48 protein-coding genes and 2 tRNA genes (2 of these 50 only partly in view) are annotated in these 56,953 nt (G+C 71.0%); 24 read left to right on the forward strand and 26 right to left on the reverse strand.

Annotated elements, in window-relative coordinates; all coding sequences use genetic code 11:
• Window positions 1-661: the start of a folylpolyglutamate synthase/dihydrofolate synthase family protein gene (locus EDF19_RS01335; protein WP_185022619.1), read on the reverse strand. It extends 815 nt beyond the left edge of the window; the window shows 661 of its 1,476 coding nt (coding positions 1-661); it begins with the start codon at window positions 659-661; its stop codon lies off the left edge, out of view.
• Entirely contained in the window at window positions 658-3,912 is a 3,255-nt protein-coding gene (gene ileS, locus EDF19_RS01340; RefSeq protein ID WP_123679163.1) for an isoleucine--tRNA ligase, read from the reverse strand. Before ileS ends, EDF19_RS01335 begins: the two co-directional genes overlap by 4 nt.
• Before the next feature lie 244 nt (window positions 3,913-4,156).
• Between ileS and EDF19_RS01345 the strand changes: the two genes are divergently transcribed.
• The gene (locus EDF19_RS01345) at window positions 4,157-5,191 is read left to right on the forward strand and encodes a cation diffusion facilitator family transporter (protein ID WP_123679164.1); all 1,035 of its coding nucleotides are present in this window, start codon (window positions 4,157-4,159) and stop codon (window positions 5,189-5,191) included.
• 18 nt (window positions 5,192-5,209) lie between these two features.
• Here EDF19_RS01345 and EDF19_RS18935 read toward each other — a convergent pair whose 3' ends face one another.
• Complete coding sequence (locus EDF19_RS18935; RefSeq protein WP_185022620.1) at window positions 5,210-5,809, reverse strand: helix-turn-helix domain-containing protein; 600 nt, start codon at window positions 5,807-5,809, stop codon at window positions 5,210-5,212.
• Window positions 5,810-5,841: 32 nt separating this feature from the next.
• On the opposite strand from EDF19_RS18935, the gene EDF19_RS01355 reads away from it, so the two are divergent.
• Genes EDF19_RS01355 through EDF19_RS01370 form a run of 4 tightly spaced genes read left to right on the forward strand, consistent with a single transcriptional unit; the run spans window position 5,842 to window position 11,250 of the window.
• Entirely contained in the window at window positions 5,842-7,461 is a 1,620-nt protein-coding gene (locus tag EDF19_RS01355; RefSeq protein ID WP_123679165.1) for an ABC transporter substrate-binding protein, read from the forward strand.
• A 5-nt stretch (window positions 7,462-7,466) separates the two neighbouring features.
• Window positions 7,467-8,540, forward strand: coding sequence for an ABC transporter permease (locus EDF19_RS01360; RefSeq protein ID WP_260216833.1), 1,074 nt, complete (start codon window positions 7,467-7,469; stop codon window positions 8,538-8,540).
• Window positions 8,537-9,430: an ABC transporter permease gene (locus EDF19_RS01365; RefSeq protein ID WP_123679166.1), complete on the forward strand. Its 894-nt coding sequence runs from the start codon at window positions 8,537-8,539 to the stop codon at window positions 9,428-9,430. The genes EDF19_RS01360 and EDF19_RS01365 overlap by 4 nt, the downstream gene beginning before the upstream one ends.
• The gene (locus EDF19_RS01370) at window positions 9,427-11,250 is read left to right on the forward strand and encodes an ABC transporter ATP-binding protein (RefSeq protein ID WP_123679167.1); all 1,824 of its coding nucleotides are present in this window, start codon (window positions 9,427-9,429) and stop codon (window positions 11,248-11,250) included. The genes EDF19_RS01365 and EDF19_RS01370 overlap by 4 nt, the downstream gene beginning before the upstream one ends.
• 208 nt (window positions 11,251-11,458) lie before the next feature.
• On the opposite strand, the gene proP is transcribed toward EDF19_RS01370, so the two are convergent.
• Entirely contained in the window at window positions 11,459-13,045 is a 1,587-nt protein-coding gene (gene proP / locus EDF19_RS01375; RefSeq protein WP_260216834.1) for a glycine betaine/L-proline transporter ProP, read from the reverse strand.
• A gap of 266 nt (window positions 13,046-13,311) precedes the next feature.
• On the opposite strand from proP, the gene valS reads away from it, so the two are divergent.
• On the forward strand, window positions 13,312-15,906 hold the full coding sequence (gene valS / locus EDF19_RS01380) for a valine--tRNA ligase (protein ID WP_123679168.1): 2,595 nt from the start codon (window positions 13,312-13,314) through the stop codon (window positions 15,904-15,906).
• A 65-nt stretch (window positions 15,907-15,971) separates the two neighbouring features.
• On the forward strand, window positions 15,972-16,223 hold the full coding sequence (locus tag EDF19_RS01385; RefSeq protein ID WP_185022621.1) for a hypothetical protein: 252 nt from the start codon (window positions 15,972-15,974) through the stop codon (window positions 16,221-16,223).
• A 92-nt stretch (window positions 16,224-16,315) separates the two neighbouring features.
• Here EDF19_RS01385 and EDF19_RS01390 read toward each other — a convergent pair whose 3' ends face one another.
• Entirely contained in the window at window positions 16,316-17,152 is an 837-nt protein-coding gene (locus EDF19_RS01390) for an alpha/beta fold hydrolase (RefSeq protein WP_123679169.1), read from the reverse strand.
• 123 nt (window positions 17,153-17,275) lie between these two features.
• Between EDF19_RS01390 and EDF19_RS01395 the strand changes: the two genes are divergently transcribed.
• Together EDF19_RS01395 and EDF19_RS01400 are read left to right on the forward strand one after the other, a co-directional pair.
• A complete protein-coding gene (locus tag EDF19_RS01395; protein WP_123679170.1) occupies window positions 17,276-17,866 on the forward strand; it encodes a TetR/AcrR family transcriptional regulator in 591 nt (196 codons plus the stop codon).
• A gap of 64 nt (window positions 17,867-17,930) precedes the next feature.
• Complete coding sequence (locus tag EDF19_RS01400) at window positions 17,931-19,958, forward strand: M3 family metallopeptidase (RefSeq protein ID WP_123679171.1); 2,028 nt, start codon at window positions 17,931-17,933, stop codon at window positions 19,956-19,958.
• A 104-nt stretch (window positions 19,959-20,062) separates the two neighbouring features.
• On the opposite strand, the gene clpX is transcribed toward EDF19_RS01400, so the two are convergent.
• Window positions 20,063-21,343, reverse strand: a complete 1,281-nt coding sequence (gene clpX / locus EDF19_RS01405; RefSeq protein WP_123679172.1) for an ATP-dependent Clp protease ATP-binding subunit ClpX — start codon at window positions 21,341-21,343, stop codon at window positions 20,063-20,065.
• 222 nt (window positions 21,344-21,565) lie between these two features.
• Between clpX and EDF19_RS01410 the strand changes: the two genes are divergently transcribed.
• The gene (locus EDF19_RS01410) at window positions 21,566-22,291 is read left to right on the forward strand and encodes a YcnI family protein (RefSeq protein WP_123679173.1); all 726 of its coding nucleotides are present in this window, start codon (window positions 21,566-21,568) and stop codon (window positions 22,289-22,291) included.
• 50 nt (window positions 22,292-22,341) lie between these two features.
• On the forward strand, window positions 22,342-22,947 hold the full coding sequence (locus tag EDF19_RS01415) for a copper resistance CopC family protein (RefSeq protein ID WP_260216835.1): 606 nt from the start codon (window positions 22,342-22,344) through the stop codon (window positions 22,945-22,947).
• Between the two features lie 62 nt (window positions 22,948-23,009).
• On the opposite strand, the gene EDF19_RS01420 is transcribed toward EDF19_RS01415, so the two are convergent.
• From EDF19_RS01420 to EDF19_RS01440, 5 genes are all read right to left on the reverse strand, one after another.
• Window positions 23,010-23,669, reverse strand: a complete 660-nt coding sequence (locus EDF19_RS01420) for an ATP-dependent Clp protease proteolytic subunit (protein WP_027464696.1) — start codon at window positions 23,667-23,669, stop codon at window positions 23,010-23,012.
• A 26-nt stretch (window positions 23,670-23,695) separates the two neighbouring features.
• Window positions 23,696-24,325 (reverse strand): ATP-dependent Clp protease proteolytic subunit, encoded by a 630-nt coding sequence (locus tag EDF19_RS01425; protein ID WP_123313459.1) that lies wholly within the window; start codon window positions 24,323-24,325, stop codon window positions 23,696-23,698.
• Between the two features lie 169 nt (window positions 24,326-24,494).
• Window positions 24,495-25,802: a trigger factor gene (tig, locus tag EDF19_RS01430; protein WP_185022622.1), complete on the reverse strand. Its 1,308-nt coding sequence runs from the start codon at window positions 25,800-25,802 to the stop codon at window positions 24,495-24,497.
• A 52-nt stretch (window positions 25,803-25,854) separates the two neighbouring features.
• A tRNA-Pro gene (locus EDF19_RS01435) sits at window positions 25,855-25,931 on the reverse strand.
• A gap of 56 nt (window positions 25,932-25,987) precedes the next feature.
• A complete protein-coding gene (locus EDF19_RS01440; protein ID WP_123679175.1) occupies window positions 25,988-26,299 on the reverse strand; it encodes a hypothetical protein in 312 nt (103 codons plus the stop codon).
• 54 nt (window positions 26,300-26,353) lie between these two features.
• Between EDF19_RS01440 and EDF19_RS01445 the strand changes: the two genes are divergently transcribed.
• A tRNA-Gly gene (locus EDF19_RS01445) sits at window positions 26,354-26,427 on the forward strand.
• A gap of 49 nt (window positions 26,428-26,476) precedes the next feature.
• Here the strand turns inward: EDF19_RS01445 and EDF19_RS01450 are convergent.
• Window positions 26,477-28,126, reverse strand: coding sequence for a SulP family inorganic anion transporter (locus EDF19_RS01450; protein ID WP_123679176.1), 1,650 nt, complete (start codon window positions 28,124-28,126; stop codon window positions 26,477-26,479).
• Entirely contained in the window at window positions 28,126-29,301 is a 1,176-nt protein-coding gene (locus EDF19_RS01455) for an AI-2E family transporter (protein ID WP_123679177.1), read from the reverse strand. Before EDF19_RS01455 ends, EDF19_RS01450 begins: the two co-directional genes overlap by 1 nt.
• Before the next feature lie 284 nt (window positions 29,302-29,585).
• On the opposite strand from EDF19_RS01455, the gene EDF19_RS01460 reads away from it, so the two are divergent.
• Window positions 29,586-35,534, forward strand: a complete 5,949-nt coding sequence (locus EDF19_RS01460) for a DUF5979 domain-containing protein (protein WP_260216953.1) — start codon at window positions 29,586-29,588, stop codon at window positions 35,532-35,534.
• On the opposite strand, the gene EDF19_RS01465 is transcribed toward EDF19_RS01460, so the two are convergent.
• Window positions 35,509-35,799 carry a DUF1905 domain-containing protein gene (locus EDF19_RS01465; protein WP_123679179.1) on the reverse strand — a complete coding sequence of 97 codons (291 nt, stop codon included), beginning with the start codon at window positions 35,797-35,799 and terminating at the stop codon, window positions 35,509-35,511. The genes EDF19_RS01460 and EDF19_RS01465 overlap by 26 nt on opposite strands.
• Before the next feature lie 258 nt (window positions 35,800-36,057).
• Between EDF19_RS01465 and EDF19_RS01470 the strand changes: the two genes are divergently transcribed.
• Both EDF19_RS01470 and EDF19_RS18940 read left to right on the forward strand, forming a co-directional pair.
• Window positions 36,058-36,363 (forward strand): hypothetical protein, encoded by a 306-nt coding sequence (locus EDF19_RS01470; RefSeq protein ID WP_123679180.1) that lies wholly within the window; start codon window positions 36,058-36,060, stop codon window positions 36,361-36,363.
• A 102-nt stretch (window positions 36,364-36,465) separates the two neighbouring features.
• Complete coding sequence (locus EDF19_RS18940) at window positions 36,466-36,618, forward strand: hypothetical protein (RefSeq protein WP_185022623.1); 153 nt, start codon at window positions 36,466-36,468, stop codon at window positions 36,616-36,618.
• Between the two features lie 66 nt (window positions 36,619-36,684).
• On the opposite strand, the gene EDF19_RS01475 is transcribed toward EDF19_RS18940, so the two are convergent.
• The 3 genes from EDF19_RS01475 to EDF19_RS01485 are packed head-to-tail and all read right to left on the reverse strand — an operon-like array spanning window position 36,685 to window position 39,792.
• Window positions 36,685-37,542: a DMT family transporter gene (locus EDF19_RS01475; RefSeq protein ID WP_123679181.1), complete on the reverse strand. Its 858-nt coding sequence runs from the start codon at window positions 37,540-37,542 to the stop codon at window positions 36,685-36,687.
• Window positions 37,539-38,201 (reverse strand): response regulator transcription factor, encoded by a 663-nt coding sequence (locus EDF19_RS01480; RefSeq protein ID WP_123679182.1) that lies wholly within the window; start codon window positions 38,199-38,201, stop codon window positions 37,539-37,541. Before EDF19_RS01480 ends, EDF19_RS01475 begins: the two co-directional genes overlap by 4 nt.
• A gap of 40 nt (window positions 38,202-38,241) precedes the next feature.
• Window positions 38,242-39,792, reverse strand: a complete 1,551-nt coding sequence (locus EDF19_RS01485; protein ID WP_123679183.1) for a sensor histidine kinase — start codon at window positions 39,790-39,792, stop codon at window positions 38,242-38,244.
• A gap of 137 nt (window positions 39,793-39,929) precedes the next feature.
• On the opposite strand from EDF19_RS01485, the gene EDF19_RS01490 reads away from it, so the two are divergent.
• Together EDF19_RS01490 and EDF19_RS01495 are read left to right on the forward strand one after the other, a co-directional pair.
• Complete coding sequence (locus tag EDF19_RS01490) at window positions 39,930-40,772, forward strand: helix-turn-helix domain-containing protein (RefSeq protein ID WP_123679184.1); 843 nt, start codon at window positions 39,930-39,932, stop codon at window positions 40,770-40,772.
• Window positions 40,773-40,874: 102 nt separating this feature from the next.
• The gene (locus EDF19_RS01495) at window positions 40,875-41,483 is read left to right on the forward strand and encodes a hypothetical protein (protein ID WP_123679185.1); all 609 of its coding nucleotides are present in this window, start codon (window positions 40,875-40,877) and stop codon (window positions 41,481-41,483) included.
• A 42-nt stretch (window positions 41,484-41,525) separates the two neighbouring features.
• On the opposite strand, the gene EDF19_RS01500 is transcribed toward EDF19_RS01495, so the two are convergent.
• Entirely contained in the window at window positions 41,526-42,929 is a 1,404-nt protein-coding gene (locus EDF19_RS01500; protein WP_123679186.1) for a serine hydrolase, read from the reverse strand.
• A gap of 33 nt (window positions 42,930-42,962) precedes the next feature.
• Between EDF19_RS01500 and EDF19_RS01505 the strand changes: the two genes are divergently transcribed.
• Complete coding sequence (locus tag EDF19_RS01505; RefSeq protein ID WP_123679187.1) at window positions 42,963-43,616, forward strand: FMN-binding negative transcriptional regulator; 654 nt, start codon at window positions 42,963-42,965, stop codon at window positions 43,614-43,616.
• Window positions 43,613-45,082 carry an amidohydrolase gene (locus tag EDF19_RS01510; RefSeq protein WP_123679188.1) on the forward strand — a complete coding sequence of 490 codons (1,470 nt, stop codon included), beginning with the start codon at window positions 43,613-43,615 and terminating at the stop codon, window positions 45,080-45,082. Before EDF19_RS01505 ends, EDF19_RS01510 begins: the two co-directional genes overlap by 4 nt.
• Window positions 45,083-45,089: 7 nt before the next feature.
• Here the strand turns inward: EDF19_RS01510 and EDF19_RS01515 are convergent, their stop codons facing one another.
• The 3 genes from EDF19_RS01515 to EDF19_RS01525 are packed head-to-tail and all read right to left on the reverse strand — an operon-like array spanning window position 45,090 to window position 47,193.
• A complete protein-coding gene (locus EDF19_RS01515; RefSeq protein WP_123679189.1) occupies window positions 45,090-46,019 on the reverse strand; it encodes an Fpg/Nei family DNA glycosylase in 930 nt (309 codons plus the stop codon).
• Between the two features lie 18 nt (window positions 46,020-46,037).
• On the reverse strand, window positions 46,038-46,526 hold the full coding sequence (locus EDF19_RS01520; protein WP_123679190.1) for a ribose-5-phosphate isomerase: 489 nt from the start codon (window positions 46,524-46,526) through the stop codon (window positions 46,038-46,040).
• A 22-nt stretch (window positions 46,527-46,548) separates the two neighbouring features.
• On the reverse strand, window positions 46,549-47,193 hold the full coding sequence (locus tag EDF19_RS01525; RefSeq protein WP_123679191.1) for a helix-turn-helix domain-containing protein: 645 nt from the start codon (window positions 47,191-47,193) through the stop codon (window positions 46,549-46,551).
• Here EDF19_RS01525 and EDF19_RS01530 point away from each other — a divergent pair.
• Window positions 47,192-47,710, forward strand: a complete 519-nt coding sequence (locus EDF19_RS01530) for a GNAT family N-acetyltransferase (RefSeq protein WP_123679192.1) — start codon at window positions 47,192-47,194, stop codon at window positions 47,708-47,710. The two genes, EDF19_RS01525 and EDF19_RS01530, sit on opposite strands and share 2 nt — an antisense overlap.
• Before the next feature lie 143 nt (window positions 47,711-47,853).
• Here the strand turns inward: EDF19_RS01530 and EDF19_RS01535 are convergent, their stop codons facing one another.
• The gene (locus tag EDF19_RS01535; protein WP_395859327.1) at window positions 47,854-48,507 is read right to left on the reverse strand and encodes a DsbA family protein; all 654 of its coding nucleotides are present in this window, start codon (window positions 48,505-48,507) and stop codon (window positions 47,854-47,856) included.
• A gap of 120 nt (window positions 48,508-48,627) precedes the next feature.
• Between EDF19_RS01535 and pepN the strand changes: the two genes are divergently transcribed.
• The 3 genes from pepN (at window position 48,628) to EDF19_RS01550 (ending at window position 52,895) form a co-directional block, all read left to right on the forward strand.
• Window positions 48,628-51,207: an aminopeptidase N gene (gene pepN / locus EDF19_RS01540; RefSeq protein ID WP_123679194.1), complete on the forward strand. Its 2,580-nt coding sequence runs from the start codon at window positions 48,628-48,630 to the stop codon at window positions 51,205-51,207.
• A gap of 72 nt (window positions 51,208-51,279) precedes the next feature.
• A complete protein-coding gene (locus EDF19_RS01545; RefSeq protein ID WP_123679195.1) occupies window positions 51,280-52,347 on the forward strand; it encodes a mechanosensitive ion channel family protein in 1,068 nt (355 codons plus the stop codon).
• Between the two features lie 143 nt (window positions 52,348-52,490).
• On the forward strand, window positions 52,491-52,895 hold the full coding sequence (locus tag EDF19_RS01550) for a globin (RefSeq protein ID WP_123679865.1): 405 nt from the start codon (window positions 52,491-52,493) through the stop codon (window positions 52,893-52,895).
• Window positions 52,896-53,052: 157 nt separating this feature from the next.
• On the opposite strand, the gene EDF19_RS01555 is transcribed toward EDF19_RS01550, so the two are convergent.
• A complete protein-coding gene (locus EDF19_RS01555; protein WP_123679196.1) occupies window positions 53,053-53,895 on the reverse strand; it encodes an NAD-dependent epimerase/dehydratase family protein in 843 nt (280 codons plus the stop codon).
• 37 nt (window positions 53,896-53,932) lie between these two features.
• Window positions 53,933-54,634, reverse strand: coding sequence for a hypothetical protein (locus EDF19_RS01560; RefSeq protein WP_123679197.1), 702 nt, complete (start codon window positions 54,632-54,634; stop codon window positions 53,933-53,935).
• Window positions 54,635-54,682: 48 nt separating this feature from the next.
• Between EDF19_RS01560 and EDF19_RS01565 the strand changes: the two genes are divergently transcribed.
• Window positions 54,683-55,546 carry an acyl-CoA thioesterase II gene (locus tag EDF19_RS01565; protein ID WP_123679198.1) on the forward strand — a complete coding sequence of 288 codons (864 nt, stop codon included), beginning with the start codon at window positions 54,683-54,685 and terminating at the stop codon, window positions 55,544-55,546.
• Between the two features lie 5 nt (window positions 55,547-55,551).
• Here EDF19_RS01565 and EDF19_RS01570 read toward each other — a convergent pair whose 3' ends face one another.
• Window positions 55,552-56,007 carry a thioesterase family protein gene (locus EDF19_RS01570; protein ID WP_123679199.1) on the reverse strand — a complete coding sequence of 152 codons (456 nt, stop codon included), beginning with the start codon at window positions 56,005-56,007 and terminating at the stop codon, window positions 55,552-55,554.
• A 33-nt stretch (window positions 56,008-56,040) separates the two neighbouring features.
• A protein-coding gene (gene ettA / locus EDF19_RS01575; RefSeq protein WP_123679200.1) for an energy-dependent translational throttle protein EttA crosses the window boundary here: on the reverse strand, window positions 56,041-56,953 show its 3' portion. The gene runs 773 nt beyond the window's last position; the window shows 913 of its 1,686 coding nt (coding positions 774-1,686); its start codon lies beyond the right edge, outside the window; it ends in the stop codon at window positions 56,041-56,043.

Here is a 56,953-nt window from a genome sequence, read left to right on the forward strand (position 1 = left end):
TCGCGTGGTCGATGGCGATCGGCGTGAACACCGCGACCTGGCTCTGCACGACGTTCGTGGAGTCCCACTCACCGCCCATGCCGACCTCGATCACCGCGACGTCGACCGGCGCTTCGGCGAAGCACGCCAGCGCGAGGACGGTCAGGGCCTCGAAGAAGGTCAGCGGGAGCTCGCCCTTGTCGGTGAGCTCCTTGTCGGTCAGCTCGAGGACGGGGGCGATGTCGTCCCAGTTCTCCACGAACCGGTCCGCCGCGATCGGCTGCCCGTCGACGACGATGCGCTCGCGGATGGACACCAGGTGCGGACTCGTCATGAGCCCCGTGCGGAGCCCGTGGGCGCGGACGATGCTCTCGGCGATCCGCGCGGTCGACGTCTTGCCGTTCGTGCCCGTCACGTGGATCACCGGGTACGCCAGGTGCGGGTCGCCGAGGAGCTCGACGGCGCGACGGGTGGCGGTCAGGCGGTGCTCGGGCGACTGCTCGCCGATCCGGGCGTACAGCGCTGCCTCGACGCGCTTGACCTCGTCGTCGTCCCCGCCGTACGGCACGGCGTCGATCGGAGCGTCACCGGACGGACCCACCGGGATCCGGATGCCGTCCTCGTCGTGCTGCTCCTGCTCGTCGTGCTGGTCGTGCTGGTCGTACTGGTCGTCGTCGCTCATGCGCGTGACACCTCCACGGTCACCTTCGCACCGTCACCGACATCGGTGGTGGCGCCTGCCCCGAGGGGCACGATCTCGACGCTCGTCGCCAGGGTCTCCCCCGCGATGAGCTGCTGGTGGGTGCGCACCGACGCGTCGGCGGCCTCGTCGACCCCGAGGGTCAGGGCGATCCGGTCGCTGACGTCGAGGTCGGCGTCGCGACGGGCCTGCTGCACGGCACGGACGACGTCGCGGGCCAGCCCCTCGGCCTCGAGCTCGGGCGAGGTCACGGTGTCGAGCACCACGAAGCCGCCCTCGTCGAGGAACGCCACGGCCACCGACGGGTCGGCGACGGTGAGGTCGAGCGTGTACTCGCCCTCGATCAGGTCGACGCCGCCGACGGTGACGCCGGACTCGGTCGCGGTCCAGTCGCCCTTCTTGGCGGCCGGGATCACCTGCTGCACCTGCTTGCCGATGCGGGGGCCGGCGACCCGGGCGTTGACGGTGAGCTTCCGCTCGATGCCGTACTGCGCCAGGGACTCCTCGGCCTGGGGTTCGAGGACGACCCGCTTGACGTTGAGTTCGTCGCGGAGGATGTCGGCGAACGGTTCGACCGCCGCCGGGTCCGGCACCACCAGGGTCAGCGTCGCGAGCGGCAGGCGGACGCGCTTGCCGGTCGCCTTGCGGAGCGCGAGGCCCTTCGAGGCGACGTCGCGGACCCGGTCCATCGCGTCGACGAGGGCATCGTCGGCGGGGAACTCGGCAGCGTCCGGGAAGTCCGTCAGGTGCACGCTCCGACCACCGGTCAGGCCCTTCCAGATCTCCTCGGTGACGAGCGGGGCGAGCGGGGCCGCGACACGGGTGAGCGTCTCGAGCACCGTGTAGAGCGTGTCGAACGCGGCACGGGTCTCGAGGCCGGCGTCCGCGTCGGCGCCCGTCCAGAACTTGTCACGCGACCGGCGGACGTACCAGTTCGTCAGCACGTCGGCGAAGTCCCGCACGGCCTGGGCGGCGAGCGGTGTGTCGAGCGCGTCGAGGTGCGTGGTGACGTCCTCGACGAGCACCCGGGTCTTCGCGAGCAGGTACCGGTCGAGCACGTCGGTGCTGTCCGTGCGGCGGGTGGCCTGGTAGCCCTCCGGCCCGGAGGCGTTCGCGTACAGGGTGAAGAAGTAGTACGTCGACCACAGCGGGAGCATGAACTCGCGGACGCCCTGCCGGATGCCCTCTTCCGTGACGACGAGGTTGCCGCCGCGGATCACCGACGAGGACATCAGGAACCAGCGCATGGCGTCGGCCCCGTCGCGGTCGAAGACCTCGGAGACGTCCGGGTAGTTCCGGAGCGACTTCGACATCTTCTGGCCGTCCGAGCCGAGGACGATGCCGTGGCTGATGACGTTCTTGAAAGCAGGCCGGTCGAACAGCGCCGTGGACAGCACGTGCATGACGTAGAACCAGCCGCGGGTCTGCCCGATGTACTCGACGATGAAGTCGGCCGGGTTGTGCGACTCGAACCACTCCCGGTTCTCGAACGGGTAGTGCACCTGGGCGTACGGCATCGACCCGGAGTCGAACCAGACGTCGAACACGTCGGTGATCCGGCGCATCGTCGAGTTCCCGGTCGGGTCGTCGGGGTTCGGGCGGGTCAGGTCGTCGATGAACGGGCGGTGCAGGTCGACGTCGCCGTCGGCGTTCCGGGGCAGGCGGCCGAAGTCGCGCTCGATGTCCTCGAGCGAGCCGTACACGTCGGTGCGCGGGTACTCCGGGTCGTCGGACTGCCACACCGGGATCGGCGTGCCGAAGTAGCGGTTGCGCGACACCGACCAGTCGATGGCGTTGCCGACCCACTTGCCGAACTGGCCGTCCTTGACGTTCTCCGGAACCCAGTTGATGTCCTGGTTGAGCTCGCCCATCCGGTCGCGGAAGTCGGTGACCCGGACGAACCACGACGACACGGCCTTGTAGATGAGGGGCTTCCGGCACCGCCAGCAGTGCGGGTAGCTGTGCTCGTACGACGCCTGGCGCAGCAGCCGACCGGCCTCGCGCACGGCCCGGGTGAGCGGCTTGTTGGCGTCCGACCAGAGCATGCCGGCGACCTCGCCGAACTGCGAGGTGAAGACACCGCCCTCGTCGAGGGAGAGGACGACCGGGATGCCCGCGGCAGCGCAGACGACCTGGTCGTCGGCGCCGTAGGCCGGAGCCTGGTGCACGATGCCGGTGCCCTCACCGGTCTCCACGTAGTCCGCGACGAGGATCCGCCAGGCGTTCTCCATGCCCTCGGCGTCGGCGAGGAAGTCGAACAGGCGCTCGTACTCGACGCCGTCGAGCTCCGCACCCGCCAGGGTGCGGACGACCGCGGCAGCGGCGTCCTCCGCCGTCTCGTAGCCGAGGTCCTTCGCGTAGGCGGCCACGGTGTCCGAAGCCAAGAGGTACGAGACGGAACCGGCGGCACCACCGTCAGCCGCGCCTCCAGGCCCGGCCGGCAGCACCACGTACGAGACCGCAGGCCCGACGGCCAGCGCGGCGTTCGTGGGCAGGGTCCAGGGGGTCGTCGTCCAGGCGAGCGCACGCACGCCGTCGAGCCCGAGCTCCGTGGCTCGAGCACCGTGCAGCGGGAAGGAGACCGTGACGGACTGGTCCTGGCGCATCTTGTAGACGTCGTCGTCCATGCGCAGCTCGTGGTTCGACAGCGGCGTCTGGTCGTTCCAGCAGTACGGCAGGACCCGGAAGCCCTCGTACGCCAGGTCCTTGTCCCAGAGCTGCTTCCACGCCCAGAGCACGCTCTCCATGAACGTGACGTCGAGCGTCTTGTAGTCGTTCTCGAAGTCGACCCAGCGCGCCTGCCGGGTGACGTACTGCTGCCACTCGTCGGTGTACTGCAGCACGGACTTCTTGGCGGCGGCGTTGAAGACGTCGACGCCCATCTCGTCGATCTCGTGCTTCTCGGTGATGCCGAGCTGGCGCATCGCCTCGAGCTCGGCGGGCAGGCCGTGGGTGTCCCAGCCGAAGCGGCGGTGCACCTGCTTGCCGCGCATCGTCTGGTAGCGCGGGAAGACGTCCTTCGCGTAGCCGGTCAGCAGGTGCCCGTAGTGCGGCAGGCCGTTCGCGAACGGCGGGCCGTCGTAGAAGGTCCACTCATCGCAGCCCTGGCGTTGGTCGATGGACGCCTGGAACGTGTCGTCGCCCTTCCAGAAGGCGAGGATGCCCCGCTCGACGGCGGGGAACGACGGCGAGGGGACGACGCCATCGGCATCGGCGTTCAACGGGTACGGCACCGGGACTCCTTGTGGGTTCGCTCGATCTCCACGAGGACGGAGCACGCTCCGCGGTACCACCTCGCTTGCCACGCCGTGCTGTCCGCACGTCACGACCGCTCGTGTTCGGGTTCGGTGCGGCCCGGTCCGCCCGGTTCTACTGACGAGCCGCTCGCGCGGACCGCGTTCTTCCGGGAGCTCCCCGGTGATGGCCGGATCGACGCTCGTGTGACACGAGTTTAGCGGACGGGAGCATGCTGGAGTGATGCCCGACGACTCTGCCTCCGGCGAACGCCCGGAGTCCTCCCTCACCGTCATCATCGCCTTCGGTGCGAACCTGCTCGTCGCGATCGCGAAGACCGTCGCGTCGCTCATCTCCGGGTCCGCATCCATGGTGGCCGAGGCGGCACACTCGTGGGCGGACACCGGGAACGAGATCTTCCTGCTCGTCGCCGAACGACGGGGTGCCCGGAAGCGCGACACGGCCCACCCGCTCGGGTACGGCCGCGAGACCTACATCTGGTCGATGTTCGCCGCGTTCGGCCTGTTCACGGCCGGTGCCATCGTGTCGATCTACCACGGCATCTCGGAGCTCGGGGACACCGGCCCGGCCGAGGACGTGACGCTCAACTACATCGTGCTGGCGCTGTCGTTCTGCCTCGAGGGCACGAGCTTCCTGCAGGCCTACCGTCAGGCGCACGGTGCCGCGACCAAGCGGAAGGTGCCGGTGCTTCGGCACGTGCTGCAGTCGTCGAACCCGACCCTGCGCGCCGTGTTCGCCGAGGACGCCGCCGCGCTCATCGGCCTCGTCGTCGCGTTCCTCGGGGTGTTCCTGCACCAGATCACCGGCCTGGCGATCTTCGACGCGATCGGCTCGATCGCGATCGGCGTGCTGCTCGGGGTCGTCGCGATCATCCTGATCGACCGCAATCGCCGGTTCCTGCTCGGCGAGAGCACCTCGCCGGAGCTCGAGAACGCCGTGCTCGTCGAACTGCTCGGCCGGTCGCAGGTCGAGCGCGTCACGTACCTGCACCTGGAGTTCGTCGGGCCGTCCCGGGTGTACCTCGTCGCGGCGGTCGACCTGACCGGGAACGACACCGAGGAGCACGTCGCCGTGCGGCTGCGGGCGGTCGAGGCATCGCTCGAGGAGAGCCCGTACATCGAGGAGGCCGTGCTCACCCTGAGCCTGCCGGGTGACGCCTCGCTGCGGCCGACCACGTCGGACGTGCCCGAGGTCGTGCGCGACGGGACGGTCGAGGATGTGTCGGCGGGTGGTGCGGGGACCCTGCGCACCGACTGAGCGGCGGCGAATCGGGCGTCAGTGCGCGTCGAGGCCGGCGGTGACGGGGGTGAGCGCCGCGCCGACGTACTCGACGAGCGGGCGACGCCCCACACCGTCGCGGACCCACACCCCGAACCCCGCAGCGGCGGCCCCGAGCATCGCGCCCGACACCGTCTGCGGCCAGAGCGACCCAGGCTGCTCCCCCGTGCGCGCGGCCACGAACGCCGCGACCGCCGCGTGCTGCGCCATCACCCGCACGGCGACCCCGGCCACCAGCTCGGAGCCGATGCCCATCACCTCGGCCTGCGCGACGGCCCACGGCACCCGCTCGGGGTCGTGCGCCCGGGCGGCGGCGAGCAGGGCTTCCTCCACCGCACGCACCGCACTCGGTTCGGTCGAGGCCGCCAGGTGCGCCGGCAGCTCACGGACGGCGGCGTCGAGCTCGAGCCACATGACGTCGGACTTCGCCGTGAAGTAGTTGAAGAACGTGGCGCGGCTCACCCCGGCCCGCGCGGCGATCTGGTCCACGGTGGTGCGGCCGTACCCCTGCTCGAGGAAGAGCTCGGCGGCGGCGTCGGCGAGCACGTCCGCGCTCGATCGTCGGGGGCGCCCACCTCGGCGGATCGGTTCGTCCATGGGCCCCAGTAAACCGCTAGACTCGTCCAGCCATGATCTTGGACTCAGTACAGAAAACCGTCGCCGCCGTCGCGAGCGCCACCGCCGTCGTCCTCGTCCTCGCCGCGTGCAGCGGTGCGGGGACGACCACCACGAGCAGCGAGCCGGTCAACGGCGGGACCCTGACGTACGCCTCCGGCGACGCCGAGCCCACCTGCCTCGACCCGCACGTCGGCGGCAACTACCCGCAGGCGCTCCTGGCGACGCAGTACATCGAGGAGCTCGTCGGGCTCGAGGACGGCAAGCCGACCCCCGAGCTCGCGACGAAGTGGACCACGAGCGACGACGGGAAGACCCTGACGTTCACGCTCCGCGACGATGTCTCCTTCACCGACGGCACCCCGTTCGACGCCGCCGCCGTCGTGGCGAACATCGAGCACGTGCAGGACCCGGCCACCGCATCGAGCACCGGGTACCTCGCGCTGCAGTCGATCACGAAGGCGACCGCCACCGACGACCACACCGTGACGCTCACCCTGAGCCGTCCGGACAGCGCGCTGCTCGAGTCGTTCTCACAGCCCTGGGTCGGCATGGAGTCCCCGAAGGCCCTCGAGCGCAAGCAGGCGACGAACTGCGAGTCGCCCGTCGGCACCGGCCCCTTCGAGGTCACCGGCTGGAAGCACGGCGACCGCGTCACCCTGACGAAGAACAGCGAGTACTGGGGGAAGACGAAGCCGCGCCTGTCCGGGATCACGTGGCGCTTCCTGCCCGACTCGACCTCGCGGTACGCCGCGCTGCAGTCCGGACAGGTCGACGTGATCGACAACGCCCAGCCCGACCAGCTCAAGGCGGCGTCGTCGAAGGGGTCGATCCGCGACCTCGACGCCCCACGCCCCGGCGCCTCGAACCGGCTCGAGCTCAACTCCGGCCACGGCGTCTTCCGCGACCAGGCGGTCCGCCAGGCGTTCATCGCCGGAGCCGAGATCGACCCCGGCCTGCAGTCGCTGTTCCTCGGCACCGCGAAGCGCTCGTACTCGGTGCTCTCCAGTGCCGAACCGCTGGCCTACTCGGAGAAGAGCCGGTTCGACTACTCGCCGAAGAAGGCGGAGCAGCTGCTCGACGACGCCGGGTGGAAGGTCGGGTCCGACGGCATCCGCGAGAAGGACGGCCAGCAGCTCACCGTGACGTTCCCGGTCTCGACGAACCAGTCGGTCCCCGCCGAACGCAGCCTGTTCCAGCAGATCCAGGCATCCGAGAAGGCCGTCGGCTTCAAGGTGGTGCTCGACGAGCTCGACCTCTCCAGCTGGTACGCCGCCCTCGCTGCGAACGAGTACGACGTCGTCAGCGCCCCGTACACGAAGGTCGGCCCGGACGTCCTGCGCATCCTGTACGACAGCGCGAGCATCACGCCGGCACCGTCCGGGTACTTCGCGAACCTCGCCCAGCTCGACGACCCGGCGCTCGACGACCTGCTCGAACAAGCCGCCCGGACCTCCGACGCCGACGAGCGCGCCGACCTCTACGAGCAGGCGCAGAAGACGATCCTGGCGAGCGACACCGTGCTGCCGCTCTACGACCAGCAGAACCACTTCCTGGTGCGGTCCGCCGTGCACGGCATCTCCACCACCTCGGTGTCCACGCCGTGGTTCGGCACGGCCTGGATCGACCGCTGACGCAGATGGGCTGGGTCTGGTGGGCCGTCCGACGGCTCGCGGGCGGCATCGGCGTGCTCTGGGCCGTCGCGACGATCGTGTTCGTCGCGATCCGGCTCATCCCCGGCGACCCGGCCCTCGCGATCCTCGGCGGGCCGGGGTCCCAGGCCTCGGCGGAGGCCGTCGCCCAGGTCCGGCACGAGTACGGCCTCGACCAACCGGTGCTCGTGCAGTACGCGGTGTTCCTCGGCCGGCTCGCGACCGGGCAGCTCGGGGACTCGTACGCGTTCCGCACCCCGGTCGCGACGCTCCTCGGCCAGCAGCTGCCCGTCACGCTGACCCTGGCGGTGGCCGGGCTGCTCGTCGCCTGGGTCCTGGCGATCGTCGCCGCCTGGTGGTCGACGCAGCGCGGACGCGTCGCCGCGGGGCTGACCAGCGCGTTGAGCGTGACGGCGAGCGTGATGCCGCACTTCTGGCTCGGCAGCGTGCTCATCGTCGTGTTCGCCAGCGCACTCGGATGGGTGCCCGCGGTCAGTGACGGCACCGCACGGGGCTGGGTGCTGCCGGTGGTCACCGTCGCCGTCCCGGTCGCGGGGTACCTCGCCGAGACGGTGCGGGACGGGGTCGTCGACGCGCAGCGGTCCGCGTTCGCGCTCGCCGCGCGGGGGCGTGGTGAGACGCGCTTCGGGCTCTTCTGGCGGCACCTGCTCCGGCACGCCGCCCTGCCCGGGATCGCACTGTCCGCCTGGGCGTTCGGGTCCCTCGTGTCCGGGGCGGTCGTCGTCGAGTCGGTGTTCGCGCTGCCCGGCATCGGCCGCGCCCTCGTCACCGCGGTGACGCAGCGGGACATGCCCCTCGTCGCGGGCATCGCCCTGGTCTCGGCTGCGGCGTACGTCGTCGTGCTCGCGGTCGCCGACCTCGTCGAACGGGCGGTCGACCCGCGCAGCGGGGGCGCAGGCAGCGGAGGCCCGCGCACCGGGGGCGCACGCACCGGAGGCCCGCGCACCGGACGCCCACGCCTCGGACGCCTACGCACCGGTGGCGCGCGCACGCGAGCCGACCAGCGCCGTGGGCCCAGCCACGAGGCGGAGGCACGATGAGCGGCATCGCCGAGCCGAGCCTCCAGGCCGGTGGTCCCAGCCGCCCGCCCGTCGCAGGCCTCCGACACCCCCACGCGCTCACGGTGCCCGCCGTCGTGGCGGGGGTCGTCGTCCTGCTCGCCGTCGTCGCGGCGGCCTGGCCAGCGGTCCTCGGCGGCGCCGACCCACTCGCGGTGCACCCAGCCGATGCCCTCCAGCCCCCCGGTGCCGCACACCCGTTCGGCACCGACGAGTCCGGGCGCGACGTCCTGGCGCGGGTCGTCGCCGGCACCCGCGCATCTCTGGTGGTCGGCGTCGTCGCGACCCTGGTCGGCGGCGGGACCGGCGTCGTGCTCGGGGTCGTCGCCGGCCTCGGTGCGGGTGCCGGTCGGGTCGGCAGGCTCCTCGACGCGGTGATCGGCCGCGTCACCGAGGTCGCCTTCGCCCTGCCGCTGCTCCTCGTCGCCCTCGTCGTCATCGCCGTCACCGGCCCCGGTCCGGTCCCCGCGATGCTCGCCGTCGGGTTCGCCACCGCGCCCGGCTACGCCCGGATCGTCCGGGGGCTCGTCCGTGCGGCGCGCGGATCCCAGGTGGTCGAGACGGCCGTCGTCCTCGGCCGCTCCCCCGCCCGCATCCTGCTCCGACACGTCCTGCCGACCGCGCTCTGGCCCGTCGTCGCCGTCGGCACGCTCGGCGTCGGGCAGGCGATCGTGTGGGCCTCGGCACTGAGCTACCTCGGCGTCGGCACGCCACCACCCGCTCCCGAGTGGGGCGCGATGCTCGCCGACGGCCGGACCTACCTGCAGACCGCACCGTGGATGAGCACCTTCCCCGGGCTCGCCATCGTGGTGCTCGCGACCGCCGTCACCGTGCTCGGTCGCGCGATCCGACGAACAGGAGTCACGCGATGACCCGCGTCCTCGACATCCGCGGCCTCACGGTCGCCATCGACCGCGTCCCGATCGTGCACGGCGTCGACCTGCACGTCGAGGCCGGCGAGTGCGTCGCCCTCGTCGGCGCCTCCGGGTCCGGCAAGACCGTCACCGCTCGTGCCGCGCTCGGCCTGTCCGCACCCGGCTCCGCCGTGCGCGCGGAGGCACTCACCGTCGCCGGCCTCGACGTCCGCGCGTTCTCCGACCGGCGCTGGCGGCAGGTGCGCGGGTCGCGGGTCGGCTACGTCGGCCAGGAGGCACTGGGCGCCTTGGACCCGCTGCGTCCGGTCGGGCGCGAGGTCGCCGACACCCTCCGCCTCCACACCGAGATGGGTGCGGCTGAGCGCGTGTCCGCCGTGCGTGATGCCCTGCGTGCGGTCGGGCTCGACCCGGCCATCGCCACCGACGGCCGACTCGCGGGGACCCTGTCCGGCGGGATGCGGCAGCGGGCACTCATCGCCGCGGCGACCGTCGGGTCCCCAGCGCTCCTCGTCGCGGACGAGCCGACGACTGCGCTGGACGCCGGGATCGCGGTCACCGTGATGGAGCAGCTCCGGTCGGCGCAGCAGCGGGGAGCGGGGCTGCTCGTGATCACGCACGACCTCGGGTTGGTGGCGGGGTGGGCCGATCGCGTGGCGGTCGTCCACGAGGGCCGGATTGTCGAGCAGGGACCGGTGGAGTCGGTGCTGCGGGAGCCGCAGCACGAGGCGACGCGGGCGCTGGTGCGTGCGGCGTCGCACGGTGCGAGGGCGGGCGGGGCTGGTGGCGCGCCGGGGTCGCACGGTGCGAGGCCGGGCGAGGCTGGTGGCGCGCCGGGGTCGCACGGTGCGAGGGCGGGCGGGGCGGCGGCCGCAGTGTGCGAGGTTCCGAGCACTGTGCGAGGCGCCGCGGGTCGCACGGAGCGCGGAACCTCGCACAGTGCGGAGTCCGGTGCGGAGTCGGGTGCGGAGCCGACCTCGCACGGTGCGACGGGAGTCCTCGTGGCGGAGGGGCTCTCGCGCGCCTTCGACGGGGTGCCCGCGGTCGACCGGGTGTCGTTCGAGCTCGATCGGGGCCGGGTCCTCGGGGTGATCGGGGCCTCCGGGTCCGGCAAGACCACGCTGGCGCGCATGCTCCTCGGCCTCGAGACCCCCGACGCCGGCACCGTGACCCTGGCCGGCGAACCGTGGGCACCACTGCCCGAGCGCGACCGGCGACCCCGGCGGCACCGGCTGGCCGCCGTCGTGCAGGACCCCGGCGCCACGTTCGACGAGCGGTGGTCGGTGGAGCGGGTGCTCGCCGATGCGCTGTCACGGGGCGACGAACGCCGGGCGCGCGGATCCCTCGCCGATCGGGTGGACGCAGCCCTCCGACAGGTCGACCTCGATCCGGCACTGCGCTCGCGGTCCCCGCTCACGTTGTCGGGCGGACAGCGGCAACGGCTCGCGATCGCCCGGGCACTGGCGACCGACCCCGAGGTGATCGTGCTCGACGAGCCGGTCACCGCGCTCGACGCCACCGTGCAGGACGCCGTGCTGTCGCTGCTCGAACGGCTCCGTGACGAGACCGGTGTGGCGATGGTGTTCGTGTCGCACGACCTGCGTGCCGTGCGACGGATGGCCGACGACGTGCTCGTCCTGCACGAGGGCGCGGTCGTCGAGCAGGGCTCAGCGACCCAGGTGTTCGAGCACCCGGCACACCCGGTGACCGCACACCTGCTCCAGGCCGCCGAGCAGCTCGCCGCGGGCCCACTGGCTGTGGCCGGCACGGCGATCGGCACCCCGCCCGGCACCGCGACCGGCACCGACGTTTCGCGCTGAGCGACACTTCACGGGGCGCGGGACCCGTGAATTGTCGCTGAGCGCGAAGCGCGGCCGAGCGGTGCGCGGCCGAGCGGTGCGCGGCCGAGCGAAGCGCGGCCGAGCGGCTCGCAGGCGGGCCCGCACCACGGCCCTGAACGTGACCGGAGGCCCGGCGCGCGTCCGTGGCGGACGTGCACCGGGCCTCCAAGGCGGGTCTGACCGGGGGTCAGGAGTCCGCGGACTCCTTCTTCGGGACGTCACCCGAGATGATCGGGATCTCGCTCGTCGAGAAGTCCTTCGCCCAGTCGGACTGCGCGAGCTCCGAGGTCGGGTCGTTGTAGTCGTCGATGACCCCGGCGACCTCGTCCTCCGAGCCGACCGTCGGGCCGGAGCCCATCAGCGGGGACGCGGCGGTCTCCTTGGTGAAGTACACCGCGACGAGCCCGATGACGGCAGCCGCCATCAGGTAGAACGCCGGGATGTCCTCGGCCCAGCCGAAGCCGGCTTCCTTCGCGCCGTTGATCAGCGCGGCGGTCGCGAGCGGCGTGGTGCCACCGAACAGGGACACCGAGACGTTGAACGCGATGGCGAGGGCGCCGTAGCGGATGATCGTCGGGAACAGCGCGGGCAGCGTCGACGGCATGGTCGAGGTGAACGTGACGAGCACGACGCCGAGGATGAGCAGCCCGGCGAACACGCCGACACCGGTGCCGGTCTGGACGAGCTTGAGGGCCGGCCAGGACAGCAGGATGAAGCCGATGCAGCCAGCGGCGAGCACCGGACGACGGCCGAACCGGTCGGACAGGCGACCGCCGAAGGTGATCACGACCATCATGAGCAGCATCACGACGACGATCAGGATCAGGCCGAACGTGGCGTTCTGGCCGAGGTTCTGCTCGAGGTAGGTCGGCATGTACGACAGCAGCATGTAGTCGGTCACGTTGAAGACCAGGACCAGGCCGATGCAGATGATGAGCGAGCGCCAGTTCTCGGCGAAGAGCTTGAGGAACGGCGTCTTCTGCCCCTCGCGCTCGGCGGCCTGCTCCTGCTGCTTCTGGAAGGCCGGGGTCTCCTCGAGCTTGAGGCGCAGGTACAGCCCGATCAGACCGAGCGGGCCGGCGATGATGAACGGGATGCGCCAGCCCCAGCTGAGCAGTGCGTCCTCGGACAGGCCGAACTGCAGGCCGGTGACGATCGACGCGCCGAGCACGTAGCCGGCGAGCGTGCCGAACTCGAGCCACGAGCCCATGAACCCGCGGCGCTTGTCGGGCGAGTACTCGGCGATGAACGTCGCGGCGCCGCCGTACTCACCACCGGTCGAGAAGCCCTGCACGAAGCGGGCGACGAGCAGCAGGATCGGCGCCCAGAAGCCGATCGAGTCGTACGAGGGGATCAGGCCGATCATCAGCGTGCCGGCGGCCATCAGGATCATCGTCAGCGCGAGGACCTTCTGGCGGCCGATCTTGTCGCCGATCGGGCCGAAGACGGCACCACCGATCGGGCGGACGATGAAGGCCGCGGCGAAGAACCCGAAGGTCGCGACGATGTTCGCGGCCGGGTCGCCCTGCGGCAGGAAGACCTGCGAGATCGTGACCGTGAGGTACGCGAAGATGCCGAAGTCGAACCACTCCATCGCGTTGCCGAGCGCGGCGGCGGCCACGGCACGCTTGAGCAGCGACTCCTCGACGACGGTGACGTCGTCCTTCGTCAGGTTGCGCCGAGCGCGCTTCGCAGCGCCCTTCGTGCGCATCGGCCGGTCGCCGTGCGGCGCCGGCCGGTCGCCGTGCGGGTGGGGTGCGTCGTTCGGTGCCAAGAGAGTTCCTCCGGTGTGCGGTGCGTCCTTCGGGCGTCCGGCGGACGGCAACGGTGCAGCTCCTGCGAACCCGCGCTCGCCGGACAAACTCCGACAGACTATCAGGCGACCGGCGTGTCTGGTAGGCCCGTGTGCTAGAGCGCCGGAACCGGCCAGCGACGGGCACGGGGTGGCCGCTACGATTGGGGGCACCGCGCGTCAGGCGTGGACACTCAGGCACCTCATCACGGACTCGGTGCCGCACATAGCGATCGAAAGGCGCAGCCATGACCAAACCCATGCCCGAGAAGCCGAGCGTCGACGGACTGGAGCAGGTCTGGGGGCCGGTCTGGGAGCAGGACGGCACCTACCGCTTCGACCGCGACGCCGCCGGCCACCGTGACGCCGTCTACTCGATCGACACCCCGCCGCCGACGGCCTCCGGCTCGCTGCACATCGGTCACGTGTTCTCGTACACGCACACCGACCTCAAGGCCCGGTTCGAGCGCATGCGCGGCAAGCACGTCTTCTACCCGATGGGCTGGGACGACAACGGCCTGCCCACCGAGCGCCGTGTGCAGAACTACTACGGGGTCCGCTGTGACCCGACGCTCCCCTACGACCCCGGCTTCACGCCGCCGTTCGAGGGCGGCGACGGCAAGTCGTCGAAGGCCGCCGACCAGCTGCCGATCTCGCGCCGCAACTTCATCGAGCTGTGCGACCAGCTGACCGTGCAGGACGAGCAGCAGTTCGAGGAGCTCTTCCGCACCCTCGGCCTGTCGGTCGACTGGACCCAGTCGTACCGCACCATCGACGACACCTCGCGGGCGAGCGCGCAGCGTGCCTTCCTCCGCAACCTCGAGCGCGGCGAGGCCTACCAGGCCGACGCCCCGACCCTGTGGGACGTGACGTTCCGCACCGCGGTCGCGCAGGCCGAGCTCGAGGACAAGGAGATGCCCGGCGCCTACCACGGCATCGCGTTCCACCGTGCGGACGGCGGCGACGACGTCGTCATCCAGACGACCCGCCCCGAGCTGCTGCCGGCGTGCGTCGCCCTCGTCGCGCACCCGGACGACGAGCGGTTCCAGGACCTCTTCGGCACCACGGTCCGCTCCCCACTGTTCGACGTCGAGGTCCCGGTGCTCGCACACCACCTGGCGCAGAAGGACAAGGGCGCCGGCATCGCGATGGTCTGCACCTTCGGTGACACCACCGACGTGGTCTGGTGGCGTGAGCTGCAGTTGCCGAACCGCGCGATCCTCGGCTTCGACGGCCGCGTGCGCTCCGAGCAGCCCGCCTGGATCGAGTCGCCCCGTGGCCAGGAGCTCTACGCCGAGATGGCCGGCAAGACCGTGTTCTCGGCGAAGAAGGTCGTCGTGGACGCCCTCACCGAGTCGGGCGGCCTGATCGGCGACGTGAAGACGATCCAGCACCCGGTGAAGTTCTTCGAGAAGGGCGACAAGCCCCTCGAGATCGTCTCGACCCGCCAGTGGTACATCGTCAACGGCGCCCGCGACGAGGCCCTCAAGGCGAAGCTCCGTGCCCGCGGCGAGGAGATCGCGTTCCACCCGGACTTCATGCGCGTCCGGTACGACAACTGGGTCGGTGGCCTGTCCGGCGACTGGCTCATCTCCCGCCAGCGCTTCTTCGGTGTGCCGATCCCGGTCTGGTACCCCCTCGACGCCGACGGCAACCCGGTGTTCGACCAGCCGATCGTCCCGACCGAGGCACAGTTGCCCGTCGACCCGTCGTCCGACCCGGCTCCCGGCTACTCCGAGGACCAGCGCGGCGTCGCCGGTGGGTTCCAGGGCGAGCTCGACGTGATGGACACCTGGGCCACCTCGTCGCTGACCCCGCAGCTCGCGGGCAAGTGGGAGACCGACCCGGAGCTCTACGGCCTCGTCTACCCGTACGACGTCCGCCCGCAGGCGCAGGACATCATCCGGACGTGGCTCTTCACGACGGTGCTCCGCAGCCAGCTCGAGGCCGACGTGGTGCCGTGGAAGCACGCGAGCATCTCCGGCTTCATCGTCGACCCCGACCGCAAGAAGATGTCGAAGTCGAAGGGCAACGTCGTCACGCCGCTGTCGATCCTCGAGCAGCACGGTGCGGACGCGGTCCGGTACTGGGCGGCCTCGTCGAAGCTCGGCACCGACGCGGCGTTCGACCCGCAGAACCCGAAGCAGATCAAGGTCGGCCGACGTCTGGCGATCAAGGTCCTGAACGCGGCGAAGTTCGTCTACGGCTTCCCGCTGCCCGAGGGCGCCACGAGCGTCACCGAGGCACTCGACGTCGACATGCTCGCCGAGCTCGGTTCGGTCGTCGAGCAGGCCACCACGGCGTTCGACGGGTTCGACCACGCCCGCGCCCTCGAGATCACCGAGCGCTTCTTCTGGACGTTCTGCGACGACTACCTCGAGCTCGTGAAGGAGCGTGCCTACGGCACCGCTGCCGACGCGACGCACGAGACGCAGGCGAGCGCCGTCCTGGCGCTCCGCGCCGCCATCGACGTGCAGCTGCGTCTCCTGGCACCGTTCCTGCCGTTCGCGACGGAGGAAGTGTGGGCCTGGACCCACGAGACGAGCGTGCACCGGGCCTCCTGGCCGACCGCTGCCGACCTGCCCACCGACGCGGCCCCCACCGGGCTGCTCGCGGCCGTCGGACAGGCGCTCATCGGGATCCGCGGTGCGAAGACGGCGGCGAAGGCGTCCCAGAAGACGCCCGTGACCCGCGCGGTCGTCGCGGCCCCGGCCGAGACGCGCGTGCTCATCGAGCAGGCTGCGGTGGACCTGGCGGCCGTCGGCCGCATCGAGAACCTGTCGTTCGTCGACGGCGCGGAGCTCGAGGTCACCGAGATCGAGCTCGCGGAGCAGCAGGCGTAACGTCGGCGATCCGGGCCGGGTCGCGTCTGCGACCCGGCCCGTCAACCACCGGACTGGAGGCACGGATGCAGTTGGGCACACGCTGGAACGTGGGTGGGGAACCGCCTGCGCGGCTGCCCGAGGCGATGGTCGTCGCCGTGCGGGAGGTCGAGGACGAGCTCGCGACGGAGTCCGTCGACACGGCAACGTGGGGCTGGACCCTGACGTTCCTCGAGGGCAAGCCGATCGTCGAGCTCGACGACGGCACCTCGATCCACCTCGACGCGCTCGGGCACGCCCAGGTGACGGACCCGGACGACGCCGCGGAAGAGGACTGACGCGGGCGCGCTCGCCCGCTGCGCTCGCTTGGTGAGCAGAAATGGTCGGGTCCCGTGCGGAACCCGACCATTTCTGCTCACGATGCGAGCGCCTACTCGGCGAGCCAGGTCAGCAGGACCTCGTTCACCTCGGCGGTGTGCGTGGTGAGCAGGCCGTGCGGGGCGCCCTCGATCTCGACGTACTTCGCCGCGGGCAGCGCCTGGGTGAAGCGACGACCGGTGGCGTCGATCGGCAGGATGTTGTCCGCCGTGCCGTGCACGATGAGCGCCGGGACGGTGACCTTCGGGATGTCCTGGCGGAAGTCGGTCGGCCAGGTCAGCGGCGCCGCAGCGGACGCGATCGAACCGGAACCGGCAGCGATGTTCCAGGCGTTGCGGACGGCCTCCTCCGAGATGCGGGAGCCGAGGTTCTCCGACAGGTTGAAGAAGTCCTGGTAGAAGTTCGTGAAGTACGCGTAGCGGTCCTTCTCGACGTCGGCAGCGATGCCCTCGAAGAACGACATCGGTGCGGCACCGTCCGGGTTGTCGTCGGTGATCGCGAGGAACGGCTCGAGCGAGGCCAGGAACGCGACCTTCGCGATCCGGTCCTGTCCGTGGCGACCGATGTAGCGGGCGATCTCGCCGGTGCCCATCGAGAAGCCGACCAGGATCACGTCGTGCAGGTCGAGGGCCTCGAGGACCGCGTGCAGGTCGTCGGCGAAGGTGTCGTAGTCGTAGCCGGTCGACGGCTGCGAGGACTGGCCGAACCCACGGCGGTCGTACGTGATGACGCGGTAGCCCGCGGCGAGCAGCTCGGGCGTCTGGCCCTCCCACGAGTTGCCGTCGAGGGGGAAGCCGTGGATCAGCACGATCGGCTGACCGGTTCCCTTGTCTTCGTAGTGGAGTTCGATGTCGACGCTGTTCTCGGTCCCGACGGTGATGGCACCCATGATGGATCCTCCCATGACAACTCGCGGAGAACGGTCGTTCTCCGTCGATGTCCGCTACACTAGAGAACGATCGTTCCCGGCGCAAGTCGAGAATGGTGGACACGCAGTGAACGGGGTACGCACATGGCAACCAGCACCGTCGAACCGGACGTCCGCGCCCACATCGTGGACGTCGCCGACCAGCTGTTCTACGCGCGCGGCATCCAGTCGGTCGGCATGGACGAGATCCGCACCGGCGCCGGCGTCTCGCTGAAGAAGCTCTACGCCGCGTTCCCCGGCAAGGAGCAACTCATCGCCGCGGTCCTGTCCGGCCGCCACGACCTCTGGGAACGGGGCGTGCACGGCGCTGTCGAGACCGCCACGACGCCCCGCGACAAGCTGCTCGCGATGTACGACTTCCTCGAGTCCTGGTTCGGGGACGACACCTTCCGCGGCTGCGGGTTCATCAACGCCTTCGGGGAGCTCGGCGCGACCTCCCCCGCGGTCGCCGAGATCGCCCGCCAGCACAAGGACTCCTTCCAGCAGTTCGTGCAGCAGCTCACCGCCGACGTCGTCGCCGACCCGGCACGCGCCGAGGAACTCGCCGCACAGCTCGCGCTGCTCGCCGAGGGCGCGCAGACCACCGCCGCCATCGCCGGCACCACGGAGCCCGCGGCGCACGCCCGCCGTGCCGCGTCGACGCTGATCGACGCAGCCACGGGGCCGTCCCGCTGACCTGGTCGTTCCCACGGGCCTCCCGTCCGCCCCGTCGCGGCGCGACGTCCGTAGGGTGGTTGCCATGGCAACCCCGTTCGACGTCCCGAGCACCCTCCCCTACGCCCTGCCGCCCTTCGGCGACGTGCGACTCGACCACTACCGCCCGGCCTTCGACGCCGGCATGGCCGAGCAGCGCGCCGAGGTCGAGGCCATCGCCACCGATCCGGACGCACCGACGTTCGAGAACACCCTCGTCGCACTGGAGCGCACGGGGCAGCTGCTCGCACGCGTCAGCCACGTGTTCTTCACGCTGTCGTCCGCCGACTCCACGCCCGAGCTCCACGACCTCGAGGCCGAGGTCTCGCCGCTCCTCGCCGCACACCGCGACGCGATCACGCTGGACTCCCGGCTCTACGCCCGCGTCGATGCGGTGCTCGCCTCGCTCGACGAGCGGGCCGACCTCAGCGACGAAGACCGTCGCCTGGTCGAGCGCACCCACACCGAGATGACCCTCGCCGGAGCCGGGCTCGACGACGCCGGCAAGGAGCGGCTGACCGCGATCAACCAGGAACTCTCGACGCTCACCACCACCTTCGAGCGCAACCTGCTCGAGGACACGAACGACTCCGCCGTGCACGTGACCTCGGAGGACGAGCTCCAGGGACTCGACGACGGCGCGAAGTCGGCAGCAGCCGGCGCCGCAGCCGACCGAGGGCTCGAGGGCTGGCTCATCACGCTGCCGCTCTACACCGGGCACCCGTGGTTGGCGTCGCTGGCGAACCGCGACCTGCGCGAACGGATCATGCGCGCGTCCCTCGCCCGCGGCCGACGCGGCAACGAGCACGACAACCGCGACGTCCTGCTCCGCATCGTGCGGCTCCGCGCCGAGCGCGCCGAACTCCTCAGGTTCCCGAACCACGCCGCCGTCGTGACCGCCGACGAGACCGCGAAGACCCCGGAGGCCGTCGACGGCCTGCTGTCCTCGCTCGTGGGCGCCGCCGCACGGAACGCCGACGACGAGCGCGCCGTCCGGTCCCGTACCGTCGGGTACGACATCGAGTCGTGGGACTGGGCGTACGCCACCGAGATCCTGCGCGGTGAGCAGTTCGCCGCCGACAGCTCCGCCCTCCGGCCGTACTTCGAGGCCGACCGGGTGCTGCGCGACGGTGTCTTCCACGCCGCCGGCGCCCTGTACGGCCTGACCTTCACCGAGCGCCCGGACCTGCACGGCTACAACGACGAGGTCCGCGTCTTCGAGGTCACCGGCGAGGACGGCGAACCCGTCGGGCTCTACCTGCTCGACCTCTACACGCGCGACGGCAAGCGCGGCGGCGCGTGGATGAACCCCGTCGTCGAGCAGTCCGAGCTCCTCGGCACGCTGCCGGTCGTCGTGAACAACCTCAACGCGGCGAAGCCGGCGGCGGGCTCCCCCACCCTGCTCATCCAGGACGAGGTCGAGACGCTCTTCCACGAGTTCGGCCACGCACTGCACGGCCTCATCGCCCGTACCAACTACCCGCGGTTCTCCGGCACGAACGTCGAGCGGGACTTCGTCGAGTTCCCGAGCCAGGTGAACGAGATGTGGGTGTCGTGGCCGTCGGTGCTCGCGAACTACGCCAAGCACCACGAGACCGGCGCTCCCCTGCCGCCCGAGCTCGTCCTCGGGCTCAGCGACTCCGCCGGGTTCAACGAGGGCTTCGGGACCACCGAGTACCTGGCCGCGGCGCTGCTCGACCAGGCGTGGCACCGACTCTCGGCAGCGGACGCCGCTGCGGTCACCTCCGTCGAGGACTTCGAGCGAGACGCCCTCGCCGCCGCCGGGATCGCCGTCGAGGCCGTGCCGCCGCGGTACTCGTCGACGTACTTCGCGCACACGTTCTCGGGCGGGTACGACGCCGGGTACTACGGCTACATCTGGTCCGAGGTGCTCGACGCCGACACCGTCGAGTGGTTCCGCGACAACGGTGGGCTCTCCCGCGACGCCGGGCGCCGGTTCGCCGAGCGGCTGCTCGGGGTCGGCGGCGCGAAGGACCCGCTCGAGGCGTACCGCGACTTCCGCGGCCGTGACGCCGAGGTCGGGCCGCTGCTGCGTCGCCGCGGGCTGGAGTAGGAGCCGACCGGCGGAACACCCGGAAACGGACAGAACACCTCGGGATCCCGAGGTGTTCTGTCCGTTTGGTGGTGCGAATCGCCCCGCGCCGCTCGGACGGAGCGCTACGCCGACTTCTCGACGCGCTTCGCCCGGGGCCGCGGAACGATCGTCGGCGCAGCGTTCTCGAGCACGGACTCGCGAGTGATCACCACGCGGGCGACGTCGTCGTCGGACGGCACGTCGAACATCACCGGCCCGAGGACCTCTTCGAGGATGGCGCGGAGCCCACGGGCACCGGTCTGGCGCAGCACCGCGAGGTCCGCGATGGCCTCGAGCGCGCCCTGGTCGAACTCGAGCTCGACGCCGTCGATCTGGAACATCCGCTGGTACTGCTTGACCAGGGCGTTCTTCGGTTCGGTCAGGATCTGCATGAGCGCCGCCTGGTCGAGCTGCGACACCGTGGTGACGACGGGCAGACGACCGATGAACTCGGGGATCAAGCCGAACTTGTGCAGGTCTTCCGGCAGCACCTCGGAGTACAGGTCCTGGTGGTCGTTCGCGCTGTGGAGCGGGGCGCCGAAGCCGATCCCCCGCTTGCCGACGCGGGACGACACGATGTCCTCGAGCCCGGCGAACGCACCGGCGACGATGAACAGCACGTTCGTCGTGTCGATCTGGATGAACTCCTGGTGCGGGTGCTTCCGACCGCCCTGCGGCGGGACCGAGGCGACGGTGCCCTCGAGGATCTTGAGGAGCGCCTGCTGGACGCCTTCGCCCGAGACGTCACGCGTGATCGACGGGTTCTCGGCCTTGCGGGCGATCTTGTCGACCTCGTCGATGTAGATGATGCCGGTCTCGGCGCGCTTCACGTCGTAGTCGGCGGCCTGGATGAGCTTGAGGAGGATGTTCTCGACGTCCTCACCCACGTAGCCGGCCTCGGTCAGCGCGGTGGCGTCGGCAACGGCGAACGGCACGTTGAGGCGCTTCGCCAGGGTCTGCGCGAGGTACGTCTTGCCGCAGCCCGTCGGGCCGATGAGCAGGATGTTCGACTTCGCGATCTCGATGTCGTCGCGGTCCTCGGCCGCGGTGATCTGCCCCTGGGCGCGGATGCGCTTGTAGTGGTTGTAGACGGCGACCGCGAGGGCGCGCTTCGCCGGGTCCTGCCCGATGACGTACTCCTGCAGGAAGTCGAAGATCTCGCGCGGCTTCGGGAGCTCGAAGTCACCGCTCGTGGTGTCCTCGCCCGCCTCGGCCAGACGCTCTTCGATGATCTCGTTGCACAGCTCGACGCACTCGTCGCAGATGTACACGCCGGGACCGGCGATCAGCTGCTGCACCTGCTTCTGGCTCTTGCCGCAGAAGGAGCACTTCAGGAGGTCACCGCTCTCTCCGATGCGTGCCATTCCAGTGCCTCCCGTGGTCGGACGTGTCGGTCGCGCCGTCGCGACGACCGTTGGTGCACCGTGGTGGTGGGCACCTCGTCGTGCACACGAGCCTAACCGCAACCGGTGACACCGACCGCGATGCCCCTCGGGATTTCGCCGGCGCGTTCGCCCAGGGCGTTCGATCCTGCTACGGTGATCCGGTCTCCTCTACAAGTTGTAGAAACATCCGGAAGGAACTCCATGCACAACCGACTCGTCGCCGGCGGCGCCGTCACCCTCGGCATCACCGCCGCGATCGTCCTCGGCTCCGCCGCGTCGGCCAGCGCACACGTGTCCGCGACCGCGACGTCCACCGCGGCGAACTCGTACACGACGGCGACGTTCTCGGTCCCGCACGGCTGCGACGGCTCCCCCACGACGAAGATCGAGTTCCAGGTGCCGGAGTCCGTGATCGAGGTCACCCCGACGGTGAACCCGAACTGGACGATCCGCAAGGCCACCGAGCCCTACACCGACCCGTCGGCATCCGCGTCCGACGACGAGGCCGAGGCCGCCGCCGAGCGCGTCACGAGCATCACCTACACCGCGAAGACCCCGCTCCCCGCGGACGAGCGCGACACCTTCGCCCTCTCCTTCTCGCTGCCGGACGGCAAGGCCGGCGACCTGGTCGAGTTCCCCGCCCTGCAGACCTGCGAGAAGGGCTCCGTCGAGTGGAACCAGGAGCAGGTCGCCGGTGAGGCCGAGCCCGAGCACCCGGCGCCCTCGATCACCCTGACCGCGGCCGAGGCCACGGACGACGACGGTGACCCCATCGCCGCCACCCCCACGACCGAGGCCGCCGCTGCGACCGCCCCCGCCGACCCCGACCTGGTCGGCCGCTTCCTCGGCCTCGGCGGCCTGGTGCTCGGCGCCGTCGCCCTGGTCGTCGCCGTCGCGAACACGCGTCGTCGGGGCTCCGTCAAGTGACGCAGCGCGGCTCGCGTCGGTCCCGGCTGCGGTCCTCTGCCTGGAGGCTCGTGGCCGGGTCCGCCGCGGCCGTCGCGATCGCGGGCGGTGCCGTCCTCGGGCTCGCCAGCCCGGCCAGCGCGCACAACTACCTGATCGCGTCGACCCCGGAGGTCGGTGGCACCCTCACCGAGTTGCCGAAGTCGTTCGACATCACCACGAACGACAAGCTGCTCGACATCGGTGGCTCCGGCTCGGGGTTCGCCTTCCGGGTCGTCGGCCCGGACGGCAAGTACTACGAGGACGGCTGCGTCGACATCGACGGCCCCTCGATGACCACCCCAGCCGCACTCGGCGGCTCGGGGAAGTACACGGTCGAGTGGCAGATCGTCTCGGCCGACGGTCACACCGTCTCCGACGAGTACACCTTCACGTGGAAGGCCCCCTCCGGCTTCTCCGCCGCGACGGGTTCGTCGACGCCGCCGACCTGCGCCACCGCGGGCGACTCGTCGACCGAGGCGGCCACCTCAGGCACGGCCTCGGGCAGCGCCGACTCCGCCGCGTCGGACGCGCTCTGGATCGGCGCCGGCGGACTCGTCCTCGTCGCGCTGGTCGTCACGGTCCTGCTGCTCCTGCGGCGCCGCCCCGCGCCCGAGACGGACGACACCGACGATTGACACCGCTGCACGACGAAGGCCCCGCACCGATCGGTGCGGGGCCTTCGTCGTTCCTGCTGGTGCTACTTGACGAGCGCCGGCAGGTTCTTGCGGCTGGTGAGGACCTGGTCGATCAGGCCGTACTCCACGGCTTCCTGCGCGGACATGATCTTGTCGCGCTCGATGTCGTGGTTGATCTCCTCCGGCGTCTTGTTGGAGTGCTTCGACAGCGTCTCCTCGAGCCAGGTGCGCATGCGGAGGATCTCCGCCGCCTGGATCTCGATGTCCGACGCCTGACCGCCACCCTGCTGGGTCGCGGGCTGGTGGATGAGCACACGGGCGTTCGGCAGCGCGAGGCGCTTGCCCGGGGTACCGCCGGCGAGGAGCACCGACGCAGCCGAGGCAGCCTGGCCGAGGCAGACCGTCTGGATCTGCGGACGGATGTACTGCATCGTGTCGTAGATCGCCGTCATCGCGGTGAACGAACCACCGGGCGAGTTGATGTACATGACGATGTCGCGGTCGGGGTCCATCGACTCGAGCACGAGCAGCTGGGCCATGACGTCGTCAGCCGACGCGTCGTCGACCTGGACACCGAGGAACACGATGCGGTCCTCGAAGAGCTTCGCGTACGGGTCCTGGCGCTTGTAGCCGTAGGCCGTGCGCTCCTCGAAGCTCGGCAGGATGTACCGATTGGACGGAGCCGGGACGTTCTGCGCGCCACCGAGCATTGGGAGATGCATTCTCGTTTCCTTTTCTTCGGTGGGGATCAGGACTGGGCGTCGGGGTCGGCCGCGCTGGTGGGCGTCTCGCCGTCGGCGACGGTGCCGCCGCCACCGATGACCTCGGCGCTCGACGCGCGGAGGTGGTCGACGAAGCCGTACTCGAGCGCTTCCTGCGCCGTGAACCAGTTGTCACGGTCGTTGTCCTTGAGGATCTGCTCGATGGACTTGCCGGTCTGCTCGGCCGTGAGCTCCGCCATCCGCTGCTTCATGTCGAGGATGACCTTGGCCTGCGTCTGGATGTCGGCAGCGGTACCGCCGAAGCCACCGGACGGCTGGTGCAGCAGCACACGGGCGTTCGGCGTGATGTAGCGCTTGCCCGGCGTGCCGGAGGACAGCAGGAACTGTCCCATCGACGCGGCGAGGCCGATGCCCACGGTGACGATGTCGTTCGGCACGAACTGCATCGTGTCGTAGATCGCCATGCCCGCGGTGATCGAGCCACCGGGTGAGTTGATGTAGAGGTAGATGTCCTTCTCAGGGTCCTCGGCGGCGAGCAGCAGCAGCTTGGCTGCGATCTCGTTCGAGTTGTCGTCGCGGACCTCGGAGCCGAGCCACACGATCCGGTCTCTCAGAAGGCGGTCAAAAACACTGGGGTTCAGTGTTGCTTCGGCCATGGAAAAGCTCCCGTTCAGTTGTCGCTTGTTGTCGAACTTATCGGGTGCAACGCACCAGTTCTCGCCTGTTCGCCGACAGCAATGCGGTGGTGCGGAAAACACGAGACGGGAGGCACGGTGCCAGCTGGCACCGTGCCTCCCGTCTGTCTTGCCGGTGGCGTCGAGATCGTTACTCGGCGTCCTCCGCAGGCGCCTGCGCGACACCCGCCGTGAAGGCGGAGAGGTCGACTGCGTCGCCGTTGGTGTCCTTGACGGTCACCTTCGCGAGGACGGTCGCGACCGCCTTCGAGCGGGCGACCTCGCCGACCATGCCCGGGATCTGGCCGTTCTGGTCGATGACCTTGATGAACTCGGCCGGCTCCATGCCGTACTGCGCCGCAGCCTGGATGAGGTACTGGGTCAGTTCCTCCTGGGAGACCTGGATCTCCTCCTTCTCGGCGATGGAGTCGAGGAGGATCTGCGAGCGGAAGGCCTTCTCGCTGGACTCGGAGACCTCCTTGCGGTGCTCCTCGTCCTCGAGGCGGTTCTCCTGCTCGAGGTGACGGTGCACCTCGTCCTCGATGAGCTGCTCCGAGATCGGGATGTTGACGTCCTCGATGAGCTTCTCGACGAGCTTGTCGCGAGCCGCGGCGCCCTGACCGAAGGTCTTGGACTTCGCGATCTGCTCCTTCAGGTCCGCCTTGAGCTCGTCGATCGTGTCGAACTGGCTGGCGATCTGCGCGAACTCGTCGTCGGCCTCGGGGAGCTCGCGCTCCTTGACGGCGGTGACGGTGACGGCGATCTGAGCGGTCTCGCCCTCGCGGTCGCCACCGACGAGCTTCGACTCGAAGTTCGTCGACTCACCGGCGGTGAGGGACTCGAGCGCCTCGTCGATGCCCTCGAGCAGGTCGCCGGAGCCGATCTCGTAGGAGACGCCGGTGGCCGAGTCGACCTCGTCGTCGCCGATGCTGGCGGTGAGGTCGATCTGCGCGAAGTCGCCCGTCTTCGCCGGACGGTCGACCGTCACGAGCGTGCCGAAGCGGGTGCGCAGGTTCTGCAGCTCCTCTTCGATCTCGTCGTCCGACACCTCGACGGCGTCGACGGTGAGCTCGTAGTCCTCGTACTTCGGGAGGTCGAACTCGGGACGCACGTCGACCTCGAAGGTGAGGACGAGGTCGCCCGCGAAGTCGGCGAGGTTCGGCAGCTCGGCGACGTCGGCCTCGGCACGGCCGAGGATGCGCAGCTCCTGCTCTTCGACCGCCTGGCGGTAGAAGTTGTCGATGGCGTCACCGACGGCGTGGTTCAGGACCTCGCCGCGGCCGACGCGCTGGTCGACGATCGCCGGCGGGACCTTGCCCTTGCGGAAGCCGGGGATGTTGATCTGCTCGGCGATGTGCTTGTACGCGTGGTCGATGCTCGGCTTGAGATCTTCCGGCGTCACGTTCACGGTGAGCTTGACGCGGGTGTCGCTCACCTTGTCGACGGTGCTGGTGGCCAAGGGATGTTCTCCTGTTGGTTGACGTTCGTGTGGTCGGTGGTTCTCGAAGACCTGGTCGGGGCGACAGGAGTTGAACCTGCGACCTCCCGCTCCCAAAGCGGGCGCTCTACCAAGCTGAGCTACGCCCCGTTTGTGTGTGCCAGGGATTCCGCGCACGCCGACAGGCGCATGCGACGCCGATGAGTCTAGCGGTCCGGAGGTGCTGGGTTCCCGGGAGCTTGTCCGTCGATCTCGGCGGCGCGTCGCAAGCCGTTCCGCCAGTGCACGCCGACGGCCACCTGGACCCCCAGCGCAGCGACCGCCAGGACGACCCCGACGACGATCCGCCAGACGTGCAGGAGTGCGTGCGCGGGCTGCGACTGCGGGTCACCGAACAGCTCCGGGCGCATCGAGAAGACCACCGCGGCGAGGACCACCAGCACGTACGAGGCCACCCGGGACCAGCGGATCGTGCGCTCGGCCGTGGCGTCCGGCTTGGGGATGACGCGCCCTGGCATGTCGGTGCCCGTTCGTCCGCTACGATGATCTGGCTGCGCCTGGTGCGCAGGCGCGGGGATGTAGCTCAATGGTAGAGCCCCAGTCTTCCAAACTGGCCACGCGGGTTCGATTCCCGTCATCCCCTCCACCAGGGGTCCCCTCTCCACCCCACGGGCGCTGCGCCACGCGGAGCCCGGTCAGGATGCCGGCCCGTCCGCGCGCAGGGCGGTCGCCGCCGCCGCGTTCGTCGAGAACTGCCGGGCGTCGCCGAGCAGGTCGAAGTGCGCGAACTGCTCGCGGACACCGGCCCGCAGACGGCTGAACGAGACGGTGACGCCCTGCTCCGCGCACCACGCGAACGTCTCGTCCGCGACGTCGGCCGCCGTGGTGTCGACGTCGGTGATCGCCTCGCAGTCGAGGACGAGGTGCCGGGCATCGACCGCGAGACCCGCCGTCACCGCGGAGCGCACCGCCGAACCGAACCGTTGGGCGTTGCCGAAGAAGAGCGGGCCCGCGAACCGCAGCACCACCACGCCGGGCACCGAGGTCACCGTGCCGTCGTCCGCCGCACGGAACGCGTCCAGCGGCTCGCCGCCGGGCGTCAGGACGTCCACCGGCGGGTGGGACGCGCGGCGGACGACGTCGACGAGGGACAGCACGAACGCGATGACCACGCCGATGACCGGACCGAGGAAGAGTGCCCCGAGGAAGCACACGGCCGCGACGGCGAACTCGAAGCGCCGGAGGCGCCAGAGCCGCGCGAAGTCGGCGAAGCCGAGCAGCGGTACGACGGCGACGGCGACGATGGCGCCGATCGCCGGCGACGGGATGTCCCGCAGCAGCGCCGTCCCGAAGCACACGACCAGGAAGGTGAGGACCGCCGCGACGAGCGCCGGCAGCTGCGTCCGCGAACCAGCCTGGTCCATCGCGGCCGTGCGGGACGCGGACGACCCGACCGTGAACCCGCCCGTCACACCCGCGCCGAGGTTGGCCGCGGCGAAGGCGAACAGGTCGCGGTCGGGTTCGTCGCGGTACCCGTGCCGTTCGGCGTACCGGCGGGCCACCAGCAGTCCCTCGGCGATGGTGACGAGCGTCAGCGCGAACGCGCTCGGGACGACCTGCAACCACTGCGTCCAGCTGATCTGCGGCCACGTGAATGACGGCGGCCCGGCCGGCACGTCGCCGAGGACCGACACCCCGGCGTCGTCGAGGCGGAAGACGACCAGTGCGACCGTTGAGGCGACGAGGACGACGAGCGCCCACGGCACCCCGCGCACGCGGCGCCCGAGCACCAGGACGGCCACGGACAGCGCGGCGATGACGACGGACCACAGGTTGGTCCCGCCGAGCCCGGCGAGCAGCTGTCCGGCCTTCTCCACGAACTCGCCGCCGCTGTCGATGTGGACGCCGAGCATCTTGGCGACCTGGCTGACGAGGATGTCGAGCGCGAGGCCGCCGACGAACCCGACGAGGATCGGCGCCGACAGGAAGTTCGCGAGGAACCCGAGCTTGAGGACGGCGCAGAGTGCGAACATCACGGCACCGATGAGTGCCTGCGCGAACGCGAGCTGCAGGTACGTGTCGCTGTCCGCTGCGACCAACCCGGTCAACGAGGACCCGACCAACGCGGCAGCCGCGGCGTCCGGCGATGCGACGAGCTGCCGGCTCGAGGCAAGGAGCGCGTACAGCACGGCGGGCACGATCAACGCGTAGAGACCGGCGGTCGGCGGGAGTCCGGCGATCTGGGCGTACCCGATGTTCAGCGGGATCGCGATGGCTGCGAGGGTGACGCCCGCGAGCGCCTCCGTCCGCAGGTTCCCGCGTTGCAGCCCGGGGAGGATGCGCATCAGACGCTCCCGGTGTTCGTCGGTGCGGCCGTGCTCGTGCGGTCCCGCTGCCGTCGCTTCGCCGGTGTGAACCCGGAGAGGTCACCGAGCGCTGGGCGCATCCAGCGTGCGTCCGGGTTTGCGTCGACGAGGAGCGCGCGGACGAGGAGCGTGAGCGGGAGGGCGAGGATCGCGCCGAGCGGCCCGAGGAGCGCCGACCACACGACCACGGACAGGAATGAGATCGTCTGGTTCAACGACACCGCGGAGCCGGTGATGTGCGGCTGCAGGCCCGACTGGATCACACCGTTGATCACCGCGTAGACGACGATCACCGCGAGGGCCGTCGGCCACCCGAACGCGAGCAGTGCGAGGAACGCCGGGGGGATGAGGCCGATCCAGTAGCCGATGTTCGGGATGAACCCGGTGATGAAGGCGAGCAGACCCCAGAGCAGCGCACCCGGGATCCCGAGGAGCACCAGCGCCAGCGCGTCGAGCGCCGCCACCGCTGCACCGAGCAGCGCCGTGACGAGCATGTACCGGCGCACGCTCACCGTGTAGGCGACCAGGGCCTCCACCAGGCCGGGACGCGCCGGTCGGAGCCGACCCGCGATGAGGTGTCCCCAGCCGGCGTCGAGGGTCATGAACACGATGAGTGACAGCACGAGGAAGGTGGAGAAGCCGAACCCGAAGACGCTCCCGATGAGACCGGACACCACACCGACGATCTTCCCCGGGTCGAAGGTGGCGAAGACCGCTGCGACCTGCTCCGGTCCCACGCCGAGGGACTCCAGGCCGTTGGCGACCGATTGCTCCAGATCGGCGAACTGGTCGGAGTACTGCGGGAACAGCGTGGCGAACTGCGCGAGGGAGATCACGAGCGCGGCGGTGAACGCCACGGTGACCACGAGCACGATGACGATCACGACCGCTGACGCGAGGCTCCGGGCGAACCCGAGCCGTTCGAGGAAGACCCGAGCCGGTTGCACGCAGATGGTGACGACGAGCGCGAGGACGGTCGGGCCGATGATCGGGGCGAACCGCGCACAACCGAACGCGATGACGACCGCGCAGGCGAGGCCGATCACGGTGCGCAGACCGCGGCCGAGACCGGCGCGGTCGTCCTGCGAGCGCGGGGCCGCGTCCGCGGCCGGCGACACCGGCGCGGTGTCGTGATGGCGTCTTCTCCACAACACGGTGGTCTCCTCGTGGTTCGTCGGCGCTGGTGCTCATGGGTGATCCCGTCCGCAGCGGACCGGTTCACGGGTCGTGCTCCCTCACGAGTGGTGGTGTGGCGACTGGTCTACCGGTCCGCCCGAACGCGGGGCACCACCCGGATCGGGCGATCTGCGCGACACGGCGGCGGAGATCACCCGATCCGGATGGCGCATCGCCCGGACCACCAGGCAGAGGCTGGGCCGATCGACGAGGGGATGACGAGGCGATGGGTCGGTTCAGCACGTTGCGGTGGGTGACCGCCATGTCCGCCGTCGTCCTGCTCGGGGTCGGGACCGTGTGGGCAACCGCACTGCCGGCCGCCGCGGCCGACCCCGCCGCGCTCGAGGTGAACAAGCTCGTGGACGGCGGCAAGAGCGCCACGCTCGCCCCGGGCGACGAGTTCACCTTCACGATCCGGCTGGGGTGCGACGACGCCGACTGCGTCGACGCCCGCATCGAGGACACGCTGCCGGCGGAGCTCGCCGGCTTCGAGATCGTCGGGTTCAGCGCGAGCCCGCCGAACCCGGCGCCGCCGGCCGCCCCGGCGTGGGTCGTGAGCTCCACCGGCTGCGGCGGGACTCCCCCGAGCGTCGTGACCACGGATCCCCCGTGCACCGGCGCGGTGCAGTTCGTCGAGCCCCTCGCCGACGGCTCCACCGGTCTCGCCGCCGGGCAGGCGTACACGCTCACGATCACGCTCCGTGTGCCGCAGGACCTCCCGCCGACCTGGCCGTACAACGGGCAGACGATCACGAACACCGGGACCGGCACCGCGGACAACGCCACGACCTCGACGAGCAGCGCGTCGGTCGTGGTCGACGTCCCCACCACCGTCGACGTCGCGACGTCGAAGTCCTGGACGCCGACGACCGAGCGGTACTCCCCCGGCGCGGACTCCACGATCGCGCTGTCCGCGTCGAACACGTCGAACACCCCGGCGGACTCCATCGTCCTGCAGGACCCGGCGGACGCGCCGGACGGTGCGACCGCGCTGTCCGACACGAACCCGTTCCGGTTCGTGGACGCCACCGGCCCGGGTACCGTGACGGCCCCGGCCGGCGCGACCGCTGTCCAGGTCGACGCCTACGTCCTGGACCCCGCGACCAGGACCTACCGCTGGGTCCCCGGCAGCCCGGCACCGCCCGGTTCGGCCGCGCTGCCACCGGGCGTCACGGACGACCAGGTGGCCGGGCTCCGGTACACGTTCACCGCCGAGGACGGCGCCGTCCTCACGCCGGGCGACCCACCGGCGACCGTGCAGCTCGACGTGACGCAGCGTGCGACGGACCGGGACACCGACGCCGCCCTCGACGACGGCTGGACCCGTACGAACACCTCGAGCGCGACGGTCGCGGTCCCGGGGCAGGACCCGGTCACGGACGACGCGTCCGCCGACCACACCGTCACACCCACGAGCCTCGCCGCCTCCCTCACGAAGTCGATCGACCCCGCGCGTGTCCCGGCCGGCGCGTCAGCGGTCGGCACCCTGACGGCGACGAACGGCTCGGACGGTCCCGTCCAGCAGCTCACCGTCAGCGACTTGGACTACTTCACCGCCGACGTCGCCTTCGCGGGGTTCAGTGCGCCGCTCGTGTACCCGGCGACCGCGTCCGGGGCCCGGATCACGTGGCACTTCAGTGACGGTACGACCCGGACGGACGCGTTCACCGACGGCTCCACTCCGTCGGTGACGCCGCCGGACGGTACCTGGGTGACCGGCTTCTCGATCGACTACGACGGACCGATCGACGCCGGGTCGTCCGTCACCGTCCCCTTCCGCATCGACGCGTCGGCCGACGCGGTCACCGGAGACGGACCGCTCGCGACCACGAACACGGCTCGGACCACGGTGACGAACGGTGACGCGAGCGCGAGCGACAGCGCCGTCGCGCGGCTCGACGTCTTCGAGCCCGACATCGACATCGCGCTCGACAAGTCACTGAGCCCGCAGGAGCCGATCGCGCCCGGCGGCACGGTCGTCGCGCAGCTGCCCGCGACCACTAGCACCGACTCGGCGTTCGTGACCCCGACGACCATCACGGTCGAGGACGTCGCACCGACGCCGCACGACGACGCCTCGTTCTGGAACGCCTTCGACCCGGTGGCCATCGCGCCGACCCAGGTGCCGGACGGGGCCACCCTGACGATCGAGTACACGACCGACGACGGCGCGACCTGGCAGGCGCTCCCGCTCGACGGTCTGCCCGCCACGGGCCCGACGACGTTCTCCGGCACGATCCCCGCCGGGTTGCAGGGGTCCATCACCGGTCTGCGGTTCGTCTTCAGCGACCCGGACGGTTTCCCGCAGGGCACCTCCGTGCAGCCCAACGTCGTCGCGCAGGCGCGCGCCGATCAACGGTACGGCGGCGATCCGACCAGCACCCCGGACGCGGGTCCCACGAGCTACACCAACCGTGCCACGGCGCAGGGCGAGGGTTCCGTCGCCGGTGGGACGACGATCACCAGTGACGTCGTCGACGCCGAGGCCGACGCGGCGATCGAGACGACCAGCGGCGACGGCTCCGTCATCGCGGGGAAGCGCTGGACCGGCACCGACTTCACGACCGACCGCACCACCGTCGACAGCCAGTCCGGCGAGACGGTCGGCAGCGTGCTGGAGTGGGGTGCGCAGGCGACCGGCACGGACTCCATCACGGTGACCGACCCGGCGGGCGACCCGGACGACCCGGCGGACACCGCCTTCCAGGCGTTCGACCTGCGCGCCGTCGCTCCGGTGCCGCTCACTTCCGACGGCCTGTGGCGGTGGGACACCGTCTCGTCCGTCGAGCTGTTCGCCGACGGCGCCTGGTCGACGGTGCCCGCCCCGTCCGGCGGGTGGGTCGACGGCTCCGGGTTCGTCGGCTACACGCTGACCGCCGGGGAGTCCTCGGCGACGACCGGGATCCGGATCACCGTGGTGCCCGACGACGCCGCACGGACCGCGAGCACCGATCCCACCCGACCGGTCCCGGGCTCGGGCATCGCCACGAGCACCACGCCGCGGGACTTCGACCTGACGTGGCGCCTCCGGAACGAGCTCCGTGATCCGTCCTCCGCCGACAGCCGGTGGGTCAACGGCACGACGGAGTACAACCTCACCGCGCCGGGATCGATCCGCAACGCCGTCGAGGTGACGGGCGAGACCGCGGACGGGGACACCACCGCGACGGCGCAGGACGACCTCGTCCTCCTCGACCGGCCGCCGCTCGTGTCCGTCGACAAGCGCTCCGAACACGACGTCCTCCCCGTCCCCGCTCGGGGTGACGTCCCCGCCGCTGACTACCCGACGAACGACGTCACCGTGACCGCGGCGAACGAGTCGGCGTCCCGCGCCTCGTACGTCCGCGTCACCGATCCGATGCCCTGCACGCCGTCGACGGTCGCGGCGTGCACGAGCGAAGCGGACGACTGGGCAGCCGACCCCTTCGCGGAAGCCGCCTTCGGTCCCGCGAACCCGTTCGAACGCTTCACGCTCACCGGTCTGGACTTCTCGTTCGACACGGCGCAGGTGGATGCCGACGCCTCCGTCGTCACCCTGCTGCACCGCGCTGCGGACGGAACGCTGCGCACGAGCACGACCACCGTGTCCGGGGCCCGCGCCGCGACGGCGGACGCACTCGCGGACGTGGTCGGGGTGAGCGTGGTCTACCAGGGCACCGACCCCGCCACGACGGGCGGGACGATCAGCGCCGGCTCCCCGCTCGTGATGACGATGCACACCCAACTGCGGACGACCCTCCGGAGCCTCCCCGCGGTCCCCGTCACAGCGACGACCGTGACGAACCGTGCGTTCTCGCAGTCCTACGACCCCGTCCTCGCGCCGTCCGGGCAGACGAGCACCCCCACGGACACCGCGTCGGCCGACGTCCGGCTGGCACGCGGTGTGCTCGACGTCGACGCAACCAAGACGATCACGCCGGACCGGCTCCTGGAAGCCGAACGAGACACCCCCGTCGACGTTGCGCTCGGTGCGTCCCAGGGGGACGACGCCACGGTCGCGCCGAACTCGGTGACCATCGCGGACGTCGACCCGGCGTTCTGGGACGACGTCCGCCTCACCGCGTTCTCCCCGGCCGACGTGACGTTCCCGGCCGGCGCGGACCGGGTCCGTGTCGACGTGCGCCTCGACGGTTCCGACGACTGGCTGCTCGGCACGGCCTCGTCGGCGGCCTCGCTGCCGACGTCCGACCTCGCGGCGGTCACCGGCATCCGGTTCGTGTTCGACCGCGCGGACGGCGACGTCCTCTCGCACGCCACGCCGCCGACCCCGTGGACGGCCGAGGCGGTGCTGCACGTCCGCCTCCTCGCCACGGCTCGGGACGGCGGCGCGGTCGCGTTCCCGGGCACCGTGTCCGACACGAGCGACGTGACGGCGCACCGGACCGACGACACGCTCTTCCCGGATGCCACTGCGACGGCGGACGACGACCTCGTGCTCGATCCCGGCACGCACGTCCTCGACGTCGCCAAGGCGCCCCGCAACGACCAGCACACCGTCGCCGTCGGCAGCCCGGTCCCCTGGACCATCACGATGCGGAACACCGGGACGGGCATCATCACGCTCTCGTCGGTCCGCGACGAGCTTCCTGCCCTGCTCACCTGGGACGGCTCCGACCCGACCTTCGCCACGTCCGACGGCGGCACCCTGTCCACCGACGTACGGACCGCGGCGGACGACGCCGGGCGCACCGTGACCTTCACCTGGCCCGACGACGGCGACCGGATGTCCCCGGACGAGGTCTTCACCGTCACCATCCCCCTCGTCCTGCAACCGGGCCTGCAGGAGGGTGAGCGTGCGACCAACGAGGTCGTCGCGGTGACCGGGGACGACCTCGACGGGTGCACCAACACCTCGGGGAACGGCCAGGGTGTGCTCACCGGGCTCGACGCCACCGAGTGCGGCACGAGCAACTTCGTGCAGCCGACCCCGGGGCCGGCGCTCCTCACCACGAAGGCCGTGCGCGGGGACGTCGTCGACCCGATCGTCTCCGGCGCGACCGACCCGTCCTGCCTCCCGGACGACGACGGGTTCTTCCTGCCCCCGTGCACGGCGCGCACCCGCGTCGGCGGCACGGACGAGTGGCGACTGCGCGCCCGGAACACCGGCACGGTCAACCAGGACACGGTCACCTTCGTCGATGCGCTGCCCCGACCGGGTGACGTCCTCCTCGCGACCGGCTCGGCACGCGGCAGCACGTACCGCCCCGTCCTCGACGGCGACTTCGGTGTCCGCGTCCAGGCGCCCGACGGCGCGACCTCGGTCTGGCAGGTCACCACCGACGCCGACGTCTGCGCCACCCCGGCCGGGACGACCTGGCCGGCCGACACGACGTGCGACGGCAACGACTGGACGGACGGTTCCGCGTACACGGGTGACTGGGCCGCGGTCACCGGCATCCGGGTCGTCGTCGACGTGCGGACCCCGGGCGGCGTCGGCCCCGGCGGCACCGTCACGGCGGACTACCGGACGACGAACACCCCCGCGTCGGATGCGCACGCCGACGGCGTCCCCGCCAGCGTCCCACTCGGGGACCAGGTCGCGTACGACCAGGTGGGTACGACGGTCACGCTCGCGAACGGCGCGCTCCCCATCGCGCAGGCACCGGTGAAGGTCGGCGTCGCGCCGAGCGCCGGGCCGCTCCTCGTCCGCAAGGAGCTCACCGGTCCGGGCGCGTCGGACGCGCCGGACCGGTTCGACGCGGACGTCAGGTGCACCGTGGCCGGTGTCGACGTCGACATGGGTGAGGATGCGTCGGTCGCGCTGACCCGGAACGGCGGCCTGGAGGCGAGGGTCGACGGGATCCCGGTCGGCGCGTCGTGCGTCGTTTCGGAACAGGGCCCGCTCGGCTCCCACGGAGAGATCGCACGGTCCGTCACGCCGGGGACCGTCACCGTGCTCACGCCAGGGACCGCCGACGACGCGGTCCCGACGACGCAGGTGGTGACGATCACGAACACCTACGCCATCGCACCGACGCCACCGTCGCCGGCTCCGCCGACACCGGCACCGCCGACCCCGACCCCGACCCCGACCCCGACCCCGGCACCTGCGGTGCCCGGTGACCCGGGCGGATCGGCCGCCGGCCCCGGCACGGGCCTCGCCTTCACCGGCGTGGACGGCGGCGCACTCGTGTCGCTCCTCGTGGTCGCCGGACTCCTGCTCGGTTCCGGGCTGCTCCTCCGGCTCAGGGCCCGTCGAACTCGAGCGTGATCTGCGGAGCGTCGCCGAGCTCCACCCGAGCACGTCGGCGCTCCGCGGCCCGCAACGGCACGAGGTAGCCGCCGTCCTTCGGGAACAACGAGGTCGTCCAGGTCACGGTGCCGATCGTCACCCGCGCGGGGATGACGCCCCAGCCGTACGTGAGCATCGGCGCGAGGTCCGCGATCACCTCGGCGGCCTCGGGCGGCACGATCGCGAAGAAGAACGGTGACGGTCCGCGCCACTCGATGACCTCACCGCGGAACTCGAGCTCCATGCCGCGATCGTACGGCGGCGGACCTCGCACGGTGCGAGGTCGCCCGCGACACGGTGCGAGGTCGCCCGCGACACGGTGCGAGGTTCCGCGCACCGTGCAGCGGCTTTCGCCCCGCACCGTGTTCGGAACCTCGCACCGTAGGACGTCCCGCCACCGCCCGCGCTCGGGGCTGACCCGACACGCCCAGCACGTCCACATCGCGCGCCGATCGCACGCGGCCGACTTGACTGCCGTTCGAACACACGTTCGAATACCGTCGTGGGACGGCGTCGCGAGAACCGGTGGCAGCCCCCGGAGCACCCGGAGGTCGAACGTCCGCGCGCCTACTCGCTGTCCGACGACGCCCGGGGGCCCGACGTCTGCCACGCGGTGACGCCGGTGCCGGTCTGGGCATGGATCCAGTTCCCGACCTTCCACGTCCGCGTGAAGGCCTTCGCGAAGAGCTGGACGCGCGACGCCGTGCTCGTCGAGTGGGCGCAGTTCGGGCAGCAGGCCGAGGCGTGGGTGTGGCGATCGGCCGTGAAGCACCGGACCCTCCGGAGTCCGCAGAACGCATCGCGTTGACTTCCGGCCCACGCCCGAGGATCGTTCAGTGAACAGCGGTTCGGCAAGTAACTCACTGATCGAGGCATTCGGTCCCGGGTGCCGTGACCGTGAGGAGGCACCATGAAGAACGCAGCGGTGCCGTCCTGGGTCGCCCACGTGCTCACCCCACCCGAGGTCATCAGCGCCTACGTCGAGCGGCGGGTCAACGATCCCGCCCTCCTCTCGGGGGAGCACACGGAGCCCACGTACGCAGATTTCCTGCGCGACGAGTAGGCGGTCTTCCTGGAGGCCCGGATCACGTTCCGAACGGACGGAACGTGATCCGGGCCTCCTCTTCGTTCACGGGGTCGGTTGGGCACGTCGGCGTCGCGCCGACAGCGTCACGCCGACGCTCGCGGCGGTGACGCACGCCAGCGCGACGGTCTCGAGCACCGACAGTCCCTCGTGCAGCACGACCAGGCCGGCCAGCGCGGCGATCGCCGGGCCGAGGCTCTGCAGCACGCCGAACACCCGGGTCGGCATCCGCCGGAGCGCGAGCATCTCGAGGGCGTACGGCAGGACGCTCGACAGCACGGCGACGGCGCCGAAGACGACCAGGAGCACCGGCTCGCGCACCACGCCGTCGACCGCGGCGGGCAGCCCGAACGGCAACGACACGAGCATCGCGACCACCATCGACACCACGAGTCCGTCGACGCCGGGGATCGCCGCACCCACGTGCCGGTTCATCACGATGTAGCCCGCCCAGCACGCCGCGGCGAGCACGGCCCACACGACGCCACCGACCTCGGTGACGGCGGACGGTCCGACGCCGAGCAGGACCACCCCGGCGAGCGCCAGCACCGCCCACAACGCGTCACGCCACCGGCGGGTGTGCACGAGCGACAGGGCGAGCGGTCCGAGGAACTCGATCGTCACCGCGACCCCGATCGGGATGCTCGCGAAGGACAGGTAGATGAAGACGTTCATCCCGCCGAGCGCCAGCCCGAGGCCCACGGCGCCGAGCCACTGCGCGCGGGTCCAGTGCCGGACGCGTGGCCGCACGACCAGGGCGAGGACGATCGCGCCGATGACGAGCCGGAGCGTGGCGGCGCCCACGGCGCCGACGTCGTCGAAGTGGGTCTTGGCGATCGCGGCGCCGAGCTGCACGGACACCATCGCGGTGAGCGCGAGCAGCGGCGCGGGGACGCGGTTCATCCCAGGTAGGCCAGCACGGCGAGCACGCGGCGGTGGTCCTCGCCGGTGTCCTCGAGCGCGAGCTTGCCGAAGATGCTCGACACGTGCTTCTCGACCGCGCCGGTCCCGATGACCAGGGCGCGGGCGATGGCGGCGTTCGTCCGCCCCTCGGCCATCAGCCCGAGCACGTCGCGTTCGCGGGGCGTCAGCGCGGCGAGCGGGTCTCGGCGGCGGCTCATCAGCTGGGTCACGACCTCGGGGTCGAGGACGGTCCCACCGGCGGCGATCCGGCGGACGGCGTCGTCGATCTCCTCGAGGCGGGTGACACGGTCCTTGAGCAGGTACCCGATGCCGGTGGCACCGGCGGCGAGGACGTCCTCGGCGTAGGTGGCCTCGACGTACTGGGACAGCAGCAGGACGCCGGTGCCGGGTGCGATGCGTCGGGTCTCGACGGCGGCGCGGACGCCCTCGTCGGTGAAGGTCGGCGGCATCCGGACGTCCATCACCACGACGTCGGGGGCGCCGTCCGGCAGCGTCGCGAGGAACGACCGGGCGTCGGAGAACTGCGCGACGACCTCGATGCCGGCCTCGTCGAGCACCCGTGCCAGTCCTTCGCGGAGCAGGACGGCGTCGTCGACGACGACGGCCCGGATGCGTGCTGCACCCGGGCCGTCGCTCATGCCGATCAGCCTAGTGGGAGCGAAGACGCCCCCGGCCGTGTCACGACCGCTGCTGCCCCGCCGTCGGGATCCCGTTCAGCGCGCCGAGCGGGATCCGTGCGGTGGCCTCGGTGGGACCGCCCTCGGGACTCGCGACCACGAGGTCGCCGTCGAGGGCACGCATGCGACCGATCAGGCCCTCGATGCCGTGACCCTCCTGGGGGCGGGCACCGCCACGGCCGTCGTCGGTGACGCTGACGGTCAGGTACCAGAGCCCGGAGGCGTCAACCACGAGCCCGAGGTAGACCCCGGCGGTGGTCGCACGAGCGTGCTTCATCGTGTTCGTCAGGAGTTCACTCACCGTGAAGTACACGTTCCGCTGGATCTCGGTCGCGAGCTCGAGGCCCTCAGGCAGGCGGATGTCGAGACCGACCGGGATCGGGGTGCGGGCGACGAGGGCCTCGAGCGCGGCGACCAGGCCGCGGTCGAGCAGGATCGGCGGCGCGAACCCGCGGGACAGGGCGCGCAGCTCGTCGAGGGCGTCCTGCGCGTGCTCCGAGGCCTCGCCGATGAGCTGCTTCGCCTTCACCGGGTCCTTGTCGAACGCGCGCTCGGCAGCGGACAGGTCCATCCGGAGCCGGACGAGCCGCTGTTGCGGACCGTCGTGCAGGTCGCGCTCGATCTGGCGCAGGGCCTGTCCCTCGGCGGTGACCGCACCGGCTCGGGACGCCTGCAGCCCGGCGACGCGGCGCTCGAGCACCTCGGCACGGAACCCACCGAGCAGCCCGAAGTCGATCCACCAGTGCGCGATCACCGACGCCCGCGCCCACAGCGGCAGCAGCACGACCGACGCCGCCATCGACAGCAGCCCGAGGAAGCCGACACCGGTCACGAACCCGAGGCCCTCCGGGAAGTACCCGATGCGGACGTTGTTGAGCAGGTACACGCCACCGAGGGCGATGGGCCAGACGAACCCGGCGAGCAGCAGTGCGCCCGCGCCGACGGTGAACACCGCGGCCATCGGGTACACGACCGCAGCGTGCAGCAGGTAGAGCCAGTAGTGCGGGTTGGCGACCGCCGAGCCCGTCCGCGTCCACCAGTTCTGCTGCCAGCGCGGCGTCCAGTCCACCGGGCGGATCGGGCGCTTGTCGGCCCAGCCGATGCGACGCTTCTCGAACTGCCCGAGCCACCGCGCCACGAACAACGCGATGAAGAACATCAGCAGGACGAACGGGTTGAAGAGGTCGCGGAACCCGCCGCCGAAGATCGCCGCGGGGAACGCGAAGTACAGCGTGCAGAGGAGCACCGCCGTCAACGCCATGTACCCGAAGTCCCGTGGCAGGCGCTTCCAGGCGTCGCGGTAGAACGCACCGGCGGTCATGCCGGAGCCCGACCCACGGCCGCCCGCCGGCACCGAGCCGATCGGCGGAGTCGCACCCCACGACGCCGGCGGCGTCCGGTGGTCGTGCTGGCGCGGGTACTGCGGCATCGGCTTGGTGGCTCCAGGTGGGACGGAGTCGCCCAGCGGGACGGTCTGGGCCTGGTCGGGCGAGGGCGTGACGTCGTCCAGCGGGACGGTTCGCGCCTGGTCGAGGCGGTCGGTGTCGGTCATGGCTCCAGCCTCGCGATCCCGGGGCCGTTCCCCCATCCTGCCCTCTCCCCACCCTGGGTGGGGTTATCCCCCCCTCCCTCTCCACAGATCGGTCCGGGGCGACTGTCGACGCAACGCCGACCGGACATGCTCGTCCGATGAGTGATGCACTCCGGGCGCTGATCGACGCCGTCGGACTCGTGGTCGGCTCCGGCGCGGAGATCCGCTCCGACGACGAGCGGTGGACGTTCGACCTGCACACGACCGGGACACACGTCTGGGTCGCGACGCTGCACACGGCGATCTGGATCCACCGCGGCGACGGAGCAACGGTCCTGGAGGCCGGCGGTGCGGCGCTCGTCGAGCGACACCGGATGCTGTCGATCGGGACCGATGCCGACCGGTGCGGCCCGCCCCGGGTCGCACCGCAGTACGAGTTCCCGCACGAGGCGCTGTTCTCCTACACCGGCGTCCACACCGGCACGGCGACCCTCGGCCCGCTCGCCGACGAAGCCCTCGCGCTCCCGAGCCTCGCCACGACCCAGCCGCCCGGGGCACCGGCACCTGATGTCGTGCTGGCACTCCGGCACATCGGCCATCTCGACGGTGGTCGGTGGCACGGCGCGCAGCAGGACGCACTCGCGCGGCTCGTCGTCACGACGGTGCTCCGTGACAACCCGCCGCCGATGCTCGGTGACAACAGCGTGGCGAGGGTGCTCGACCGGCTCCTCGACGGCGCTGTGCGACACACGACCGTCGAACTCCTCGACGGCGTGCGGATGTCGGAACGCACGTTCGAGCGCCGCTGTGCAGCGACGACCGGGCGGACACCAGCGCAGCTCGGACGATGGTTCCGCAGCCTGGCCGTCCGGACGGCGCTCGCCGATGGGGCCGCCCCTGCGGAGGTGGCGCAGCACTTCGGGTTCAGCACCACGGCATCGATGCGGCGAGCGCTGCGACGCGTCGTGCCGCCGGAGACGCATGTCCTCCGGAGGTTCTGACGCTTCTGGTGCACGATCCCCGGGGATCCTGCACCAGAAGCGTCAGCGAACAGAATGAACATGCCCTTCCCCGGCACGCGCGACACCGCGTAGGGTCCGGGTATGCAGAACATCACGGGGGTTCGGGTGGTCTCGGCCGCGGCACTGGTCGCGGCGATCGTGTTCGGCGCGAGGGGGTTGGTGGGGACGATCTGGCTCGCACCGTGGGACCTGCCGCGGGGCGTGCTGCTCGTGGGCACCGTACTGGCCGGGCTCGCGGGGGTGCTCGTGCTCGTCGCCGCATCGCGTGCTCGGGACCGTCGAGCGCTGGCCTTCGGTGCCTCGGCGGTCGCGTTCGCGCTGCTGTGGCCCGCGCCGGGCTGGGCGACCGAGGTGCTCCTCGTCGTGGCACAGGGGGCACTCATCGCGTTCGGCGTGCTCACGATCCGCGGCGATCAGGGCGGACAGCGCGGACAGGGCGGACGGGGCGGACAGCGCACGCTCGGGTGGATCGTCACCGTGGCGGCGTCACTGTGGTTCGTCACCGCGCTGCTGTCGAGCACGGCGCTGATCCTGACGATCCCGGAGACGGCGCTGGGCGTCGTGCTCTCGGTCCCGGGGCTGCTGCAGGCCGTGGCGTACCTGGCAGCAGCCGTGCTCGTCGCCGTGCCGCTGCTCCGGACGGTCGGCCAGGGTGCCGGCGCCCTCTGGGCTTCCGCCGAGGTGCGCTGACCCAGGGAGCGACCGTGACCGACGTCGCGACCGCCGCGACCCTCAGGCGAGACCGGCGGCGACCTCGGGCGTCTCCTCCGGGATCGACCACGGCTCCGAGGTCATGCCGCCACCTCCACGGATCGCGCGCACGGTGCCGTCGGTGCCCCGGTCGTAGGTGACGTCCTCGTCGACCGACGCGAACCGGGACCCGTGCGTCATCCGCAGCGTGTCCGCGTCGACGACCTCGAGGCGGGTCGGCGACTCGAGCGGGGCCGGCGCAGTGGGATCGATCTCGAGCAGGCGCTCCCCGATGCGGGCGACGTCGGTGACGCCCCACGGGTTGGCGAAGCGGCCCGTGAAGGTGTCCGCATCGACGTCCGCCGGGATCGGGGTCCCCTCGGCGTGCTCGTCCGCCGCTGCGTCGAGCAGCTGCACGATGCCGGTCGCGAGGAGCGTCGCCGGGCCCGAGGCGGCGCTGGTCAGCACGGACACGACGAGCCCCGAGGCCGGGTCGAACAGCGACTGGGTGATGTGGCCGGGGAAGCCGCCGGAGTGTCCGCGGACCTCACGGCCGTTGATCTGCTCGGTGATGAAACCAGCGCCGTACCCCTTCGGACCGGCGGTGTCGGCCGAGCGCCAGGCGGTGCGCTGTGCGAGGCGCTTCGAGTGGTCGTCGAGGAGCGTGCCCTGCCCGATCACGTGCGCGGAGAAGTACCGGACCAGGTCGGACGCAGTGCCGTGGAAGCCCGTCGCCGCTGCCATCGCCCGGGTGTCGACGTGGTCGAGCCGGTGCCGGGTGCGCGCGGTGTGGAAGCCGGAGTACCCGACCACGAAGTCGTCCGCGCGGGACGGGTCCCAGTCCGGGCCGGTGTTCGTCAGGCCGAGCGGCTCGGTGATCTCCGCCCGGACGTACTCGTTGTACGACTTCCCCGAGACCGCGGCGATGACGAGCCCGAGCAGCGAGTACCCGAGGTTCGAGTAGTTGAACGAGGACCCGGCCGGCACCTTCTGCCCGCGGTCGAGCACGAGCGCCAGCAGCTCCGCCTCGTCCGGGAACGCCCGCAGCTGCGACCAGTAGTCGCCGTCGTGCCCGTCGCGGATGACGCCGGCGCCCATCTCCATGAGCTCGCGGACCGTCACGTCGGCGAGCGGGGACCCACCGTCGACGAGTGCCGGCACGTACGTCCCCACGGTGTCGTCGAGCCGCAGCGAGCCGCGCTCGGCGAGCTGCAGGAGCGCGGTCGCCGTGAAGGTCTTCGAGTGCGACGCGATCCGGAACAGGTCGCTCGTCGTGAGGCGTCGCCCGGCCTCGACGTCCGCGTACCCCCAGGCCTCGGAGAAGAGCTCCTCACCGCGGTACCCGATCGCGACCTGCACGCCCGGCACCCGGAGCTGCCACACCTTGTACGACACCCACTCGCGGACGTACGGCAGGACGGACTCGAGTGCGGCGCGGTTCGACATGTGCTCCAGCCTTCCATGTGCCACGCTCGATCCATGCGGCACACACCCCACTTCCTGACGACGGACGTCGGCGAGGTCAAGCGGCTCGTCGACGGCAACCCGTGGGCCACGATCGTGTCGCACACCGACGCCGGGATCGTCGCGTCGCACTACCCGGTCCTGCTCGAGACGCCGGGGCCGGACGACGACCCCGACGAGATCGTCCTGGTGTCGCACGTCGGCCGACCGGACGAAGTGGCGCACGAGCTCGGCCGCCACGAGGTCCTCGTCGTCTTCCAGGGCCCGCACGGCTACGTCTCCCCCGCCTGGTACCCGCCGGAGCAGTTCGTCCCGACCTGGAACCACGTGACCGCGCACCTGTGGGGCACGCCGGAGATCCTGTCCGACGAAGAGAACTTCCGGGTGCTCGGCGAACTCGTCGACCACTTCGAGCGGGAGATGCCGGAGCCGGTGTCGCTCGAGGTCGACGAGGAGACCGCCCGCCGGATGGCGAAGGGCACCGTGGGGATCCGCATCCGCGTGACCCGGTTCGACGCCCGCGCGAAGCTGTCGCAGAACAAGGCTCCGGAGGTCGTCGAGCGCATCGTCGCCGGGCTGCGCGGCGACGGCCCCTACGCGTCGCCGGCACTCGCCGACGAGATGGAACGAGCGCACGCTGCGCGTGTCGACGGCCTGGAGGCTCGATGAACGAGATCCTGCTCCGCACCGTCCGCAGGGTGGGCACCTCCGGGGCCCCTGCCGACGTCCGCATCGTCGACGGTCGCGTCTCCGAGATCGCACCGACCGGCACCCTCGACCCGACCGGGCCCGACACCGAGGTCGTCGAGGCCGCCGGCGCGTGGCTCGGCCCCGGCCTCCGCGACCACCACACCCACTTCGACCAGTGGGCGCTCGTCCGCCGCCGTGTCGACGTGTCCACCTGCGACTCCGCGGAGTCGACCGCGGCCCTCCTCGCCGACGTCGCACGCACCGGCGTGACGGACCGCGTGCTGATCGGACACGGCTACCGCGACGGGTTGTGGCCGACCCCTGCACGACGCGAGCTGCTCGACCAGGCCGCACCGGGCCTCCCGACCGTCGTCATCAGCGGCGACCTGCACGCGGTCTGGTGCAACGCCCTCGCACTCGAGTACTTCTCCGCCGTCGTCGGGCGACCGCTCGAGACGGGCGACGACGGCGTCCTGCGCGAGCAGGACGCGTTCGACGTGACCGGGGCGCTCTCGCAGGTGCCGGACGACCTGCTCGACGGCTACGTCGCCGACGCGGTCGAGGCCGCCGCGGCCCGCGGTGTGACGGGCATCGTCGACCTGGAGATGCGCTTCGGGCTCGACCGGTGGCGCCGCCGGATCCACGCCGGGGCCGACGCCCTCCGGGTCTCGTCCGGCGTGTACGCCACCGAGCTCGAGGACGTCATCGGCCGGGGCCTCCGCACCGGGGACGTCGTCGACGGCACCAGGGGCCTGCTCACGATGGGCCCGTTCAAGGTGGTGACGGACGGCTCGCTCGGCACCCGGACCGCTGCGATGACGGACGGTTCCGGGGTCCTCGCCTGGCCGTTCGACGAACTCGTGGCGATCACCCGCCGCGCCGTCGACGCCGGACTCGTCCCCGCGATCCACGCGATCGGCGACCGCGCGAACACCCTCGCCCTCGACGTCTTCGAGACCGTCGGCACCCGCGGCACCGTCGAGCACGCGCAACTGCTGGTCGACACCGACGTCCACCGGTTCGCGCGGCTCGGGGTCGCGGCGTCGGTGCAGCCCGAGCACGCCATGGACGACCGGGACATCGCCGACCGGCACTGGGCGGGCAGCACCGACCGGGCGTTCCCCTTCGCCGCGCTCGAGCGTGCCGGCGCGCGGCTGCTGCTCGGCTCGGACGCACCGGTCGCCCCGCTCGACCCGTGGATCTCGATGGCTGCGGCCGTCGGACGCGACCGCGACGGGCGCGAACCCTGGCACCCGGAGCAGCGGATGTCGGCGCTCGCCGCGTGGCGGGGGTCGACCGACGGGCGTGTGGGCGTCGCCGTCGGGGACCTCGCGGACCTGGTGCTCGTCGAGTCCGACCCGCTGGCGTCGTCGTCCGCCGGACTGCGCGCGATGCGGGTGCTGGCGACCGCCGTCGCCGGACGCTTCACCTACCGGGAACTCTGAGCGGGCGCTACTTCTGGTCCTTCGGGCACCAGTAGAGCTTCCGGCCGGCCATGTCCGCCATCCGGATCTCGGTGCCGCACACCCGGCACGGTTCACCCTGGCGGTGGTACACCCAGTGCCGGTCCTTGCGCGACCGCTGCGCCTTCTCGTACTCGGCGTCGGACAGGCCGTCCATCGTCATCATCAGGCCGTCGCGGACGCCGTCGTGCAGCAGCTTCGACCAGTCCTGCCAGAGCGCCTTCGCCTGCTTCACGGTGATCTTCTTGCCCGGCTTGTACGGGTCGATGCGCTGCCGGAACAGCAGCTCGGCCCGGTAGATGTTGCCGATGCCGCTCACCACGGCCTGGTCCATCAGCAGCTGGCCGATGGCGACGTTCCGCTTCCGGACGTTGTCCACGAAGGTCTTCTCGGCCTCGGGGCCGTCGTCGTTCATCGGGTCGGGGCCGAGCTTGTCGAGGGCACGCTGCACCTCGGCCGGGGTCTCCACCACGCACGCGGTCGGACCGCGGAGGTCGGCGACGGTGTCCTCGGTGAGGATCCGGACGCGGACCTGCCCGACGGGGTCCGGCGGGAAGGACTCGATCGGGTCCTCGACCTTCTCCTGCTCGGCCATCCGGTACCGCGCCAGGCGGGGAGCACCGATCGAGGTCAGCGACTCCTCACCGTCGGCGTCCGAGGACAGCCCGGTGGCGGTCGACAGGTCGCCGGCGAAGTCCCACGCGCCGTAGAGCCCGAGGTGGACGCGGAGGAACAGGTCGCCCTCGAACTCGAGGAACATCTGCTTCGCCACGGCCCGGGCCGCGATCATGCGCTTGCCGTCGAGCTGCGCGGCCCCGGCGGCGAACCGGCCCTGCGGACTCGACACCTCGCAGCGCTTGCCGACGAAGTGCCGGGAGAACTGGTTGGCGATGCGGTGGACGGAGTGACCCTCGGGCATGCGTCCTTGGTACTCCTGCTACTCGTCGATCTGCTTACCGGCGATGTGCCCCGTCTGCTCGTACTCGGCGAGCTGGGCGATGCGGCGGGCGTGCCGTTCCTCGCCGGAGAAGGGCTCGGCGATGAAGAGGTCGACGAACCGCATGGCTTCTTCCTCGGTGTGCTGGCGCGCGCCGATCGAGATGACGTTCGCGTCGTTGTGCTGGCGGGCGAGGAGCGCGGTCGACTCGTTCCAGACGAGCGCGGCCCGGATGCCCTCGACCTTGTTCGCGGCGATCTGCTCGCCGTTGCCGGAGCCGCCGAACACGACGCCGAGCGCCTGGACACCCGCACGCTGGTCCTGCACGACGGCGTGCGCGGCGTTGATGCAGAACGAGGGGTAGTCGTCGAGCGCGTCGTACTCGGTCGGACCGTGGTCCACGACCTCGTGCCCGGCCTCGGTGAGGTGCGTGGCGAGGGTCTTGTTGAACTCGAGGCCGGCGTGGTCCGTTCCGAGGTGGATGCGCATGGGACCGATCCTATTCCTGCGACTACTGCCCTCTGACCACCACGACGACGTACCGCGTGGGCACCTCGCCCGGGTTCCGGTAGACCACGTCGGCGGGGTCGCCGAGCTCGATCCGGTCGCCCGCGGCGAGCCGCGTCGGCTCGCCGCCGACGACGAGCTCGAGCACGCCCTCGACCACCCAGATGCAGTGGCGCAGGAACGCGTACGCGGACGCCGGGTACGCCACTTCGCGGCCGGCCGGGAGGCGCACCTCGGTGACGTCCACGGGGAAGGTCGCGCTCGAGACCGGACGGCGGCGGTACCCGGTGTCGGGATCGGTCCACGAGTCCGCGGTCGCGCCACGTTGGATGCCGCGTGCGTCGTCGGGGTCGGTCGCCCTGGGCACCTCGTGCTCGAGTGCGTCGTCGAGGAGCTGCGAGATCGTCAGGCCGAACGCGCCGGAGAGCCGGCCGAGGATCGTCGCGGTGGGGCTCGACACCCCGCGTTCGACGCGGTTGATCATGGCGCGGGAGACACCGGACTCCTCGGCGAGCTCGGTGAGGCTCCACTTCCGTTCCGTGCGGAGGCGCTGGAGCCGTTCCCCGAGGGCGCGCTGATCGTCAGCGGCGACGTCGTCGTCGAGGGCGGTTGCGTCGGCGACCGTCGGGTCGTCTACGATGTGAGACATGACGACAGCATATGCGACGAACGGCGCCGTGATCCGCGACTGCACCCCCGCCGATCTCGACGTCGTGCACGCACTGCACGTCGATGCCGTCCTGCACTCCACCGCCATCTGGCAGGAGGAGCCGCACCCGCGCCCGTACTTCGACGCGTGGCTCACCGAGCGCCGGGCCGACGGGTACCCGGTCGTCGTGGCCGAGGTCGACGGGGTCGTCGCCGGGTACGCGACGTACTCGCAGTGGCGGCCGCACCAGGGGTACCGGCTCACCGTCGAGCACAGCGTCTACGTGGTCGAGTCGTTCCGCGGCAGGGGCATCGCCTCGACGCTGATGCGGGCACTCGTCGAGCAGGCGACCGCCGAGGGCCGGCACGTCATGATGGCCGGCATCTGCAGCACGAACACCGGGTCGATCGCGCTGCACGAGAAGCTCGGGTTCGCCACGGTCGCGGTCGTGCCCGAGGTCGGACGCAAGTTCGACCGCTGGCTCGACCTGACGCTCATGCGCCTGCCCCTCGTCTGACGCGAGCCGAGGGGCGGGCGCACCACGGGCCTCCCGGCCGTCGTTCGCGAGCCAGTCGGCGGGGTTGCACCCCGTGTCGGGCGTTGCGCCCCGACTCTTCGGGGCGCAATGCCCGTGGCGGGGCGCAACAGGCGGGCCCGGGGTCAGTCGGTGGTGTCGAAGACCGGGCCGACCGTGCGCGAGCGCTTGAGCTCGAAGAAGCCGGGGTACTTCGCGACGCCGACGACGCCGTCCCACAGGTCGAGCGCTTCCTGACCCTTCGGCGCCGGGGAGATGACCGGTCCGAAGAACGCGGTACCGGCGACCGCGATGACGGGCGTGCCGACGTCCTGTCCGACGCGGTCGATGCCGTCCTGGTGGCTCGCACGCACCGCGGCGTCGACCTCGTCCGTCCAGGCGTACTCGAGCAGGTCAGCGTCGAGGCCGAGCTCCGCGAGCACCGCGGGGACGACCTGCTCGGGGTCCTGCTCCTGGCGGTGGTGGACGTGCTCACCGAGGGCGTCGTAGAGCGGCTTCACGATGTCCTGGCCGAGCCGGAGCCGCGCTGCCGTGACGATGCGCGGGTAGAGCTGGCCCTTGTGGATCCGCTCCCGGTACTCGTCCGGGATGTCCTGGTCCTCGTTGAGGACGAACAGGCTCATCACCTTCCACGTGACGTCGAGGTCGCGGTGCTCGGCGACCTCGCCGACCCAGCGGCTCGTCATCCAGGCCCACGGGCAGTTGGGGTCGAACCAGAACTCCACGGTCGTGCGTTCGGTGGCGGGTTCGGTCGTCTTGTCCACAGTCGTGTCGGTCACGCTGGCGAGCGTACGCGGCGTCGCTAGGCTGGAACCCACCGTCCCGCCGGTGCACGACGCCGTGCGGGACTCCCCCGCGCGGACATCGATCGTCCGCGTCCCAGCGAAGATGGAGCGTCCGTGCCCGGAGAGAACCTCACCAGAACCGAAGCCCAGGAACGTGCCGGCATCGTCAGCGTGCAGACGTACGACGTCGAGCTCGACCTGACCCGCGGCGCCGAGACCTTCGGCAGCACCACGGTGGTGCGGTTCACCGCGACCGCCGGCGCCTCGACGTTCATCGACGCGATCACGAAGACCGTGCACTCGATCACGCTGAACGGCACCGCGCTCGACGTCGACGCGGTGAACGACGGCGTCCGGATCCAGCTCGACGACCTGCAGGAGCAGAACGAGCTCGTCGTCGTCAGCGACGCGCTGTACACGAACACCGGCGAGGGGCTGCACCGCTTCGTGGACCCGGTGGACGACGAGGTGTACCTGTACTCCCAGTTCGAGGTCCCCGACTCCCGCCGCATGTTCGCGGTGTTCGAGCAGCCCGACCTCAAGGCCGAGTTCACCTTCACCGTGACGGCGCCGTCACGGTGGCAGGTCGTGTCGAACTCCCCCACCCCCGAGCCGCACGTCGACGGTGAGGACGCGACCTGGTCGTTCCCGCCCACGGCGAAGATCTCGAGCTACATCACCGCGCTCGTCGCCGGCCCGTACGAGGTCGTTCGCGACGAGCTGACGAGCCGCGACGGCCGCACGATCCCGCTCGGCGTCTTCGCGCGGAAGTCGCTCGCCTCGTACCTCGACCCCGAGTACGTGTTCGACATCACGAAGAAGGGCTTCGCCTACTACGAGGAGAAGTTCGACGTCTCGTACCCGTTCGAGAAGTACGACCAGCTCTTCGTGCCGGAGTTCAACGCCGGTGCGATGGAGAACGCGGGCGCCGTGACCTTCACCGAGACCTACGTCTTCCGGTCGAAGGTCACCGACGCCATCAAGGAGCGCCGGGTCGTCACGATCCTGCACGAGCTCGCGCACATGTGGTTCGGCGACCTCGTCACGATGAAGTGGTGGAACGACCTCTGGCTCAACGAGTCCTTCGCCGAGTGGGCGTCGACGATCGCCACCGCCGAGGCCACCGAGTGGACCGAGGCGTGGACCACGTTCCAGGCGATGGAGAAGTCCTGGGCCTACCGCCAGGACCAGCTCCCCTCGACGCACCCGATCGTCGCGACGATCAACGACCTCGAGGACGTCCAGGTCAACTTCGACGGCATCACCTACGCCAAGGGCGGCTCCGTCCTGAAGCAGCTCGTGGCGTGGGTCGGCATCGACGCGTTCTTCGCCGGTGTCTCCGCGTACTTCAAGAAGCACCACCACTCGAACACCGAGCTGCGCGACCTGCTCGTCGAGCTCGAGGCGACCAGCGGCCGTGACCTGTCCGAGTGGTCGAAGCTCTGGCTCGAGACCGCGGGCGTCAACACCCTGCGTCCCGAGATCGAGACCGACGAGTCCGGGGCGATCACCGCCTTCGCCGTCCTGCAGGAGGCGCCGGCAGACCACCCGACGCTCCGCCCGCACCGTCTGGCGATCGGCGTCTACGCGTTCCGGAACGACGAGTCGGCACCGTTCGGGGCCGACACGGCGTCCGCCGGCGGCAAGCTCGAGCGGGTCCACCGCGTCGAGATCGACGTCGACGGACCCCGCACCGAGGTCCCCGAGCTCGTCGGCGTGCAGCGCGGCGACCTCGTGCTGCTCAACGACGACGACCTGGCGTACGCCAAGATCCGTCTCGACGAGCACTCGCGCCGCACGGCGATCGAGCACCTCGCGTCCATCGCGAACCCGCTCGCCCGCTCGATCGTGTGGGGTGCGATGTGGGACGCCACCCGCGACGCCGAGTCGCCCGCCAGCGACTACGTCCGGCTCGTGCTCGGCAACATCGCGACCGAGACCGAGTCGACGACGATCCGCACCACGCTCTCGCAGCTGCTGCTCACCGCACGCAACTACGTTGCGCCGTCGAAGGTCGACGCGACGGTCCGCACCGTGGGCGACACGCTCTGGCAGCTCGCGGCGTCGGCCGAGGCCGGCTCGGACGCGCAGTTCCAGTTCGTGAAGTTCTTCGCGCAGATCGCGTCGACGCCGGAGCACGTCGCCACCCTCGCCGGGCTGCGCGACGGTTCCGTCACGCTGCAGGGCCTGGAGATCGACACCGACCTGCGCTGGGAGCTCCTCGAGGGCCTAGTACTCGCCGGTGCCGCCGGTGCCGCCGAGGTCGACGCCGAGCTCGCCGCGGACAAGACCGCGTCGGGTGAGCAGGCCGCGGCCCGCGCCCGCGCGACGATCCCCACGGCCGAGGGCAAGCTCGCCGCGTTCTCGTCGCTGGTCGACTCGTCCGAGCTGCCGAACGCGATCGTGCGCCAGACCACGGTCGGGTTCCAGCACGTGAACAGCCCGGTGGTGCTCGAAGGCCTCGTGCCGAAGTACTTCGAGGTCCTGACCCGCATCTGGGCCGAGCGCAGCTACCACATGGCCGACACCATCGTCTCGGGCCTCTACCCGGCACCGCTCGCGTCGGCCGAACTGCGTGACGCGGCGACCGCGTGGCTCGAGGAGCACCCGGAGACCCCGGCGCTCCGACGCATCGTGTCCGAGAGCGTGGCCGGCACGGAGCGCGCACTCCGGGTCCAGGCAGCGGACGCCTGACGCACAGGTGACACGGCGGGGTCTTGGCGTTCCTCCAGGGATGCCGAGGCCCCGCCCCTTACGATCGTCCGGATGATCTTCCTCGCTGCTTCGACCGACGAAGCGTCCAAGTGGGTCTCGAACTCGTTCACCGAGTTCGTGACCACCTGGCGCATCCCGATCGTCATCGTGGTGACCGTGCTCGTCGCCATCGTCGTCCGACTCATCCTCCGCCGCACGATCAAGCAGGTCGTCGACCGCATCGTGAACGGCGTCAAGAAGCGACAGGGCGCCACGGACACGCAGGCGCTCATCGCCTCCCCGGTCCAGACGGCCCGCGTCGTCCAGCGCACCCGCACCCTCGGCAGCGTGCTCGAGAACCTCGCGACGGTGGCGGTCGTCATCATCGCGCTCGCGGTGATCATCCCGCAGGTGCTCCCGAACGCCGCCGTCGGCATCGTCGGCGGGGCGTCGCTCGTCGCTGCCGGCCTCGCGGTCGGTGCGCAGTCGATCGTCAAGGACCTGCTGTCCGGGGTCTTCATGATCCTCGAGGACCAGGCCGGCGTCGGTGACGTCGTCGACACCGGGCAGGCGACGGGCGTCGTCGAGAACGTCGGGCTGCGCGTCATGCAGATCCGCGACGTCAACGGGATCCTGTGGTTCGTGCCGAACGGGCAGATCCTGCGGGTCGGCAACCTGTCCCAGGGCTGGTCGCGGGTCCTGGTGGACATCACCGTCCCGTACGACACCGACATCGACGCCGTGCAGGACGCCCTGCTCAAGGCCGCGGTGACCATGTCGCAGGAGCCCCGCTGGCGGCAGCGCATCGTCGAGAAGCCGGAGATCTGGGGCCTGCAGTCCATCTCCGACGCCGGCATGGTGTTCCGGCTCGTCGTGAAGACCCGCGCCTCGGAGCTCGACGTCGTCGGCCGTGAGCTCCGGTCGCGTCTGAAGCACGCGGTCGACGAGCTCGGCATCACCCTCCCCGCGATGGCGATGATCATGCCGGAGGGCTGGGAGAACGCCACCTCGATCAACGGCCTCCGCACCGTGCGGACGCAGCCGACGCCGGCGCCGACGAAGCCCCGGCGCACCCGTCGGAACCTGCTCGGGCAGCCGATCCGCACCGACGAGCCCGACAGTGGGAAGGACCCGCAGTGACCGATCCGACCTCCCCTCCCGGCACCACCGGTCTCCCGGTCGGCCCCGGAGTCCCGGGTGTCCCCGGAGTCCCGGCTGTCCCCGGAGTCCCGGCTGTCCCCGGAGTGCCGGCTGTCCCCGGAGTGCCGGCGCAGCCGATCACGCTGCGGGTCGGTGAGCACGGGGTCTCCGCGACCGGCTCGCTGTTCGACCGCATCGGCGGTGCGCCCACGTTCGACCGGCTCGTGCGCCGGTTCTACGAGGGGGTGCAGCAGGACGACGTCATCTGGCCGATGTACCCGGCCGACGACCTCGAGGGTGCGATCTGGCGCCTGTCCGCGTTCCTCCAGCAGTACTGGGGCGGGCCCGGCACCTACAGCGAGGAGCGCGGGCACCCCCGGCTCCGGATGCGCCACATGCCGTTCCGCGTCACTCCGGAGGCCCGGGAGCGCTGGCTGCACCACATGCGCGACGCCGTCGAGTCCCTCGAGCTCGCTCCCCTCGACGAGGCCGAGCTCTGGGCCTACCTCGACCGCGCGGCGCACGCGATGACGAACACGTTCGACTGACGCGCTGACGCGCTGACGCGCTGCTTGCCGGGTCGCGCGCTGCTCGCCGGGTCACGCTCTGTGGGCGACCACGGAACGGACGGGAGGCCCGTGGCGGCGCCGCCACGGGCCTCCCGTCCGCCTGTCCCCCGTCCAGATCCCGCGAGACGCCGGCGTCTCAGCGCACGTACGAGCCGCTCGCGAGGTCCTCGACGAGGGTCGGCCGGGTCGGGTCCCACCCGAAGGCCGAGCGGGCGTGTGCCCCGGAGGCCTCCTGGTGGAGCAGCAGCGCATCGGCGTAGGCGGCTCCGAGACGCTCGCGGCTGGCGTCCACGCTCTCGGCCACGACCGGCGACCCGTGTGCACCGGCCTCGGCGACCTCGCGCACCGTCGGGTTGTCCCCGGTGGCCGCGACGACGTACCCCTCCTGCTCACCGCGGTGCAGGGCAAGTGCGTAGAGCGCACCGAGGTCGTCGACGTGCACCGTCGTCCAGCGCTGCGAACCGTCACCGACCAGGGGCACCGGCTGCTCGCCGTCACCGACGAACATCGACGGGATGCCGGCACCGCGTCCGTACACGATCCCCGGCGCGACGATCGTGGTCCGGACGTCGCTCGCCCGCAGCGTCGCCTCGTTGGGGGTCCGCCACGAGGTCAGCTCCGGCGGGTCGATCGGCGACTGCTCGGAGATGTCCGTGGAGTTGCCGAAGGTGAAGATGCCGCCGGTGTGCACGAAGGGCTTCGGGGTGCCCGAGTACGCACGGATGACCGTGGCGACGAAGTCGGGATCGACCTCCGGCGCGGATGCGGTGTGGACCGCGCCGTCGGACTCGTGCAGCAGCCGCTCGACGACCTCGGTGTCGGTGACGTCCTCGACGAACGCCTGCCCACCAGCGTCGCGGACGGCCTGCGCCTTCTGGTCGGAGCGGACGATGGCGGTGACCTCGTGTCCGTGGGCCAAGAGAGCGCGGAGGACCGATGAACCGATGTAGCCGGACGCGCCGGTGAGGAAGACGTGCATGGTCCGAGCCAACCACGCAGGGTGGGCGGGACGTGGACTACAGGTTCAGCGTCCAGGCGCGACGCTTGACGAGCACGTGGCCGCGCGAGGTCGTCAGACGGCTCCACGGACCGGTCTCGAACAACCGGACCGGGTCGTGCCCGAGGAACCCGAGGCTCTCCCCCGCGAAGCCGGCGCCGGCGGGCAGGTGCTCGATGCCGGGGACCGGACGGCCCCAGACCTCGGAACGGACCTTGCGGACGATCGCCTCGCCCGCGTTCGTCGGGACCGCGTCGGCGACCTCGGCGATGCCGTCGCGGGTCGCGCGGCGGAGCAGCTCCGGGGAGATGTCCGGCAGCGGGACCCAGCCACCGCGCGGCGGCGAGATCGCTGCCCAGGTCACGGTGTGGACCTCGTGCGGGAGCTCGACCTCGATCGGGGTGGCGCGGGTCGGGTCGGCACCCTCGGCGTGCTCGGCGTCCTGGGTCTCCGCGAGCAGCCGGAGCCGTTCGAGCAGGGACTGCAGCGGCACCACGACGTCGATCGTCGCCGGCTCGGTGAGCGAGAACGTCCGGAGGCCGAGCACCGTGGGGAGTTCGTCCAGCAGCCCGAGGGGGTAGAGGATCGCGGTGTAGACGGCGAGGACCCCGGAGTCGGCGATGAGTCGCACCGAGCCGTCCTCGATCCGAGCGGCACGTCCGAGGTACGTGCGGAGGTCACCGAGTGAGGCGGCGTCGGGAAGCGTGAACGAGGTGCCCATGTCGGGTCCGATCCTACCGGCGCGGCCTGGGTTCGTAGACTGCAGGACGTGAACGGCGAACCCGACTTCCTGCACACCCTCCGTCTCGAGGACACCGGCGCGAGCACCCGCGAGACGATCCTCACCGGGGTGAACCACTGGTCCCCGAACGGCCGCGTGTTCGGCGGCCAGGTCCTGGCCCAGTGCATCGTCGCGGCGCAGTCGACCATCGACGGGCGCCCGATCCACTCCGTGCACGGGTACTTCCTGCGTCCGGGCGACATCGAGGTGCCGATCACGTTCGGCGTCGAGCGTGTCCACGACGGCCGGTCCTTCGCGACCCGACGGGCGCAGGCGTACCAGAACGGCGTGCCGATCTTCTCGATGATCGCGTCGTTCCAGACCGCCGACGAGGGCGTGGAGCACCAGGAGCCGTTCCCGACGGACATCCCCGAGCCGGAGTCCCTGCCGTCGGCCGCCTCGGTCCTGTCCACGATCGACCATCCCGTCGCCCGCGCCTGGGCGGAGCGGTCGATCGACCTCCGCCACGTCGAGGGGCCGGTGTTCGTCGACGTCCAGGGCGAGCAGCTGCCGCACCAGGCCGTCTGGTTCCGCGTGCAGGGCGACCTGCCAGACGATCCCGCGCTGCACCGTGCCGTGCTGGCCTACGCGAGTGACCTGTCGATCCTCGAGCCGATCATGCGGCGGCACGGGGTCGCCTGGGGAACGCCGGGCCTGAAGAGCGCGAGCCTCGACCACGCGATGTGGTGGCACCGTGACGGTCGCGCCGACGAGTGGATCCTGTACACGCAGGAGTCCCCGAGCGCACAGGGCGGCCGGGGACTCGCGTTCGGGCGGATGTTCTCACGCGACGGCCGCCTGCTGGCGAGCGTCGCCCAGGAGGGCATGATGCGGATCCCGCGCCGCCCCTGACGTCGCTACGGACGGCTGAACTGCACCGGGTCCTCGAGGTAGCGCTCGCACGCCGCACGTTCGGCGTCGGTCAGCCGGCGCGGTCGGTTCGTCGCGGCGTCGACCATCACCAACGCCGTGGTCGCCCGTGTGTACAGCTCGGCGGGCTCCTGCCCGACCGGCGACCAGACCTCGTACGAGACGTCGATGCTCGCACCCCCGAGCCGCCCGATCCACATCTGGATGTCGAGCGGCTGCCGGAGGTACGGGATCGACGCGAGGTACTCGAGCCGCTGCCCGGCGATCACCGTCATCGTGCCGGAACCCGGACGACCGTCGATGATCGGTTCGGGTACGCCACCGTCGGCGGTGCGCTCGCCCGGGTCAGGTCCCCAGAACCCCACGATGCGCGCCTCTTCGAGCAGGCGCAGCATCGCGGAGTTGTTGACGTGACCGTACGCGTCGATGTCGCTCCACCGCATGCGGACCGGAGCGTGCAGTCTCGACACCGCGGATCAGTCGCGGGTGAGCTTGCGGTACGTCGAACGACCGGGCTTCGCCGCGTCGGCACCGAGGCGCTCGATCTTGTTCTCCTCGTACGCCTCGAAGTTGCCCTCGAACCAGTACCAGTTCGGCGTGCCGTCCTCGTTGAGGCCTTCCCACGCCAGGATGTGCGTCGCGATGCGGTCGAGGAACCACCGGTCGTGCGTGATGACCACGGCGCAACCGGGGTACTCGAGCAGTGCGTTCTCGAGGCTGCCGAGCGTCTCGACGTCCAGGTCGTTGGTCGGCTCGTCGAGGAGCAGCAGGTTGCCGCCCTGCTTGAGCGTCAGCGCCAGGTTCAGACGGTTGCGCTCACCGCCGGAGAGGATGCCGGCACGCTTCTGCTGGTCCGGACCCTTGAACCCGAACTGCGACACGTAGGCGCGGGACGGGATCTCGGTCTTGCCGACCTGGATGTAGTCGAGCCCGTCGGACACGACCTCCCACAGGTTCTTGTTCGGGTCGATGCCGCCACGGCTCTGGTCGACGTACGAGATGTCGACCGTCTCGCCGATCTTGAGCACGCCGCCGTCGAGGGGCTCGAGGCCGACGATCGTCTTGAACAGCGTGGTCTTGCCGACGCCGTTCGGTCCGATCACGCCGACGATGCCGTTGCGGGGCAGCGTGAAGGAGAGGTCGTTGATGATGACACGCTCGCCGAACTGCTTGTGCAGCTTCTCGGCGTCGATGACCTGCGAACCGAGGCGCGGGCCCACGGGGATGACGATCTCCTCGAAGTCGAGCTTGCGCGTGCGCTCGGCCTCGGTGACCATCTCCTCGTAGCGGGCGAGACGGGCCTTCGACTTCGCCTGACGGCCCTTGGTGTTGCTGCGGACCCAGTCGAGTTCGGAGGACAGACGCTTCGCGAGCTTGGCGTCCTTCTTG

This window comes from Curtobacterium sp. PhB115 (genome assembly GCF_003752025.1).
Classification (GTDB): domain Bacteria; phylum Actinomycetota; class Actinomycetes; order Actinomycetales; family Microbacteriaceae; genus Curtobacterium.

What these genes read in the sequence shown, in the direction of transcription:
- EDF19_RS01345 (WP_123679164.1), top strand. Translation starts at nt 4,157, where the DNA reads ATGCCCGACGACTCTGCCTCCGGCGAACGCCCGGAGTCCTCCCTCACC.
- EDF19_RS18935 (WP_185022620.1), bottom strand. Translation starts at nt 5,809, where the DNA reads ATGGACGAACCGATCCGCCGAGGTGGGCGCCCCCGACGATCGAGCGCG.
- EDF19_RS01355 (WP_123679165.1), top strand. Translation starts at nt 5,842, where the DNA reads ATGATCTTGGACTCAGTACAGAAAACCGTCGCCGCCGTCGCGAGCGCC.
- EDF19_RS01360 (WP_260216833.1), top strand. Translation starts at nt 7,467, where the DNA reads ATGGGCTGGGTCTGGTGGGCCGTCCGACGGCTCGCGGGCGGCATCGGC.
- EDF19_RS01365 (WP_123679166.1), top strand. Translation starts at nt 8,537, where the DNA reads ATGAGCGGCATCGCCGAGCCGAGCCTCCAGGCCGGTGGTCCCAGCCGC.
- EDF19_RS01370 (WP_123679167.1), top strand. Translation starts at nt 9,427, where the DNA reads ATGACCCGCGTCCTCGACATCCGCGGCCTCACGGTCGCCATCGACCGC.
- valS (WP_123679168.1), top strand. Translation starts at nt 13,312, where the DNA reads ATGACCAAACCCATGCCCGAGAAGCCGAGCGTCGACGGACTGGAGCAG.
- EDF19_RS01385 (WP_185022621.1), top strand. Translation starts at nt 15,972, where the DNA reads ATGCAGTTGGGCACACGCTGGAACGTGGGTGGGGAACCGCCTGCGCGG.
- EDF19_RS01390 (WP_123679169.1), bottom strand. Translation starts at nt 17,152, where the DNA reads ATGGGTGCCATCACCGTCGGGACCGAGAACAGCGTCGACATCGAACTC.
- EDF19_RS01395 (WP_123679170.1), top strand. Translation starts at nt 17,276, where the DNA reads ATGGCAACCAGCACCGTCGAACCGGACGTCCGCGCCCACATCGTGGAC.
- EDF19_RS01400 (WP_123679171.1), top strand. Translation starts at nt 17,931, where the DNA reads ATGGCAACCCCGTTCGACGTCCCGAGCACCCTCCCCTACGCCCTGCCG.
- clpX (WP_123679172.1), bottom strand. Translation starts at nt 21,343, where the DNA reads ATGGCACGCATCGGAGAGAGCGGTGACCTCCTGAAGTGCTCCTTCTGC.
- EDF19_RS01410 (WP_123679173.1), top strand. Translation starts at nt 21,566, where the DNA reads ATGCACAACCGACTCGTCGCCGGCGGCGCCGTCACCCTCGGCATCACC.
- EDF19_RS01420 (WP_027464696.1), bottom strand. Translation starts at nt 23,669, where the DNA reads ATGCATCTCCCAATGCTCGGTGGCGCGCAGAACGTCCCGGCTCCGTCC.
- EDF19_RS01425 (WP_123313459.1), bottom strand. Translation starts at nt 24,325, where the DNA reads ATGGCCGAAGCAACACTGAACCCCAGTGTTTTTGACCGCCTTCTGAGA.
- EDF19_RS01440 (WP_123679175.1), bottom strand. Translation starts at nt 26,299, where the DNA reads ATGCCAGGGCGCGTCATCCCCAAGCCGGACGCCACGGCCGAGCGCACG.
- EDF19_RS01450 (WP_123679176.1), bottom strand. Translation starts at nt 28,126, where the DNA reads ATGCGCATCCTCCCCGGGCTGCAACGCGGGAACCTGCGGACGGAGGCG.
- EDF19_RS01460 (WP_260216953.1), top strand. Translation starts at nt 29,586, where the DNA reads ATGTCCGCCGTCGTCCTGCTCGGGGTCGGGACCGTGTGGGCAACCGCA.
- EDF19_RS01465 (WP_123679179.1), bottom strand. Translation starts at nt 35,799, where the DNA reads ATGGAGCTCGAGTTCCGCGGTGAGGTCATCGAGTGGCGCGGACCGTCA.
- EDF19_RS18940 (WP_185022623.1), top strand. Translation starts at nt 36,466, where the DNA reads ATGAAGAACGCAGCGGTGCCGTCCTGGGTCGCCCACGTGCTCACCCCA.
- EDF19_RS01475 (WP_123679181.1), bottom strand. Translation starts at nt 37,542, where the DNA reads ATGAACCGCGTCCCCGCGCCGCTGCTCGCGCTCACCGCGATGGTGTCC.
- EDF19_RS01480 (WP_123679182.1), bottom strand. Translation starts at nt 38,201, where the DNA reads ATGAGCGACGGCCCGGGTGCAGCACGCATCCGGGCCGTCGTCGTCGAC.
- EDF19_RS01485 (WP_123679183.1), bottom strand. Translation starts at nt 39,792, where the DNA reads ATGACCGACACCGACCGCCTCGACCAGGCGCGAACCGTCCCGCTGGAC.
- EDF19_RS01490 (WP_123679184.1), top strand. Translation starts at nt 39,930, where the DNA reads ATGAGTGATGCACTCCGGGCGCTGATCGACGCCGTCGGACTCGTGGTC.
- EDF19_RS01495 (WP_123679185.1), top strand. Translation starts at nt 40,875, where the DNA reads ATGCAGAACATCACGGGGGTTCGGGTGGTCTCGGCCGCGGCACTGGTC.
- EDF19_RS01500 (WP_123679186.1), bottom strand. Translation starts at nt 42,929, where the DNA reads ATGTCGAACCGCGCCGCACTCGAGTCCGTCCTGCCGTACGTCCGCGAG.
- EDF19_RS01505 (WP_123679187.1), top strand. Translation starts at nt 42,963, where the DNA reads ATGCGGCACACACCCCACTTCCTGACGACGGACGTCGGCGAGGTCAAG.
- EDF19_RS01510 (WP_123679188.1), top strand. Translation starts at nt 43,613, where the DNA reads ATGAACGAGATCCTGCTCCGCACCGTCCGCAGGGTGGGCACCTCCGGG.
- EDF19_RS01515 (WP_123679189.1), bottom strand. Translation starts at nt 46,019, where the DNA reads ATGCCCGAGGGTCACTCCGTCCACCGCATCGCCAACCAGTTCTCCCGG.
- EDF19_RS01520 (WP_123679190.1), bottom strand. Translation starts at nt 46,526, where the DNA reads ATGCGCATCCACCTCGGAACGGACCACGCCGGCCTCGAGTTCAACAAG.
- EDF19_RS01530 (WP_123679192.1), top strand. Translation starts at nt 47,192, where the DNA reads ATGACGACAGCATATGCGACGAACGGCGCCGTGATCCGCGACTGCACC.
- EDF19_RS01525 (WP_123679191.1), bottom strand. Translation starts at nt 47,193, where the DNA reads ATGTCTCACATCGTAGACGACCCGACGGTCGCCGACGCAACCGCCCTC.
- EDF19_RS01545 (WP_123679195.1), top strand. Translation starts at nt 51,280, where the DNA reads ATGATCTTCCTCGCTGCTTCGACCGACGAAGCGTCCAAGTGGGTCTCG.
- EDF19_RS01555 (WP_123679196.1), bottom strand. Translation starts at nt 53,895, where the DNA reads ATGCACGTCTTCCTCACCGGCGCGTCCGGCTACATCGGTTCATCGGTC.
- EDF19_RS01560 (WP_123679197.1), bottom strand. Translation starts at nt 54,634, where the DNA reads ATGGGCACCTCGTTCACGCTTCCCGACGCCGCCTCACTCGGTGACCTC.
- EDF19_RS01570 (WP_123679199.1), bottom strand. Translation starts at nt 56,007, where the DNA reads ATGCGGTGGAGCGACATCGACGCGTACGGTCACGTCAACAACTCCGCG.